The organism is Paenibacillus periandrae (assembly GCF_022458865.1).
GTDB lineage: Bacteria > Bacillota > Bacilli > Paenibacillales > NBRC-103111 > Paenibacillus_S > Paenibacillus_S periandrae.
The window spans coordinates 230,686-288,356 of the sequence record NZ_JAJNMU010000003.1; the positions used below are offsets into that span (position 1 = coordinate 230,686).

A 57,671-nucleotide genomic window follows, 5' to 3' on the forward strand; every position below is an offset into this window, starting at 1 on the left:
AAGATTGAAGCAAAATATCCCATTGTTTATGATGCTGATTCCTGTGTTTGCCTTTTATATTTTATTCAAATATTGGCCTATGGGCGGTCTTGTTATCGCTTTCAAAAATTACAATTTTGCAGATGGCATCCTGCATAGTCCATGGGTAGGCATGAAAAATTTTAATATCCTGTTCTCCAGCTCCAATACGCTCCGAATTATATGGAACACCTTTTGGCTCAGCTTTTTGAATTTGGTCATCGGATTCCCCGTACCTATTTTTCTGGCGATCCTGCTTAATGAGGTCAGAAAAACCTGGTTTAAAAAATGGGTTCAAACGATCATTTATTTACCGCATTTTTTCTCGTGGATCATTGTATCCGGTATCGTGCTTTCGTTATTTGCCACTGACTATGGCTCGATCAATAAGGTGCTCAAGCTGTTGTCGATAGAACCGATCACCTTTTTGTATGAGTCTAATTCCTGGGTTACGATATTCGTTGGTTCCGGCATTTGGAAGGAGATGGGGTTCAGCACCATTATTTACTTGGCGGCCCTGACGACCATTGATCCTTCCTTGTACGAATCGGCTGGCATGGATGGTGCCTCCAAGTGGCGGCAAATATGGCATATTACACTTCCTGGCATTCGCCCAACCATCATTTTGCTGCTTATTCTCGCTATGGGCCGGTTGATGGAGGTTGGCTTTGATCAAGTGTACAACCTGCAGAATTCAGCGGTTGCCGAGGTGTCCGAGGTCATTAGCACTTATATTTATAAAATCGGTTTGGGTAGCTCGCAATTTAGCTTAACGACTGCTATGGGGCTGTTCGAGTCGATTATTGGCTGTACGCTTGTGTTGATCGCCAATCATATTGCTCGCAAATTTGACCAGGCTTTATTTTAGAAGGGAGTACTGCATGAAAGCAACCAAAGGAGAAACCATTTTCTATGCCGTCAACTATATTCTGCTCGCGGTAATTGCCTTAACCTGCCTGCTGCCCTTTATCCATATTATAGCCTTATCGCTAAGTGATCGTTCATCGGTGGAATCGGGACATGTTTTTTTATGGCCGGTAGGCATGCAGTTTACGGCTTACAAGATTTTTTTCATTACGAGCCCAGCTTTTACAGCATTCAAAAATAGTATTATGATTACGGTTGTCGGCGTCACGCTAAGTATGCTGGGTACGGTACTGGCTGCTTATCCCTTATCGAGAGGTTATTTAATAGGACGTCGTTATTTTATCCTGGCCATGGTGTTTACGATGCTGTTCTCCGGGGGATTAATTCCCACTTATCTTGTCGTCAAGAACTTGTCCTTAATTGATTCCTACTGGGCGATCTGGCTTACCGGATTCATCAGTACGTACAATATGCTGCTCATGCGAAGCTATTTTGAAAATATTCCTCATGAGGTGGAAGAATCTGCTCGTATTGACGGATGCAATGACGTATCGCTGCTGATCCGAATCATACTGCCATTGTCGCTTCCGATGCTGGCCACATTGGCCCTCTTCTATGGAATCAATTATTGGAATACGTTCATGAGTGTGTTGATGTACATCAACAAAAGCCAATTGCAAAATTTGACGGTAGTCGTCCAAGCGATGCTGCAAAAAAACGATCTGTTGAATTCCCCTTCCCTTAATTCCGATGAGCAGCAGATGGTTGCAACCGAAATGGTCAAATCGGTAGGCGTCGTCGTGCTGGTAGTTCCGATGCTGGTGGTGTATCCGTTTCTGCAAAAATATTTTGTGAAAGGCGTTATGCTCGGCTCCGTTAAGGGTTGATCACGAGGGTTGTCCAGTTTAACAAAACTAACCAATATAATTTCAGGAGGCGTTTGTATGAACAGAAAGCTATGGATGGGAATGACCTTGGGAGTCGTAGCATTAGGCACAGCACTGGCTGGCTGCAGCAGCGATAATAAAGAAGGGGCACAAGCCAACAGCACAGATGGGGCAGCAGCGAATAAACCGGCGGCAGCGACGACAACGCCAGCTCCGGCAGCCACAGCCAAACGCGGAGATGTAACAGTTACGATGTATGATCGTGGAGCCGTACCTGCTTCGGAGGGAAATTATGAGGATAATCGCTGGACCAAATGGATTAATCAAAACGGGCCAGCCAATGTGAAGTTCGTTCCCGTGCTGCGCAGCGATTCAACAAAAAAATTAAACGTACTGTTCGCGTCCGGTTCTGCCCCTGATATTATTAACGAGTATAATACGCCGTTTCGTGGCAGCCTGTATGATCAAAAGCAGCTGATGCCTATCGATAATATTTTACCGTCTATGCCTGAATACCAGAAGCTGCTGACCCAATATCCACAGTTGAAAAAAGCAGGGACCAAGCCGGATGGCAAGATATACGAGATTGGCAAGGTGAAGGAAGCTACTCCTGCGCATATTTTATTGATTCGCACGGATTGGCTGAAAAAGCTGAATCTGGCGATGCCAACCACAACAGATGAATTATTGACCGTTGCCAAGGCATTTGCCGATCAGGATCCGGATGGTAATGGCAAGAAGGATACATATGGGTTGAACATGAGCACATATTCAGAGCAAGCAATTAATGAAATATTCGGCGAGAGCTCATCGAGCACTTTGTTGGCTTGGGACATCAAGGATGGCAAGGTTGTTCGTGCCTGGGATAAGGAGCTGGCTTCCCTTACCTTCAAGAAGCGTCTATACGATGAAGGTCTTATCGATAAGGATTACATCAACGATAAAGACGGCGCCAAGGCGAAGCAGGACTTTTTAAATGGCAAAATCGGCATTTACGTCAAATATTCCGGTGGCTGGTATGATTTTGTTATGAACGATATGACAACGCTCAGGAAAAACGTGCCAGGAGCTGAAATAGCGCCGTTAGCTTATCCGAAATCACCGCTTGGGACATTCACCGGAGCGATCGATAATCCGATTCAGATGACGACCGTGATTAATGCGAAGGCGAAAAACCCGGAAGCGGTTGGACAATACCTGAACTTTATGATGAAACCTGAAAATGCCATGAGATTTAAAGTCGGAGACGAAGGCACTCATTGGAAGAAAGGCGCTAATGGATGTCCGCAAACGATTGATCCTGCCAAGTCGAAAAATGAAGTTGGCTATGCTGAAGACTACACCATGTTCTTTTCTTCTGGTGTTGACAAATGTACATTTGTCTTGAGTGGCTTTAATCCGGAGGTGCCTGAGCAAAAAGCAGGTATGGACATGTATCGAGAAGTCCAGAAGTCGTATTTCGATTCGAAAAGAGAATATCCAGGTATCACCCTTGGTGATCATATGCCTGTGTATTCTACTGACCTCAACTTGATCAATACAACCATTCTTAAAGAAAAAGGCGATATTTTTGTCAAAGCTATTATTAGTGGAAGCAAATACAGCCCTGAACAGGCGATTAAGGATTCACAGGCTGCCTGGGATAAAGCGGACGGCAAAAAGCTTGAGGAATTCATGAACAAGTGGTATTCCGAAAATAAAGACAAAGCATTCATGGCTAAGGATGTTTATGAAATTGTGAAACAGCAAATGGAGCAAGTGAAGTAAATTAGCGGGATAGACCAGATTCACCGGGAGCTGGACATGAAATAGCGGGCTGGCGGTACATGCCATGCTCGCTTGAGTGCCCGGCTTCTTCTTATCGGTTGTCTAAAACATGAGGAGGATTAATGTAATGAACAAACTACAAGTAGCTATCATCGGTTGCGGCGGTATTGCCAATGGCAAGCATTTGCCCAGCCTGAGTAAAATAGATCAGGTAGAAATAGTTGCTTTCTGTGATCTTATTGCGGAGAGAGCTGAGCAGGCCGCAGATAAGTATGGCAATCCGGGGGCAAAGGTATTTAAAGATTACCGTGAGCTGCTGGCGAATCCATCTATTGATGTTGTTCATATCTGCACGCCTAATGATAGTCATGCCGAAATTTCTATTGCGGCTCTGGAGGCCGGCAAGCATGTCATGTGTGAAAAGCCGATGGCCAAAACGGCTGCGGATGCAAGACGAATGGCGGAAGCCGCCAGGCGCACGGGTAAAAAGCTGACGATCGGCTATAACAATCGCTTTCGTGCGGATAGTCAGTATTTAAAAAAAGTTGTTGAAGAAGGTGAGCTGGGACATATTTATATGGCCAAGGCCCATGCGGTTCGCAGGCGCGGGGTTCCGACCTGGGGCGTATTTTTGGATGAAGACAAGCAGGGTGGGGGTCCACTCATTGATATCGGAACCCATGCACTTGATTTGACCATGTGGTTGATGAACAATTACGAACCTAGGGTGGTGCTCGGCGTCACTTACCATCAGCTCTCCCGCAAGCAGAATGCAGCTAATTCCTGGGGCTCCTGGGACCCGGACAAATTCAAGGTGGAGGATTCGGCGTTTGCGATGGTCATTATGAAGAACGGCGCCACCATTATGGTTGAAGCGAGCTGGGCGTTAAACACACTCGATACCAAGGAAGCCAAATGCACGCTTTGCGGTACCGAAGGCGGGGCTGATATGCAGGATGGCTTGCGTATCAATGGAGAAAAGTATGGTCGATTGTATGTGAATCAGCTTCAGTTTGAGGCCAAGGGTGCAGACTTTTATGATGGCAAGAAGGAGAGCATGTCGGATAAAGAAATACGTATGTGGATCGAAGCGATTATCGATGATAAGGAGCTAATTGTAACTCCAGAGCAAGCGTGTGTAGTTTCAGAGGTACTGGAAGCTATCTATGAATCCAACCGAACAGGGCGCGCTGTCTATTTTGACGAGTCTAACTGAAAAGAGGCCTTCGGATATGCTAAAATTAGCGATGTTAAGCTTCTGGCACGTACATGCCAAGGATTATATGCGTCAAGCTGTTGAACATCCGGATACGCGAATCGTAGCGGTCTGGGATGAGGTTCACTCCCGGGGCAGGAGCAAGGCTGAGGAGCTTGGCGTTACCTTTTATGAAAATCTGCATGAGCTGTTGGCTCAGCCGGACATTGATGCTGTTATTGTGGTTGCCCCGACGACCAAACACACGGAGGTGATCCTGGCGGCAGCTCAGGCAGGCAAGCATATTTTTACGGAAAAAGTGTTGGCTGTGACTACAAAGGAATGCAAAGAAATCCTGGCTGCCGTAGCTGCCGCCAATGTTAAGCTTATGGTCTCCCTGCCTCGGTTGAACATGGCATTTGCGCAGAAGATTCAAGCGATCATACAGGAGGGTTCGATAGGGATCATTACTTCTATACGGATGCGCCTTGCTCATAACGGTGCGCTGCCAACCGAACAAGCTCCTCATGGAGCACTGCCTGCGCATTTTTTCAATCTGGAGCAATCCGGTGGTGGAGCCTTAATCGACCTTGGTTGCCATCCGATGTACTTGGCCCGTTGGTTCCTGGGTGTCCCGTCAGGCGTTAGCGCAAGCTTCGGATACATCACTGGAAAAGAGGTGGAGGATCATGCGGTATCCATCCTGCACTATCCCAATGGAGCACTAGCCATGGTTGAAGCCGGATTTGTTAATAGTTATTCTCAATTTGTCGTCGAGGTGCAAGGAACCGAAGGAAGCATTACGTATTCAAGAAGCGACAATAAGCTGTTTGTTCGAGGCTCAAGGTTTGAGGGAGATGCGGGCAGCGGGTGGCAGGCCGTAACAAATATGCCGGCTGAGGCCCCTTCCGCATTCGAACAATGGGTAACGCATATTCGGGAGGGTACGACAGCAACGGAAAATATACAAATTGCGCTTGATTTGACCCGTTTAATGGAAGCTTCCATCCTATCGGCTCGATCGGGTACTGTATGTCCGCTCAGTCACCTTACTGAGTAAAAAACTAGTGGAGGCCATCAAATGCTGAATAAAGGGGAATATTCTTTTTCTACATGCTGGAATATTAAGAGACATACGGTAGGCAGGGATATGATTGAGGAAATCAAGGAGCTTGGCTTCCGAAATGTGGAGCTTAATTATAACGTAACTGAAGAGCTGCTGGCCACGATAGAACCGATGATTGAAAGAGCGGAGATCGGCATTTCCAGCGTCCATAACGTCTTTCCTTTTGTTAATGACAAAGATTACGATACGGATTCTGTGCTGCTCGGATACGATGATGAAGACAAGCGGAAACGCTCTGTAGAGCTGCTGATACGTTCTATGGAATATGCGGTTCGTTATGGTGCAAAAGCCGTCGTGGTGCATCCGGGAGAAGTACCTTTTGCCTATAACATCGATTCGGAATTAAAAAAGCTGTATCGGGATTATGGTAAGGACGCACCTGAATACCAAAAGCTGTGGAATGAAATGCTCGACCAACGTGACCGCATGAGCGCACACTATTCAAGACGGATTCAAGACAGCTTGGAGGAAGTGAGCAATCATGCCGCCATGCGAGGATGGAATGTAGCTATTGGTATCGAAACGCGTGCCCGTTGTTATCAAATGCCAACACTGCTGGAAGCCAAAACAATATGCGATAATCTCAAGGGAAGCCCGGTTTCCCTATGGTACGATATTGGACACGCGATGATGATGGACCGGATGGGCTTATACGATAATCTTCAGGATTTGCAAGAGGTTAAGCGCTATATCTACGGTGTTCATATCCATGAAACGGTGGAGCTGTCCGATCACTATTGCCCATATGTGCACAGCAAGGATCTGCATTTTTTTGACCACTTCCTGGAAGTGATCGATCTCGCACAAGTGAAGGTCTATGAGCTCAAGGCGGTATGTCAGCCTGACGAAATCCATGAAAGCCATAATCTCATCACTCACAAGATTGCAGCTCTTACCCAAAAGGTGGATTGATATGGACCCCATACTGACGAAGCTGTTTCAAATGAATGACGATTGGACGGAGATTTCGCTGAGCAGGCAGGTTACCGATGCCAATTCCAAATATTATGGCGGGATCATGGATCCCCATAGTGGTATTCCAAAGGCTAACCATCTCGGTACCCCTGCGGTAATGGCAGCATGGACAGCGGCACTTGTCAATCCGAAATCACGGTATTTCCGTGATGCGGGGCTGCTTCGCGCGCTCAGTCGAGCTGCCGTATTTATGCTGAACCGTCAGCATGCCGATGGCACCATAAGTCTCGGCTCCACAAACTTTAATTCCCCGCCGGATACAGCATTTGTCGTGGGCGGTGTTACCCAGATTTATCGTCTTCTGCAAAGGCAGGAATGGTCTGAGGCGATGGCCGCGTTAACCCCCATACAGCTGTTTCTGGAGCGCACCATGCCAGCGCTGCTCACCGGAGGCTGTCATACACCTAATCATCGTTGGGTGATGACAGCGGCGCTTGCCCAGCTGTACGAAATATTCACAATACCCGAGTTAATCGCTCGTGCGGAAGAATGGTTGGCAGAAGGCATGGATATTACGGAGGACGGGGAATGGACCGAGCGCAGTAACGGTATTTATAATGTCGTGAGCGATATTTCCCTGTATCATACTGCCCGCGTCTTGAACCGTCCAGACCTATTAGCATACGTCCGGCGAAATTTGCGTATGATGGTTTATTTGATTCATCCGTCCGGCGAAGTGGTTACGGAATATTCCGGTCGGCAGGATCTGGGTCAAGTGTACGATATGTCCAATTATTTCTTGATCTACCGTTTGATGGCAATTCATGATCGTGATCCGCTTTTTGCGGCTATGTCCGATTACGCCGCATCGCTTATGACCAGATACAAAGAAGGCGTCAATAACCATCCGCTGACAGGTGTTCTGTTATTTCCATCCGATCTGAATGGGCTGGCTAGAGCGGAATTACCGGTATCTTATAAAAAGATCCTTAATGCGTCTCATCCCTTACGTGAACATCTGAATATGGCTTTAGCGGCGGGAAGTGCTGTACAGCTCGAGCACAGCAGCATGCACATGGCGTTCGGTGCTCCGGTTATCCGGATCAGAGAGCTTGAAGATAGTGTGACGATGATGGCAAAAGCTCCGGCATTCTTTTCGCTTCGTCATGGAAAAGCACGATTGCTTGGCGTCAAGCTGTCTACCTCATTTTCTCCTGGAGTCGTCAAATTTGACGAGTTAAGTGAGACGGCAGACGCTTACAAATTAATCCAAACCTTGGAAAAGGGCTACTACGGACCGATACCGAAGTCTCTTTTACCCGATCTTCCGAATCGTGAGCAGCTAAGTCCCTGGTATTTATTGCCGCATCAACAGCGACCGGTCACGCATCTGCAGCAGCAGACCTTAACGGTAGACATCACACAAGGTGCTGCGGAGTGGAAAATCCATATTCGCTCCGATGAGCGAGAGGATGTGATGATGCAGCTAACCTTTATTTTTGGAGAGGAGGGCAGCATCGAGGGCAGCGATATTGAAGATCGAGGGAAAGGGAGATTTATGCTGAAAAGCGGATCATTTACGTATACGGCTGCAGGAAGTGCACTTGAAATTTCATCGGGTGCATACGAGCACTGGCTGCCCGATATTCGCAATGATGATCATCCAGCAGGCTGTCAATATGTTCATGTGAATGTAATAACACCGTTGGACCGGATTTTCACGATTCGGCTGCTGTAAGAGATAGGACACATTTAAGCAGACTTATCATGTAAAAGCTTATATAATAGACGGCTGCCATCATGGGGCCGTCTATTTTTTATAGTCTTCAAACCGGTTGCAACGATTCCCCGTGCACAGCGGATTTTATGAGGAAACGGTTGTATATTGTGACGATCTGCTGATGCCCTGCTTCTATAATAGTATAAGATGTGGGAAGCTTTGAATAAAACCTGGGGAGGAACAAAGGATGTCGAAACATCGTATTGTGGTTGTCGGCTGCGGCAATATATCCAAGGCCTGGATTGCATACACGCTAAAGCGAGACGATTCCTCAATCGTCGCACTCGTCGATATGCATCTGAACCATGCTGAGGCGGCAAAAGCAAAGTATAAGCTGGAATGTCCTGTGTATACAGATGTGCGGGAAGCGATAAGGAAAAATGAGGCAAATCTCGTGTTCGATCTTACGATCCCCGAAGCGCATTGTGCCATAACAACAGCTGCTTTCGAGGAAGGCTGTCATGTTTTCGGTGAGAAGCCGATGGCGTCCTCTATGGAAGAAGCGGCGATTATGGTCAAGGCTGCGGCCGATTCAGGCCGGACCTACGCGATTATGCAAAACCGGCGTTACCTGAAGGAAATGATGGCATTCCGCGATCTTGTACAATCCGGTACGGTGGGTCCAATTGGCTTCGTGACCTCGGATTTTTTCCTGGGGCTGCATAATGGCGGCTACCGTGAAACGATGGACAATCCGCTGCTGCTCGATATGGCGATTCACACCTTCGATCAGTCGCGTTTTATAACAGGTCAAGATCCGGTGGCTGTTCACTGTACAACGTTTAATCCTGCCGGTTCCTGGTTCGCCGGCGCTGCGGCAGCGATCTGCACCTTCGAGTATGAGGACGGGTCCTGCTATTCGTATCGTGGGTGCTACAGTGCGGAAGGAGCTCCAACCTCATGGCAATCCAGCTGGCGTGTCGTCGGCTCCAAGGGTACGGTGATTTGGGACGGACGTACTGCACCTTATGCGGAGATTGTGATACCGACGGAGGAAATCGTTCACGAGAATAAACACAAACGCATCACACCAGAGCTGACATGGACAGGACAGGAGCAGCAGGCGGGATGTCTGGATGAGATGTTTGACGCATTGAACAAGGGTCATATTCCTTCTACGGTATGCACAGATAATATCAAAAGCCTGGCTATGCTGCATGGCGTAATTCGCAGCTTGAAAGAGGGCTGCAAGGTGCGGATTTAAAATGTACATTCGAAATTCGGAAGTGCTTGATTTGGGTATCGCTTAAATTAACGATCTTCTATAATATAGGGAATAAGTGGGATACATAGAAAAGATACAAAGAATAGATTGAATTGGAGGTACATCCATGTCCAAAGTGAAGCAGCTATCCGCGCTGTTGTCGTCCATGCAGGTGATTGACCTGTCCCATACATATGAGGAAGATATGCCTGTTGTTCTCTCGCATTCACGTTACTTTCACACGCTGTGGGACTCGTTCGAGACGGGAAGTATTGCATTAGCTTACCAATTGATTATGAATGAACACTGCGGAACGCATATGGATGCGACCGCGCATTTTATTCAGGAAGGTCATCCGGCTCATCAGTATATGGATGAAACGCCGATCACGCAATTTTACGGGAGGGCGCTGACGCTCGATTTCTCTCATTATAAAGAAAACGATCTGGTGTCGGCGGCGGAGATTGAACAATGGGAACAGGACAATGTACGTATTCAGGCGGGGGATATTGTGTTTTTCCGCTTTGGCTGGGATAAGTATTGGGTACCGCGGACGGTTAGTCTGCAGTTCAGTAAAGCGTGGCCCGGTATTAGCGGTGAAGCTGCGCAGCTGCTGGTGGATCGTGGAATCAAGGTTGTCGGTTGCGATGCGATTGCCATTGATGGTAAGGCTTCACAGAATGCGCCAGCTCATTATACACTTTTAGGCAATGGCGTCAATATTGTTGAAAATCTGACCAAGCTTGAGCAGATCATCGGAGAGTCTTATGTAGTTATTGCTCCGCTAAAGGTAAAGCAGGGCTCCGGTGCTCCGATGCGGGCGCTGGCGTTTAAATAAATATCTTTTATATAGCTGAATTTGAAAAGGAGCACAAGCATGAACTACAAATCGAAGCTCGGGCTTGGCGGGCATTCATTTATCGAGGCATTGGGCAATGATCCTGTGGCATCCTTCGAGGAGCAATGCAGCATCGTTAGATAGCAGAGGGTACAATCAAGCGGGCTGCGTTGGGTATGCTGCGATTGAAGGACCTCGCTTATGTAAAAAGTGGTTCTCCGATTTCTTGCGTGCTCGCTCCCTATAATGCATTCCGTCGCGATGCTGAGTATACATTCCGCAAAGCAAAAACGATGGGGCTCGAGGTTATTGCCATGTCGCCATTTGTTCGCGGCTGGAAGCTCGATGAGCTTGGTGAGGATAAATTAAAGGCGGCCGATATTCTTCTTCGCTGGGCAGCGCATAGCGAACTTGTTGATCTCGTGATCGTATCCATGCGTAAGAGCGAATGGGTTGTGACTAACCTCGATACGCTTAAGCGTGGTTCATTAAGCCGGGAGGAAGCAGATCAGCTGGAGAGCTGGGTTCAACGTTTGAGCAAGGACTGACCTCGATCCTGCTCAGTTATCCGGGTGATGGCGAAAGAAGCAGCTTACGAATTGAAAATGTTGTAAAGTAGGACAAGGGGTTGAGCAGAGGTTATTTCTGCTTAACCTTTTTAAGTATGATCAATGAAAATGAAATGAATCGTGTTATTGTTCTTTAACATCATGTATGGTAGTCTCGTTAAGCAATTATCAAATATATAATAATAAAGAAGGTAACTGGGATGAGTGTATTCGTACGTGAAACGTTTTTTTACAAAAGATTTGTGCTATTAACGCTAATGATCGGATTGCAAAACATCATCACCCTGGGGGTTAACCTATCGGATAACCTGATGCTGGGCGGCTACAGTGAATCGTCGCTTTCGGGTGTAGCGCTTGCCAATCAGATTCAGTTTCTACTGCAGATGCTGGTGATGGGAGCGGGCGAGGGCATGGTGATTATGGCATCACGTTATTGGGGTGCCAAGGATATAGGCTCCATCAAAAAGGTGATCAGTATCGGAATGCGCCTTGCAGTTCTATTGAGCGTCGTTATGCTGGCCATCGTCTTTTTCTTTCCCCAAGGCTGTTTGTCGCTTTTTACTAATGATCAGAGTGTAATTTCTGAAGGGATGGCGTATCTCAAAATTATTTGCTTTTCCTACGTGTTTTTCGCAATAACGAATATTCTGCTCAGCTCCTTGAGGAGTGTAGAGACAGTCAAGATCGGGTTAATGGTATCATTATCTACGTTAATTATTAATGTGTGCTTGAATTATGTATTGATCTACGGCCATTTTGGATTTCCTGCTCTGGGAGTGAGCGGCTCTGCGATCGCAACATTAATTGCACGAATTATTGAAACTGTAGTCGTTTGTGTGTATATCAAGCGCATCGATACCAAAATATTATTGAAGCTGAAGGACTTCTTTTCTATCGACGCGGTTTTATTCAAGCAGTATATCAAAATCGGATCGCCGATATTGCTTTCGAATGCCTTATGGGCAGGCGCGATGGCTATGCAAACCGCTATTTTGGGACATATGGGGGGTCCGGCCATTGCAGCCAACAGTATCGCGACGACCATTTTCCAGCTGATATCGGTAGTCATCTTTGCATCGGCCAGCGCTTCAGCCATACTGATCGGCAAAACAATCGGCGAAGGACAGCTGGATAAAGTGAAAGCTTACAGTAAAACCTTGCAAATCCTGTATGTGTTTATCGGTTTGGGTACGGGCTTCATATTGTTTGTGACCAAGGATTATGTGATTAATTTATATGCGATTTCTTATGATGCCAAAGCTCTTGCTCTGCAATTTATGACAGTGCTGTCGATCACCGTAATTGGAACCGCCTATCAGATGCCATCCTTGACGGGTATTGTGAGAAGTGGTGGAGACACCAAATTCGTGCTGTATAATGATTTTATTTTCATGTGGCTGGTTGTGCTTCCGGCTTCAGCACTTTGTGCATTTGTATTTAATCTGTCTCCAGTGGTCACGTTTATGTTCCTGAAGTGTGATCAGATATTGAAATGCTTTGTGGCCATTGTCAAGGTCAACCGGTTTAAATGGATTCGTGTTTTTGACCGCTAACATTAACGAATAGGGATGATAAATAACCGATCGAGATCCAGGCAATAGCCCTGGGTTCGATCGGTTTTTTGTTTCCAGAGAATGAAGAAGCTGGGAGGGAACGCTATATGTTAGGAGATGAAAAAGCATCGAGAGTTAACTTTAGTTAATAGTAGGATTCATTTCTAATTGCTAACATGGTCTGTGGTGTAAGGTTTTTCGGAGAATGAACAGACACGAACCAGGGCCAAGCTGGAATTCATAAGTTGGCGGTTGGATGCAGACATATGGAGGAGAGAAGAATGAAGCAATTAGGGAAGTTATTACTTTGCTGGATACTCATTCTGGGCGGGTTGTCATTGTTCCCAGGGAATGGGGCGCATGCATATGGTACGGTCGTTCCGCAAATAGCAGCAGGGTATTACCACAGTGTAGGGCTGATTAGTGATGGGACCGTATGGTCGTGGGGAAGGGGCGACTTCGGACAACTGGGTAACGGGGAGACTGTGAGTCGAGCCGTTCCGAGGAAAGCAACAATCTTAAGCGGCGTCAAGACAATTACTGGAGGGGTACGAAGCAGCTTCGCGGTGTTAAACGACGAGAGCGTGGTGGCTTGGGGTTCCAACAGCAACGGTCAGCTGGGAGATGGTACGACAACAGATCGAACCCTTCCTGTACAGGTAACGGGTTTAAGTCATATTAAGGCGGTCTCTGGAGGTGTCGCTTATCATACGCTTGCTCTGGATGAAGATGGACATGTATGGGCCTGGGGGAAAAATGATAATGGCGAACTTGGTGATGGGACGACAAGCCAACGGACAAGTCCTGTGCAGGTCAACGGTATAAACCATGTAACGGCCATCGCAGCAGGGGGATATTTCAGCCTGGCACTTAAAGATGACGGTACGGTTTGGACGTGGGGATTGAATGATAATGGCCAATTGGGAATAGGCTCGACCGCGCAGCAGATTTCGCCTGTACAGGTACCAGGTCTCAGCCATGTCACGGCCATTGCTGCAGGAGGTAATCATAGCCTCGCACTTGATGTTGATGGGAACGTTTGGGCTTGGGGACAGAATAGTTATGGTGCATTGGGGGATGGAACGGTCACGAATCGAAAGATTCCAGTGCAATTAGCTGGACTTAGCAACGTGACGACCATTGCCGGAGGTGGTTTTCATAGTCTTGCTATAACAACCGACGGAAGCGTGTGGTCCTGGGGGCTTAACAATTATGGTCAGCTAGGAGATGGGACGACAACCCAACGTAATTCACCCGTAAAGGTGCCCGGACTAAGCAAGATGAAGGCAATTGCCGGAGGCGGATTTCACAGCTACGCGATGAAAGCGGATGGTACAGTCTGGTCGTGGGGCTATAACGGCAGTGGCCAATTGGGAGACAATACATCTACGAATCGTTTGTCACCCGTACAAAGCAAGGCAGTGATGGATGCAACAGCTCCAACCTTGAACAGTGGAGTGATCACAGCATCCTCCTTGACTACTACGAGCGCTGCTTTAAGCTGGACGAAAGCAGAGGATAACATGAGCGAGCAGAATGCTCTGCAATATTTGGTATACCGTTCTATGAGCAGCAACATCCAAACGGTAAACGATATGGAAAGAAAAGGAACGGCACTAGGTACCTATACGGAGGATATAGGAAGATTGGATGTAACGGGATTGCAGCCGGGCACGACCTACTACTTCAACATCATTGTCAAAGATCTCGCAGGTTATAAGAGCGCCTATACGATGCAGACGGTCACTACAAATTCAACCTACACTGTGACCTATAGCGCCAACGGTGGCACAGGAGGAAGCGTACCAACCGACAGCAAAGCTTATGCGCAAGGAGTGACGGTTGCCGTATATGGCAACACGGGGAACCTGAGCAGGCCGGGATACACCTTCGCAGGGTGGAACACACGGGCAGATGGAGGTGGAACAGGTTACGCGGCTAATGCGACATTCGGCATGGGCACATCCAATATTACGCTGTATGCGCAGTGGACGGCCATTCCGAATAACACCTACACCGTGATTTATAGTGCCAATGGTGGAACAGGAGGAAGCGTACCGACCGACAGCAAAGCTTATGAACAGGGAGTGACGGTTGCCGTATATGGCAACACGGGGAACCTGAGCAGGCCGGGATACATCTTCGCAGGGTGGAATACACAAGCGGATGGAAGCGGAATGGCTTATGCTGCTAATGCAACATTTGGCATGGGTACGTCCAATGTCATACTTTACGCTATGTGGACGGAAGCAGCGGATACGACCGCACCCACGGCAATCAACTATGCACCCAATAATCGTGCAGTTGGGGTGAGGATTGGTACGAGTCTCGTATTGGCCTTCAGCGAGAACGTAACGGCGGTTGCTGGCAGAAACATCATGATCAAGAAGGTGCTGGACAATAGTCTCGTTGAGACGATTGCAGCAACCGATACATCGAAGATTAACGTATCGGGGTATACGGTTACGGTCCATCCAGCAGTGAATTTATCCTTTAATACCGCATATTACGTGCAAATCGACGAAGGTGCGTTCAAAGACCTAACAGGTAATCGCTTTGCAGGTGTTGACGATGCAGCAGCGTGGACCTTTACTACAGAGGTAGGACCGGACACAACCACACCCAGCAGTGATGCGACTTTAATCGCTTTGAATATATACGCAGGCACGAATCAGATAGCAGTCAGTCCGGTGCTAACAAGAGGCACGACGGAATATACAGCGAGTTTGACGAATAACATGTCGTCGGTTACTGTGGTAGCGGCGGTTTACGAAAGTCATGCCAGTGTGACGGCGAATGTGTACGACAACGCCAATGCGCTTGTACTTGATAAGGTTAGCCTGACAAGTGGACAGGCAAGTGATCCGTTACCAATGAGCGTGGGCAGCAACCGGATCGAACTGGTTGTAACCGCGCAGGATAGCACGACAAAGAAGTACACGGTGACGGTATTTCGGGCGAGTTCAACGGCTGGAGGCTCGCCAGGAGACTCGTCCGACAGTGAATCATCGAGCGATTCGTCCGGTAGTTCATCCAGCACCCCATCTGACGGAATGAAGGAGAGCATGCAGGAAACGCAAACGGGTTTGGGGGTGACTGTGAGTGGTCAGCTTCAGGAACGGATGGCGAAATCCTCGATCACGAAGGAAAACGGGCAAACCGTAATGACTGTGCAAGTGGATTCGAATAAATTGAAAGCGCAGCTTGACAAAGAGGGAGAACGGCCTGTAGTTGTTATTTCAGTGACACAATTAGTCGACAAGGTTGCTGCAGTACTGACCGGGGACCTGGTGAAAGCTTTGGAGAAGAAACAGGCTCTACTGGAAGTCCAAACGCCCAATGGGAGCTATAAGCTGCCGGCAATGGAAATCCAAATCGATCAATTATCGAAGCAATTGGGAGAGCAAATACCGCTAGCTGATATTGAGATCCATGTGGACATAGCCAGGAGCGATGATGACAAGGCCCGACTCATCAATAATGCGGCAAATCAAGGGCTATTTACCGTTGTTGCTCCACCCATCGACTTTATAGTCAAGGCCTTGTATAAAGGTAAATGGATTGAAGTGGGCACGTTTAGTTCCTATGTGGAGCGGGAAATTCCACTGCCGGATAGCGTGAATACGAGAGAAATCTCAACTGCCGTGGTATTGGAAGCAGACGGAACGCTCCGACACGTGCCAACACGTGTTGAGGCTCGCGACGGGAATCATGTTGCGGTTATTAGCAGCCTGACCAACAGCACCTATTCGCTTATTTGGCATCCGATTAGTTTTAAGGACCTCGAAGGACATTGGGCGAAAGAGGCAGTGAACAACTTGGCGTCGAGCCTGATCGTGAGTGGAATAGATGGAATCCACTACAGACCGGATACAGCCATTTCCCGCGCCGAGTTTGCGGCAATTATGATACGGGCGCTCGGTTTACCCGAGAACGGAAAAATCACTGCTTTTACGGATGTATTGTCCACAGATTGGTATGTGGGTGCGGTAACCAAAGCGCATGAGTACGGAATCATCGAAGGATACGCAGATGGGACATTCGGTCCGACAAAAACGATCACACGTGAAGAAGCACTGACTATGATCGCTCGCGCAATGAGGCTCGTTGGACTTGAAGATAGCGTAAGTGCTGCAGAGGCGGAAACCATACTATCCAGATTTGCGGACAACGCAGCGATTGGCGAATGGTCCAAACGAGCGGTTGCTGCAGCCGTGAAGGGTCAATTAGTCAGAGGCTCCGAAACCGGATTAATGCCGAGAAACGAAATGACAAGAGCGGAAACGGCGGCAATTATTCAGCGGATGCTGGAAACGGCCAATTTAATCGATGGTAAATTTACCCAATAATCAACCTATCATAGGGCTATTCCTGAGTAGAAGTACTTGCGCAGGGAAGCTCCTTTTCTTTATTAATCAGGGTTGGATTTTCAATTTTAGAAATAATGAATATAATAAGAGGAAGTATTAAGGTGCAAGCAATCAATCATACGAGGTGAATCATGAAAGCTTATTTAGATCTTCTTAGGGATGTTTTAGATAACGGTACACAGAAGGGGGATCGTACGGGTACAGGGACGATTTCCGTTTTTGGAAGACAGATGCGAATTAATCTTCAAGAAGGCTTCCCGCTCTTAACGACAAAGAAGCTTCATATCAAATCCATTGTTCATGAACTATTGTGGTTTTTAAGCGGCAATACGAATATCAAGTATTTACGTGACAATGGTGTGAGGATTTGGGACGAATGGGCTGACGAAGAAGGAAATCTCGGTCGGGTCTATGGTGCGCAGTGGAGAACATGGCTTGGTCCTAATGGACAAGTTGTTGATCAGATTACGAATGTGATTGGGCAAATTAAAAGCAATCCGGATTCGCGTAGACATTTGGTGAGCGCATGGAATCCTGCAGAAGTCGATGGTATGGCTTTGCCGCCCTGCCATTATGCTTTTCAGTTTTATGTAGCGAACGGCAAGCTGTCGTGCATGTTTCAGATGAGATCGATCGATACGTTTTTGGGGCTCCCCTTTAATTTGGCGTCGTACGCACTGCTAACCCATATGATTGCGCAGCAGTGTGATCTGGAAGTCGGGGATTTAATCTGGACGGGCGGCGATACGCATATTTACTTGAATCATTTGGAGCAGGTTGAGCTGCAGTTGACTCGAGAGCCGTTCCCGCTGCCAACACTTCATATCAAAAGAAAACCCGATTCGATCTTCGACTATACGTTTGAGGATTTTGAATTTGTCAGCTATCAGGCACATCCGGGGATCAAGGCCATTATCGCAGTTTAAGCTTAGCTGCTAATCGAACAAGGGGGATCATCATGACCATATCCTATATTTTCGCAATGGATGAAGCAAGAGGTTTTGGCAAGGATAACCGGATGCCATGGTATTTACCAGCGGATTTTGCTTATTTTAAAAGAACGACTCTGGAGCATACGATTCTGATGGGACGCAAAACGTTCGAATCGATTGGCAATAAGCCTTTGCCCAAGCGGCACAACGTGATTATGACCAGAGACGAGGACTATACCGCAGAGGGCTGTGATATTGTCCACACGGTCGAGGAAGCATTGGAGCGCTTTGGACACGGCGGCAGCTGGGAAGGCAAGGAGCTGTTCGTCATCGGCGGTGTTGAGGTATTCAAGCTGTTCATGCCGCATGTGGACCGAATGTATATCACAGAAATAGCTCATCGCTTTGAGGTCGATACGTACTTCCCGGAAATCAATGAAGCCGAGTGGCGGGAAGTCGCCAGAGAAGCCGGGGTCACAGATGAAAAAAATGTGTACGAGCATGATTATGTCATCTATGAGCGTATCCAACCGGCGGGCGAACGGAGTTGATTATATGAAGAGACTCTGGGGAAAGCAGGCTGTCGCGGCAGTGATCGCTGTTCTTATGTTGGGCTGGATAGCGCCGGCTCCAACAGCCGCGGCTAGCGGTTCATTACCGCTGCAATCAACCGTTGTTCAGGCGAACGGTAAAAGCTTTACGATACAATGGACGACAATCGATTTGTCGGACCCGCATCTTCGTGTGATGCCGGTAACAGCGGCAGAGGGGATTGGTCATGTGGAAAGCTTCGCAACCATGATCGATCACAGTGGCGCTGTGGCGGCTATTAACGGAACCTTTTTCGATGCGTATGAGCAGGATGAGAGTTTAAGGCATCCGAATGGCTTACTTGTGGAGTCCGGCAGCTTTGTACGGTCAGGTGACAATGTATCGCTTGGTATCCGCACAGATAAGTCAGCGTTGATTCATCGACTGGAGACCGCTCTTACATTCAAAGTCAAGCATAACAAAAGTGTATATACCGTATCGCCGTGGGGAACGAACACTTATTATGGTGATGAAGATCTGGATCAGGTAGTCGCGTATACCCGTCATTTTGGTGAACGGATTGACCGGACGGGCGGGATGAAGGTTATCATCGAAAATGGGCGGATTACGAAGATGACCGAGCAAGTGGCCGACGTTCCTGAGCAGGGTTATGTGATCTTTGTAGGGCATTCCAGCAATAATGACAAGAACCTGCTGCCGCATCTTCATGAGGGCGACGAGGTGGAGGTCGAGGCGCTCATCGTGGATGGGAACAGCGGGGTCACGGAAAGCTTGCCACAATCGTGGGACACGGCTATGGGTGTCGGACCGAAGCTGGTGACCGATGGACAGGTTGATATCGATTATGCGAGAGATGGCTTCGATGATCCGAGAATTACAAGTACAGCCAATACCCGCAGCTTTGTCGGTGTAGACGGGAATGGCCATCTGCTGATGGGGACAATTTCCGCGGCGACGGTTGCAGATATGGCACAGGCACTTGTCCAGCTCGGTTTAAGAGAGGCAATGAACATGGATGGCGGCGCCAGCTCTGGCTTGTATGTCGAAGGAGCCATGAAGCGTACGCCGGGAAGATTGCTGAGTAATGCTCTGATCGTGAAGCGTTATAGGGACCCACAGGTTCAGGTGACCGTGAACGGAAGCTTCGTGCATGAATTTCGTGGCTTCATTAAGCAAGATGTGACGATGGTGCCGTTTCGTGGCATTTTTGAACGGATTGGCGCTGACTTTCATTGGAATGAGCAAGAACGGGTGCTGACGTCCAAACGTGGTTCCATCGAGCTCATGCTGCGGCCGGATGTGCCTGAAGCGACAGTGAATGGCAAGTCCATCCAGCTCGATCAGGCACCAACTATTGTGGACGGTCATATTTATATTCCGCTTCGTTTTGTCGGGGAAACGCTGGGAGCGAAGGTTGGCTGGGAGCAAGGGCTGTATCGGGCTACCCTGGATTTGAAGTAGGTGTAAGAGCAGGCAGTGCTCGGAAAACGAAGGAATGAATACTGCGATTTTGGCGCATCTTATGGGAGAAGTAACCACCGAAAGGATGTGCCCATAATGACTGAAGTCAATCAGCATCAGATGCCCCTGCGGCATGTAATCGACAATGCGGAGAAGGCAATTCAGGTTGCCAAGGATGCAGAAATGGCGGTACGTCACGCACAGATTGATTCTAATCCGCAAAAGCTGGCTAGCTCTATCGATCAGCTGGAGACGGCTATGCGTACTGTACAGCAGGCACAAAGCCAGATTCATATGCAGGAAATTGAGCCTAACCAGCAGGTGCTTAAGCAGGTTCAGGAGCAGCTGACGCAAGCCGAGCAAAGTCTGGATGTAGTTCTTGGAAATTCAGAGCAGCCCAAGCAGATGCGCTAATTCGCATAGAAGAAGAGGGTCGAACGCCGCCAACCTGATCTGGGAGGGCGGTGGTCGATCCTCGGCTGCCGCATCTCATTATGTAACAGCCCGAGAACACCGTCCATCTGCGGTGTTCTCGGGCTGTTTGACAATCTTTGTCGCCGCCGAAATTATATGTTAACATTATGACTACTTGCTGCATACGTATGGAAGATGTTTTATGCCTAACGGGGTCACTTAACAAGGGGCACCAAGAATTGTACTTGATGAGGTGAAGCTGTGATAATAATAAAAAGCAAGCAGGAAATAGCAAAAATGAGAGAAGCCGGAATTATATTAGCACGCTGTCATCAGGAAATAGCCAAACGTATCAAGCCGGGAGTCACTTCGTGGGAAATCGATCAATTCGTCGAAAAGTTCCTTGAGGAGAATGGCGCTACACCTGAGCAAAAAGGCTTTCACGGATACGAGTACGCTACCTGTGCATCCGTTAATGATGTCATTTGCCACGGATTTCCCAAAAAAGAGCCGCTCCGTGACGGCGATATCGTCACCATCGATATGGTCGTTAATCTTGATGGATGGCTAGCTGATTCGGCATGGAGCTACAAGGTTGGCAATGTATCCGCAACAGCGGATAAGCTGCTGAGAGTGACGAAGGAAAGTCTGATGCGAGGTATTGAGCAAGCAAGAATCGGCAACCGTATGGGTGACGTGGGATATGCCATCCAATCCTACGCAGAAGCCGAGGGCTTCTCGGTTGTGCGTGATTTTGTCGGTCACGGAATCGGGCAATCGATGCATGAAGAACCCCAGGTTCCGCATTATGGACATCAGGGCAAAGGGATTCGTTTTACGGAGGGCATGGTCATTACGATTGAACCGATGATTAATGAGTTTGCTTACCAATCGAAGACTGATCCAGATGGCTGGACTGCGAGAACGTTGGATGGCGGTCTATCTGCCCAGTACGAACATACGATTGCGATTACGAGTGAAGGCCCGGTTATATTAACACAACTTTAACATTAAGGGCTGTGCTTGAGTCAAAAAAGACCAGAGTACAGCTTCTTTTTTATGTTAAGCTGGAATTAAAAAGTTGTCAGGTGGAATGTAAAGATGAAACGTGTGTCATGGCTTCATATATTGGCAGCCTCTTTTCAATTAGGGTTAACCTCGTTCGGAGGCCCCGCAGCGCATCTTGGTTATTTTCATGAGCATTATGTGAAACGCAAGCAGTGGATTGATGAGGAGAGCTATGCTGATCTGGTCGCATTATGTCAATTTCTTCCTGGACCTGCGAGCAGCAAGGTTGGCATCGGGATCGGCTTTATGCGCGGTGGGGTCATGGGGGCTATAATGGCATGGATCGGATTCACACTGCCCTCGGCGTTGGTGCTTGCCCTCTTTGCGTATTGGTCTCAGGGCTGGGATGCGTCGAGTACAGGTTGGCTCCATGGACTTAAGCTGGCGGCTGTAGCCATTGTGGCGCAGGCCGTATGGGGAATGGGCAAAAATCTGGCGCCGGACCGCGGAAGAGCCACGATAGCCATACTGACAACTGCGATAGCACTACTTTTTCCATCCACCTATACTCAGTTAATTGTCATTATAGCGGCAGGTGTACTTGGTCTTATGATCTACAAGCAGAGCAGCACAGACATGGAAAAGCCTGTGCAGGCATTATCTCCCGCGTATCGGAGTCTTGCTATCGGCTCGTTGATTGCATTCGTCGCTTTGTTATTCCTGCTCCCCATGCTGCGGAGTTTGACGCCTAACCTATGGGTGGCGATGTTCGATAGCTTTTACCGTACAGGTGCACTTGTCTTTGGAGGCGGTCATGTAGTGCTGCCATTGCTGGAGCAGGAGCTAATGCCGATGGGCTGGCTGAGCAAGGAACAGTTTCTGGCGGGTTATGGAGCAGCGCAAGCAGTCCCAGGTCCTTTGTTTACATTCGCCTCCTATTTGGGCTTTATAATCCATGGCTGGCTCGGTGCGGTTGTTGCCACGATAGCCATTTTCCTTCCTGCCTTTTTGCTGGTGCTGGGGGCGTTGCCCTTCTGGAACAAGCTGCGCAGACAGCCGCAAACCCGAGGCGCGCTAACCGCTATTAATGCGGCTGTTGTCGGAATTCTGCTGGCTGCTCTCTATGATCCGGTATGGGTAAGCTCGGTGCGAACAACGGGTGATTTTGTGATGGTTCTTGCTTTGTTCGGAGCTCTGATATTCTGGAAGCTGCCTTCATGGTGTATGGTGATTTTGTCCATTGGCGGCGGGATGCTGCTGGTGGCTTTTCAATAGCTTTCCAAATAAAATGAACAAAGTGGTCTTAAATTGAAACCTTTTTCAGTAATTAAGGGTATATATGTTTAAGGATATGAATGAGGATATCCGGTATATTGATTGGAACGGAGCTTACCTATGAAAAAAAAAATATGGATTGTTGCCTGTCTGTGTGTGATTTTGCTAGCGGGTGTTTCGGGCCTATATACGTATTCCATTTATAGTCAGGCGGAAAAGGCGATTGATAAAATGAGTGCACCTGTGCCTGTCGTAGTGCCTGTCAAGGAGTCAGCCAAGGTCAAGCCACTCACACTGCTGCTGATGGGAATTGACTATCGACCTGAAACGGGCAGCCTGAATTCGGATGTGATTATGGTGGTTACGTTGAATCCGGACAAAAAGTCGGCGACCCTCGTATCGCTGCCGCGTGATCTGCAGCTGGACCCGGAGGGACTGGAAGCCCGCAAAGCGAACTATTATTATCCTCATTTTATGCTGAAGGACAAGGAAACGGCGTTTGCCAATACGAAGCAAATCTTCAGCGACTTGTTGGGCATCCCGATCGATTATGCGGTAACGGTTGATTTTGACGGCTTCCGGAAGGTAGTTGATTTGATGGGTGGATTGACGATCGACGTCGATATGAATATGCGTTATGTGGATGATGAGGACGGCACTGATATTAATTTGAAAAAAGGGACAGCTTTGCTGAATGGCAAGCAGGTGCTCGATTTTGTCAGATATCGCAAATCCAATCGCAATACAGAGGAATCAAGCGATCTGGAACGGAATCTACGTCAGCAGCAGGTGCTGAACGAACTGCTTACTTCTCTAAAAAGTGTGGATGGCGTCACCAAGCTGGGTTCTATTATTGGCACGCTTGGTGATCACATTCGAACGGATGTGCCAGCCTCACAGCTGCGTGATTTTATAAGCACTTATTATGATATTTCACCTGAAAATGTGGAGTACATTCCCTTGGACGGAGAGTGGGTCAGCCCATATATTGTTGTGTCGGACGAGGTGCTTAATAAGGCACGTTACGCGTTGAAGCTGCAGCTGAATGGAGGCGTAATGCCGGAGTCAGGTGTCGATTCGGAGTCACCTATCGATTTTGGGAAGAACACTGAAAGTACGGGCGTGGGAACAGGTAAAGGCACTGGTGCGAATACAGGAACAGGTACAGGCACAGGGAAGACTGGCAGTGGTGGTACCAGCACAAGTACACAAAGCAGCAAGCCAACGAACGGTACGACCGTAAGTCCGAAACCGCCTGTGAATAATGACAAGAATACGATCAGCAAGTCTACATATGAGAGCCGGACCGGTAAGTAAGTAAAAGCAGGTTGTTCGTCATCCAGCGTGTGTATGCCCACAATTCTAATACGTAACTTACAATCCGCATATAATTTGCTGTATTGGAAAAAATATCCCTGAGCACATAAGGAGGGATAGGCATATGCCCAATCAAAAAATCGAGATTGAAACAGATGGAGATCCCCAAACCATCTATGAAGACACAGACGCACATGAACGAACAGGGTTTATGGTTGAAGATACGAAGCAAATTCGCGATGAGAATGCCAATGAAGTAGAATATTGAGACCATTAGCTTATCGGTAAACAGCCTCCAAGCACATTGGAGGCTGTTTGCTTGCGTACAAATACTTCGCACGTTTGGCGATGTTAATTCCTTTAGTCCGTGTTGTCGGTATCCAGCTTGTGCAGCTCGGGAATGAATCTGAAGAATACATCCCGCCCATCGATATTGGCAAAGAAGGTCAGCTTGCGATGGTTCCAAAAACGGGTATGAACTTGACTGGGCTGGGTGCCTTGAATGATTTCAGAGAGTACCGTTTTTTCTTTGGTTTGCAGGTTATAAACGAAGCTATCGGTGTGATACTCGTTGTCCCTCTGTATGATGTCTACAGCGATGTATTTGGAATCTGGGTCTACAATTAGATTTTCAGATTGTACATCTGGAATCGTATCCATACGAATAAATTGTCGTGTACTCATATTAAAGCCCATTACCTGCGTCCGCCAATCGTTATTGTGGGTCTGCTTGAGGGTGAACCAAATCATTTGTGCTGCTTCATTGTAGGCTATATTGCTCAGAGAATCATGTATCCATGGCTCATCATTGGGTATCTCACTTATAGCAAACAAGGATTGCTTGTTTCCGTTATGAGTAAGGGTTACAACCCCGGCTGCCTCACTGACCTCGATATTTTCCTTTTCGTCCATAGCAGTGATTTTGAAGCCACGGGGGCCATCGGCTAATATATAATGTGTTTTGATGATTTGATAATAAGGGTCCGCGGTATAGGATAAATAGGTTTCTGCATCGACAAATCGTTGTCCATCTACCTGTCCGCTGCCTGTAATTCTGTAGCCAACCTGACGCGGATTCGTGCCCTTGAGGTAACCCGGATCATAATTGAAAAAACTGTGGGCATAGTTTTCATCCCGATAAATAAGCGCTTGTATGGACTTGGAAACAACGTCTTCAGGAGCTGGTTGGGTCTGGGTAATATTGAATCGCATTAGCTTTTTCCATATCGTATTGGTATGAAAGACCTTGTACACAAACAAGCTTTGCGAATCCTGACTCCAGGTTGGCTGTTCAAAGGTATTAAGCGCCTGCTGCTTTCCTTCCACGATTGTTCCTGTTCGTTGATCCCAGGCATCAGAAAGATGATTATCGGTCACCTGTTTCTTCGTTTTAAAATTCGTATCTGCAATCCATACATCCTCCATAACAGGCTCACCTTGCGATTTAACATAAGCCACGTAAGCTCCATTCTGCGAAACACTGGGATACTTCCCGCTATCAAGCACCGTTTCCTCGCCATTTGCAAGATTAATACGAACAATCTGATTGTTCCTCTCCACAAACAACGTACGTTGACCCGCAGTGTATGAGGGACTCGTTCCTTCCCCAAGATTTCGCTGTGTTCCCTTTTCCAAATCGAGCTCCCAGATTTCACTGAGACCGCTTGGGACTGTCTTTTTATTTACCAAGGCGATGCGCTTACCATCAGGCGACCATGCAGGTGTTTCAACCTGATTGTGTGCTGTTACGCCCTGCAGCAGCTGTTGGCCTCTGTGCGTTGTCAGATCGTAAATAAATGCATTACCATCCTCTGTGTACACCAATTGCCGACCGTCAGGGGATACACGGACATAATTGATATTGCCATCAATGAGCTTATGAAATTGTCCATTGCCATAGGCGTAAAGCCCCTTTCCCGGTAGAGGAAAATACAGTATGCCGTTGCTTTCGGCCATGCCCGCACTATTTTCTGCTCCGAGCTGTTCGATTAAGGAAAACTGATCTGCAATATGAAGTGAAGCAGCCTCTGTTCGCGGGACCGCTTTTTCCGGCAGCAGCACGGTACTGAGCAGTAGGATGCACAGCACGGCAGTCACAGCCCCTGTCCACGTCCATGCTCGGGAATAAGCTCTGTGTCCTCGCTTGAACACAAAAGTTTGCCTGAGCTCCTGTTTCAGCTCCTGATTAACGGGCAGGCTCATTCTGATATCTTCCATCATTTCATCAAACTGAGATTGCGAATGCTGCATACTAACCCTCCATACATATCGTTATCAACGCTTCCATTTTTTGTTTGATCCGATGCGACTTGGTCTTGAGCCACTGTTCAGTTTTACTCATGATCGAACTGATTTCTTTATATTTCAGTCCCGCTATGTATTTCATGTTGATGATTTCCTGCTCGTCAGGGGATAACGTCAGGATCGATTGCTTCAGGCAATCATGGCGGAGCTCGGTTTCATCTAAAAGAGCTCTGGTTCGTGAATAACCAACGACTTCGGGGTCCTGGCCATAGGGAATCTCTTTTCGTTTGCGATAAAAATCGATTACTGTATTTCGGGCTATGGTCATAAGCCAGGGCTTAATATTTGGGTGCGTCACGGTATTAAATTTTTCAAAAGATTTTCGGAAAATCTCACTTACCAGATCATCTGTGTCCCATCGGTTGCCCGTCTTAAACAAAACAAAGCGATAGACATCGTCAAAATAATGATCATACATCTCTAAAAACTTATCCTGCACTCTGATTCCCCCTCTCCATAACAAATAACGAAGCTGCCGCTCAAAAGTGTCATGGGAATAAATATTTTTTGCATAAGAAAAAGTCCCGCTGCAAAGTATGCCAGTTTTCGATAAAAAGCAAATACAGGGACCCCTTATTGAAGGAAGCCCCTGCATGAATAAACCCATTTTGTAACCAGATTTTCGTTAGCTTTAAGCCAGCCTTAATCGAATATAAAAGATTAGCTCGCCGTCCTTTTGCTCGACACCTATGGTCCCATCGTGCGCTTCGACGATGCTCTTGGCTATTGCCAGTCCCAAACCGGAACCACCTGTGTCTGAGGAACGCGAGGCATCAACCCTGAAAAATCGTTCGAATAGCTGCTCCAGCTCCTGCTCGCTCAATTCGTCGGCTTTGTTGCCGATCCGAACGATGCCGTAGCGTTGCTCCTTGATCATAGAGACCGTAATGACCCCGGGCTTTGGACTATACTTTAGCGCGTTGCCAAGCAGATTTTCAAATACACGGATCATCTGATCGACATCGATGCTGACGAATAATTTTTCCTTGGGGATATGGCGCGAGAGGATGACCTGCTGCTCCTCGGCCGGTGTCACGAATTCCTCCAGCAGCTGCTCCAGCAGATCGTTGAGCGCAATGCCTTCTTTATTTAACGGCATATCCTGATGGGTTAGCTTCGTGTACATAAATAGATCGTTAATGAGTGAATTGAGCTTCTCTGATTTATTGTAAGCGATGCTGAGGTAGGTCCGAGCTTGCTGCTCTGTCTCATAATTTCGATCATTTAACAGGCGGAGATAACCAATAATAAGCGTAAGCGGTGTGCGCAGGTCATGAGAGACGTTGGTCACAAGCTCATTTTTCAAGCGTTCAGCCCGGCGCTCCTCTTCAATTTTCAGCTGCAGCTTCTCAGCCATCAGATTCATATTTTTGGCAAGGGAGCCCAGCCCATCGTCACTTCGCTCCGGCACCCGGGAATCCAGATTGCCCGTTGCAATCGTAATGAGCCCTCCGGCGAGCTCCTCGATATAACGCATTTTTTTCTGGGTCACAAAATAGAAGAGCACGATAAACAGGATAAACGAACCAAACATGGGAAAAGGACTTTCTCCGCGTTTGTAGCTGATATTGGGCTCTGGAATACCGCTCACATACAGATAGGCAGGCTTCGTCTTATAAGTGACCGGATACAGGCTGGAAGCCTCCTGCCGTCGCGTCAAATTTTGCTGTCTGCGAGTGTCCATTGAGCTGCGGATCGTTTTATGAATATCGATGCTGGTTTCAGCCGTATTCGGACTTTTAAATATAACTGTACCGGACAGGTCGGTAACCATAATTTTATAACGATTATTGGAGCTTTCGCGCTGTACCTGCTCCGTAAATTCCTGTTCGCGCTGCTTTTCAATCAGAGCCTGTGCCTCGGGACTTTGCTTCTCGGTCTCATTGTAGTGGTGGTAGTCATCGCTTAATATACGAGCCATATTCTCGGCAGCGTTATCGATACGCTGCACTCCGGATTCATAGTCTATCACAGGCTCCTGCTTGATGCCGCCGAATATGGCGGAGCTTAAGGAGTAGAAGATCAGCGAAGCAGCCAGACAGAAGGCAAAGGTGACCATCAGCTGCAGGCGCAGGCTGCGACCGACTTGTCCACTCAGCATACGAAACAGATCCAAAGCGAACAGGATCAAGCCGCGCAGCAGATTAAACGGGAACCAGGTAAAGGGAAAGCGGTTCAAACGGGACTGAGGATGGGTATCCGAATATTTACTCAACTTTGTAGCCAACCCCCCAGATGGTTTTAATATATTTGGGCTTGCGCGGATTGGCTTCCATTTTCTCGCGAATTTTACGGATATGGACCATGACCGTGTTGTCGGAATCAAAATAGGCTTCCTGCCAGACCGCTTCATATATTTTTTCGATACTCCACACGATGCCACGATGGCGGGCGAGCAGCTCCAATATGGCAAATTCACGAGGTGTCAGCTTAATACTCCGTCCATCCAGCTTCACTTCGTGAGTCTGTGTGTTGATAAGCAGCTCATCGACCTCGATTTCATGCTCTTTGTTTACAAGAGGGATATTGAGCCGGGTGTAGCGGCGCAGCTGTGATTTGATGCGGGCGATCAGCTCCAGCGGGTTAAAGGGCTTCGCCAAATAGTCGTCAGCGCCGCTGCTAAGTCCGATAATTTTGTCCATATCCTCTCCTTTTGCAGAGAGCATAATAATGGGCATGTTTTGCTGCTCACGAATTTTGAGGCAAGCCTCGATCCCGTTCATACGGGGCATCATAATGTCGAGCACGATCAAATCCACCTCTTCTTTTTGCAAAATTTGCAGTGCGGCTTCTCCATCGGACGCGCGCAGCAGCAGATAGCCTTCGTTTTTCAAATAAATTTCCAGCAGATCGATAATTTCTTTCTCATCATCGACTATAAGTATTGTTTTGGGAGCTGCGATATGGGCTTCCTCCTCCTGACTATCTTGTGTATAGCCTCATTATAATGGGTAGTTCTTAATTAAATGGCAGGGTATATCTTAACAATTTCTTAAGCAGGAAATAACAAGAAGGCCCGCTGAGGAAGTCTCAACAGGCTGCATACAAATAAGTGATAAGAACAAATAAATCTGGAAACGACAGCAATCGGAAGAATACTTCGGTCGTGCAGCGGAACTTATTAACCAGAATTGCCCTATTTCTTAAGGTAGACGATCGTATACTGAATCGCTTCCAGCACCTGCTGGACAAAAGCGACATTTTCCTTTTCCCATTCATCGGGGTCATCCAGGTAATGCTCCTCCAGAAACTGCTCCAGCTGCTTGGCCGCTTCCTTAAGCTGCGCATCTCCTGCAGCCGCCTTGCCTCTGAGCGCCTGTATTGCCAAACGCATCGATTTGCAGGCGTTTTTCACAGAAGGGTATTCATCCCGCTCCCAAGCCTCAGGCTCGTCCATCTCGTAATAGGTAATCCATTTTTCAATCAGGCTTGCTGCCTGTTTGTTGTCCATTGAAGTCAAAGCATGTGCCCTCTTTCGTAATATATCGTCGATATGCTGTCATTAAATGTACCATTAATGTCCCAAATATCCAAGAGCTTGCTGCAGGATTCAGTCCAACTGAACTAAGTAAAAAGGATACGGCAGCCTGTGCCATATCCTTAAAGATGGAGCCAGAGCAGCTCCAATATGAGTAGGAAGATGAATCTTATCGAATTGCCGGACTGCTGGTCTCGACGGTTTCATCTCCAATTATTTGTTTAATGTTACAGGGATTCAATACATTGATAGGCAACGATGAGAACGAACGTAAGAAGTGTAGCTCCAGCTGCATATGTGAAGCGTCGGTGGGAAAGGCTCGTCATAATTAGTTCTCTCCTTTAGGTTGAGATAACGTAACAGTAGGTAGTGGATACCTATCATATACGTCTCTGGTATTATTTTATAATATCATAATTGTTTGTAGTGTTAAAATTTTGTGAAATGATGGCTAATATCCACGCGTGAAGCGGCTCAACGCTTCATTTTTTTCAACTGCTCCAGCACATAGAAGGTACCGCGCCAATGAATACCGCCCTGACGAAGCGTTAGCCATACGGAACGTGTGACGATATAGCTGAGCAGGCAGACGGTAGCGGGGAACACGAGCAGCTCCTTGCCGAGCTTGCCAATCAACGATTGAATCAACAGGCTGTAGACGGACAACATCAGTACAATGGAAAGCACATAGCTCCAGAACACCCAGCCGTCCAGCACGAAGATCGCGACAAAAGGGAAGAAAAACAACAGCAATTGTCCAAACACCCCGGCGGCCGCAGGAAGCACACGATATTGAAAACCGGAAAAAACATTTTTCTCCAGACCCTGCACAGCCTCGCGTAGACTCTTGTACCATTCCACTGCTAGCTGCGTCCGACCTGAGGCCAACCGTTGGCGCAGACCTGCTTGCTTAACCCGCATGCCCAGCTGCAAATCATCGTCAGGGCGAAACGCGAACGCCTGGTGGGTGCCGATCTTATCATACGCCTGCCGGGTAATCATATTGAAAGCACCGACGCCCATTCCATGCTTGTGTTGTGTATCTATGTTGGCGCGCCAAGGGCGGATATATAAAGCTAAGGCAAAGAAGAAATATTGCACGAACGCACTTAGCCAAAAGCTGTTTACGACGATCTTGGGTGTCAATGTCAGATGGTCAGCATCGGTTTCCTTCATGTAATGCACTGCGTCGGCAAGAGCGTGCGGCTGAAACAGCACATCCGCATCGGTAAACAAAATAATTTGTCCGCGCGCCTGCAGGAAGCCTTGATACAGCGCGTGGTTTTTGCCAAGCCAGCCAGCGGGCAGCGTTGTGACATGGATCACGGTCAACGGTACCTCTACCTGCCGTTTACCTTGAGACCATTTGCGCAGCTCCTCCAGCTTGTGACCTGTACCGTCCTGTGAACGGTCATTAACTGCTATAATTTCGAATCTTGGATACGTTTGATTAAGCAGATGCTTAACGGTCTCGGTGATCGAGGCCTCTTCTTCCTTGGCAGCTATAATAATAGATACGAGCGGGAGCTCTTTGGCTGTAGTACCGCGTGGCTGCCCCAAGCCTGCGGGGGCGAAGGATTCCGTGGAAGCGGAGCCTCCCGGCTTGGAGCTTGCAGGCAGCTGCCGCATCAGCTTGCGCGCCCATAGCGTATCACCAAGCATCACAATCCAGTAACCGAGCGTCAGGATGACCAGCAGCTTGAAAATGAACATGGATGATCCCTCCCATGAAGCGCTTTTTTTAGCATTATAGCATTGGCTGCCCGCATTGAACAAATGGATCAGAGCTATCTCATAATTTTTGTGCTACAATAAATACAAATCATGAGTGAATAAAAGCAACTGCCAGGAGGAATCGGATGAAAAAGGCATTCCCGATCATACGTAAACGAATCAAGGGACCGGAGCTTGGCGAATTTATGCTTTCCATACGGAGGAGCGGGGTAAGGACGGAGGAGCTGGTGTTTCTATGCATCGGTACGGACCGTTCGACGGGAGATTCGCTCGGTCCGCTGGTAGGCACGATGCTGGAGGAGGCGGGCTATACACAGGTGCTGGGGACTCTGGAATTCCCGCTGGATGCGAGCAATATGCTTCATCGACTGACCAGTCTGCCGCTGATGAAATCCGGTAAAACATTTGTGGCTATCGATGCCTGTCTTGGGCAGCCGTCGTCCATAGCCAGCTATCAGGTGTCCAATCAGCCGATGGAGCCTGGCAAGTCGGTGGGGCGGATGCTGCCGCCTGTAGGAAATTATTCGATTGCCGCTATTGTTAATCATAATGAGGGGAATCAATATGCGATATTGCAGGGTACCTCCTTGTATCGAATTATGACAATGGCCAAGGAAATCACAGCCAGCATCATGGACGTATTTCCATTGGAGTCGGCTGCAGGGTCAACACCGGAGGGGAAATTAGGATGAGCATGAGGGAAGGTGGAGGTGGAGGCGGCTGGGAAGGTGGAAGCAAGCAAGCTTTACAAAGCAGAGGTAAAGCCACCTTGAAGGACGTATCGCTGCGGCGGATTTACGGCTTGTTCCGCGGATACCGTGTGCAGCTGGTTATTATTATTTTACTGGCATTGGGTGCCGCATTAATTGGACTTATACCGCCGCTTGTGATGAAGGAAATTATTGATGCGGCGATCCCGCAGGGTGACAAAAGGAAACTGATCGAATTGATCGGTTTGATGGTTCTGCTGCCTGTCAGCAGCGGCCTGCTCAGTGTATGGCAAAATCACGAGAACACCAAAGTTGGTCAGGGCGTGATGCGCGATTTAAGACGCTCGTTGTTTGCTAATTTACAACGGCAGTCGATGAGCTTCTTCACGGACGCGAAGTCAGGGGAAATTATTCAAAGGCTAACTGGCGATGTGCTGGCGGTGCAAAATGTAGTGACAACCATCGTTGTATCGGCTGTCACACAGGGTGTTATTGTGATCACGACGATCGTCATTTTATTCGTATTGGATTGGCGGCTGGCGATATTGGCTACGGTCATTTTACCCTTATTTATATTGCCTGTTCGTAAGGTATCCCAGATTCGCAAGCGGCTGCGGGGCGAAACGCAGCGGGTACGCGGTGAGATGTCATCTCAGCTTGGAGAAATTTTTGGCGTGTCCGGTGCATTACTGACAAGGATTTTTCAGCAGGAGCGTAAGCAGGAACAGGATTTTGACGTGCTGAACCAGCGGGTTATGGATTTGGAGCTGAAGCTCAATCTGGTCGGTCGGTGGTACGGGATGGTGCTTGGTGTATTGGGACCGCTCGGCACGGCATTGATATACTTGTATGGGGGTTGGAATGTGATCGAAGGATCGATGACGATAGGCGGTATCGTAGCTTTTGCTGCTTATTTGGGACGATTGTACGGTCCGATTGGCACGCTGCTGAATCTTCAGGTGGAGGTTCAGACGGCACTTGGCGTATTTCAGCGGATATTCGAGTACGAGGATATGGAGCCTGATGTTAAAGATTTGACTGGAGCGAAGGCGCTGTCTTCCGTACAGGGGCAGGTTGGATTTCATCATGTTTCGTATGCCTATCAGCCAGGTCAATATGCATTGCAGCAGATTACCTTTACAGCGCAGCCGGGTGAGGTTGTAGCTATAGTAGGGCCAAGCGGTGCCGGAAAATCGACATTGATCGGCATGCTGGCCAGGCTGTACGATCCGACTGAAGGCGTTGTGTCGATTGATGGTCATAACGCTGCATCCGTCACATTGTCATCGCTGCGCGAGCAGGTGGCCTTCGTTACACAGGAATCGTTCCTGTTCCATGCGTCGGTTCGTGATAATTTATTGTTTGCCAAGCTTGACGCAACAGATGAAGAGCTGGAGAAGGCCTGTCGGCAAGCTTATATTCATGAGACGATTGCGGCAATGCCAAATGGCTATGATACGATGGTTGGGGAGCGTGGTCATCGGCTGTCGGGCGGAGAAAGGCAGCGTCTGGCTATTGCCAGAGCGATTCTCAAAAACCCACGTATTCTTGTGCTGGATGAGGCAACCTCACATCTGGACTCCGAATCAGAGGCTTATGTACAGACAGCGCTGGATTCCTTAATGCACGGACGCACGACGCTCGTGATTGCCCACCGGCTGTCAACGATATTGGCGGCGGATCGGATCATCGTGCTTGAGGCTGGGCGTTTGCTGGAGTCGGGGCGCCATACCGAGCTGCTGGAGCAGGACGGCTTGTATGCGCGGCTGTATTGGACCCAATTCGAAAAGGCAGCATTAAGCTAGCATGAATCGAACCTGGCAGCTCATGAGTTTAAGGCTGTATGGTTGAAATACCCTGCCAGTACATTCGCCAGACACTGTGCATCCGCTGTTCAAAATGATCAGGCAAATAGTAAAACTGCTGAATAAAAGCACCATCCAGCATGCAATAATAGGAGGCAATCAAATCCGTGATTTGCTCGCTGCGAATGATGCCCTGCTGCATGCCTTCTGCAAAAATATGCGCCAAAGCTGTCGACAGCGTGTTCTCGGATGCAGTAAACCGGGCACGGAGCTCTTCTTGTAAGGTGACGGGCGGAAAGAGCATAGCTCTTTTTATAAAGGTCATGTTAGTTTCACTTAACAAATACGTCCGGCATGTATCCTGCCAAATGCCAAACAATTGATCGTGGACCGATTCGTCGCGAATTTTGTTAATAAGGGCTTTAATCCGCTGCTGCTGCTCGCTCAGCACATCTTCGAATACAGCCCGGAACAAATCATCTTTGCTGGGAAAATGAGCATACAGGGAAGGGGTCTTGATTCCTACCTCTTTGGCAATCTCGGATAAAGGTGCTGCATCATAGCCGTTTTGCGCAAACAAGCGCAGAGCGGCTGTTTTTATTTTACTTGCCGTCATCGGACATCCACCCCTTATAAAGGTAACTAACATGCAGCTCTCCTAATCAACGTTAGGTTACTTTATTTTATTACATATGACCCTGTATTACAATAATAGCGTTTTCTTGGTGAATCTGATCGAATCGATGCAGCTATGGGAAGGTTTTTGACGGCTCAAGGCGAATTTTAATTGATTATGTAACGAAACCGATTTTAAGGGGCATTTATGGTGAGAACATCGAATTATTTTTACCGGTTGATCCTGTTTTGCTTATGTCTGAGTACGTTGCCTGTGCTGTTTTTGGGATTGTTTTCTGCATATACGGCTTCGGGGACGATTCAGGACAAGGTGAACGAAGCCAATAATAACGTGATCAATCAGACTCGGATGCGTGTGGAGCAGCTGCTGAAGGCTATCGATAATGTAACGACACAGGCCATCGAGTCGCCGTTGTTAAAAAACGCAGTAAACCAGCCGCTCCCGGAACAAAACTACAAGGATATTAATGATCTGGTGAATACCCTGCTGCATATTCAGACCTATGAGCTTCGGATTAGCGATGTCGAGCTGCACAGCTTTAAGCAGAATTGGATGATCATCGGCGGCGGATTTCAACGATCGGTTGTATCACCGCTGCAGCCGGTATTTCCGGCGATAATGAAAACGACATCATGGGTCAGCGATACACGCCTGATCCCGAGAAAGGGCAGCTATCCCGGTGTGAGCCTGCTGAAGAGTGTTCCTGTAAATACAATTACGTCTGATGGAGCCATTCTGGTGCAAATTCCTTATCTAGAGCTGAACCATATGCTGGAGGGAGCCAGCGGATCGGGTAAGGTGATGATATTAGACGCGGAGTACCGGATTATTGGTGCAGATGAATACAATTTGGCAGGACAATTCCTGAATGAACCCGAATTAACCGACATCTTGCGCGGTACGAATTCGATGCAAGGCAGCTTTCATGCGCAATACCGCAGCGAGCCTGTCAACGTGGTCTACATCCGCTCAACATACAACGATTGGATCTATGCTTCGATTATTCCTTCTGGTGAGGTGTCGAAGGATTCGAATGCGATTCGCTGGGCTACCTTTTGGACCTGCTTGCTCATGATCATGACGATTATCATCTTTACGCTGCTTGGCTCCAAACGAATGTATTTACCGATTCGTAAAATATATGAGTCTGTGAAAGGCCCTTTGGCAGATGGCAATAGCGGAAATTCGGCGGATGAGCTTTTTTATATCGGGAAGCGGATCGATTTCTTAATCAACTCCCAGCAGCAAATGAAAGACCTTGTGGAGAACCAGGTCAGGCAGCTCCAGGATTTTTTTGTAGTGAAGCTTTTCAGGGGGCAGTTGTCTCCGAGCGAGATCAGAGAAAAGATTATACAATTCGATTTTCCGCGTTGGCGTTGGCATGCTGTATTGGCCATACAAATCGATACGCTGGATCAAACCAATTATGGAGAACGGGATAAGGATCTACTGATGTTTGCGATCAGCAACATTGCCGGAGAGGTAATCCCATTCGCTAATCGTTACAATCCGATTCTTGTCGATCAGTTTCAGGGGACTTTGCTGGGCGGCAATCAAGTCGATGCAGCAGCATTTCGGGAATACGTCATGTCCCTAGCAGCCCAAATTCAACAAGCCTCTGCCGATTATATCAAGCTGAAGGTCAGTATCGGAATTAGTCAGCCGTTTACCGATGTGCTGCATACGCCGATTGCTTTTCGGGAAGCGCTGGACGCGTTGAAATACCGGATGCGGCTCGGTGAAGAAGCGATTTTGGATATTTCGGATATTAAGCCGCAGCGGGACCTTGTCCGCTATTATCCAAAGCATTTGGGTGAGGAGCTGCTGCATGCGGTTCAATATATGGATCAGAGCCGGGCAGCAGAGCTGCTGAGTGAATGGATGCGTACATTGCTGCTCATTCCGCTTGGCAATCATGAATATCAGCTTGCGCTGACAAGGCTGCTGGTGGAGGTCATCGCACTGCTGCAGGACGAGGGGATTGCTTTTCAGCCCTTGCAGGGTGAGGAAAGCAGCCTGTTCGAGCAATTATTCAAGCTCCATACGCCGGAGGAGATTGAAGCCTGGCTGTTGAAGGGGATCATTATTCCCGTCATTGAAGCGCTTCGAGGGCAGCAGGAATCGCAGCTTGTTAGCTTGTCGGTGCAGGTAATCGAGCTGATTCAGGAAAAATTTGATACCGATTTAACTTTAGAATGGTGCGCAGCGCGTTTGAATTATACGCCTGACTATATTCGCAAAGTATTTCGCAAGGAAACAGGTATGACCTTCAGCGATTACCTGAGTAACTACAGGCACCGCATGGCACGCAAATGGATTGCTGAGACCGATATGAAAGTTCATGAGGTCGCCCATAAGCTGAAATATAACAATGCACAAAATTTTATCCGTAATTTCCGCAAAATGGAGGGGGTGACTCCGGGGCAATATCGTACCCAGATGAACCATCCGGATGAGGAGTAGACAAGGCTGCGTCGGAGTGATCTTCACTCACTTGCGCAGCCTTTTGCTGTATGTGATCAAGCTGTCCAGCTGCCGCAAGGCATTCGGACCGCTCATGATTATACCCTTCCGTAATTGATTATACACGCAGAATATCCGGTTTAGGCACGGTAATGAGTATAGTGTGTGATGTAGGATTCCGCTATGATCAATCCAGCAAGCACACAGAACCCTTGTTCGAAGTAAACCTTAAGGAGGTACAGCAATGAAAGGAATTCCCGCAGGTTCGAATGGAAAGGAGGATAACATCAATATGCAGGTTCCCACCATCCGAGCTTCCCGATCTCCATCCGCATCCGCACGAGCGGCTTTGTTCAGACGTATGGCCAAGAACCGCTGGCTGTACATCATGCTGCTGCCCGGTATCTTTTATTTTCTGGCGTTTCGCTATTTGCCGATGTGGGGGGTTCTGATTGCATTTCAGGATTTTTTACCCTTTAAAGGATTCTGGGGCAGTGAATGGGTCGGTCTCAAGCATTTTGAGCGTTTCTTCTTTGATTCCAATTTTTCTCTATTATTCACGAATACGCTGGTGTTGGCTTTATACAATCTGATATTCTTTTTCCCGCTGCCCATCATGCTGGCGATTATGCTGAATGAGCTTCGTGTAGAGATTGTGAAACGCTGGGTACAGACACTGATTTATATTCCGCATTTTGTGTCGTGGGTGGTTGTTGTCGGGATTGTGTATATGTTCTTTTCCACGGAGGGCGGCGTTATTAACAGCATGCTGGCCGGGCTGGGCTTCCCGAAAATCGATTTTCTGATCAGCAGCGAGTGGTTTCGGACGATGATTACTCTCGAAGTGATCTGGAAGGAAAGCGGTTGGGGCACTATCATCTTTTTGGCCGCGCTGGCCGGGGTTGATCCTCAGCTCTATGAAGCCGCCAAAATGGATGGAGCGGGAAGATTCCGTCAACTCTGGCATATCACACTGCCTGCGATTCGCAGCACGATTATGATTTTGCTAATTTTGCGGCTGGGCAGTTTTTTGGATAACGGCTTTGAGCAAATCTTCCTGATGCTGAACTCGATGAACCGCGAGGTCGGCGATGTATTTGACACCTATGTATATATCGTGGGTATTCAGCAGGGCCAGTTCAGCTATAGCACGGCTGTTGGATTATTTAAGTCCGTGATTGGAATCATTCTGGTTGTATTGTCCAATTGGCTATCCAAACGGACTACTGGAGAAGGCTTGTATTAATCAGAGAAAGGAGGACGACAAGGTGAACGATCGCTCATGGGGGAATCGATTATTTGATGGCGTTAACATCCTGCTGCTTGTCTTGGTTGCTGCGGTAGCTATTATTCCCTTTATTTATATCATTTCCGTATCCTTTGCAACTCCGCAGGAAGTGCTGCGCAAGGGATTCATCCTCTTTCCGACAACGTTCTCGCTGGAAGGGTACAAATATATTTTTTCCAGCAACATTATTATTAGCAGCCTCGCTGTGACTATCGGTCTGACGGTTGTCGGTACGGTTAGCAACCTGTTCTTTACTGTGTTAATGTCCTACCCGCTGGCAAGAAGGGATTTGGATGGACGTAAGATCATCATGTGGATGCTCATATTTACGATGATTTTTAACGGCGGCATGATTCCGACCTTTCTGGTCGTCAAAGCGTTCGGGATGCTGGATTCTTACGCGTCCTTGATTGTGCCGGGTCTTATCAGCGCCTTTAATCTAATCGTAATTATGAACTTTTTTCAACAGCTGCCCGATGGCTTGGAGGAATCGGCCAAAATAGACGGCTGCAACGATTTGGGCATCCTGTTCCGAATCGTGCTGCCCTTATCGATGCCGGTCATTGCCACCTTTTCGTTATTTTACGCGGTCAACCATTGGAATAGCTTCTTTAACGCTATCCTGTATATCAATGATGCGCACAAATGGCCGATTCAGGTGTGGCTGCGGCAGATTGTGATTCTTGCACAGGGGGGGATTGGAGATTCCACGCAATTTGATGAAACGTATATTGCACCGCCTCCGGAAATTATCAAAATGGCTGTTATCGTTGTTTCAACTGTTCCGATCTTGCTGGTTTACCCTTTTTTACAGAAGCATTTTGCCAAAGGTGTTTTGCTGGGCTCCGTTAAAGGCTGACAGGTACCCAGATGTATGATAAAAAGATAATAGGGAGGCAATAAGAATGGTCATGAAACAAAAGAGTCGTCAATCACTTAATTTGGCTGTAAGCTTGGTGCTCACGTCAAGTGTGCTGCTGGCTGGCTGCGTCAATGGAGGTAGCAAAAGTCAGGATCAGGGAGCAGAAGCGGATAATGGACAGCCGTTCAAAATCACCCTGATGGGTAATATGTACTCGGAACCCCCTAATCCAGAGAGTGAAATCCAGAAGAGAATCGAAGCATACACCAACACCAAGCTCCAATACACATGGGTGCCCGCGAGTACGTATAAAGAAAAAGTCAACGCAACTATAGCTTCGGGCGAGCTCCCCATGGCTATTCTGGTTACAAACAATAAGGATTCAAATATTATATCGGCTGTGGAATCGGGCATGTTCTGGGAAGTCGGTCCTTATTTAAAGGATTATCCGTTCCTTAGCAAATTGAATAAAGATACATTAAACAATACATCGGTTAACGGGAAAATTTACGGATTGTTCCGCGAGAGTGATCTGTCTACCGACGGGATCATGTACCGCAAGGATTGGCTGGACAATGTCGGAATGAAGGAACCAAGAACGATCGATGAGCTTTACCAGGTTCTAAAGGCGTTTACATACAACGATCCCGATAAAAATGGTAAACATGATACCGTAGGATTGACCGAAGAGAAGCTGCTTAAAGCTCTTCCGACGATCAGCATTTTTATGGGAGCACCGAATGGCTGGGGAGAAAAGGATGGGAAATTTACACCTGACTTTATGGCCCCTGAGTATCTGCAGGCATTAAAGTTTTTCAAAAAATTATATGATGAGAAAATAATCGTTCAGGATTTTGCAGTATTGAATAATCAGCAAAAACGCGATGTATTCAAGCAGGGTAAGGCGGGTGCCTATTTAGCCCACATGGCTGATGCTCCGGACCTTTACTCTTCAGTTGTCAAGGCGTTTCCTGAAGCTAAAATGGATATTGTAGGCAACGTTAAGGGAACTACCACGGAAAGAACAAGAGGCGGAACAGGTTATAACGGCATCATTATGATCCCTAAATCAAGTGTAAAAACGGAAGCTGATCTAAAGAAGGTGCTGGCTTTCTTTGATAAAATGACCGATCAGAAGATGAGCGATTTGCTTGGATGGGGCATCGAAGGAAGACATTTCAAGACGGAAAACGGTAAGCCGACCTTTATTGATCAAAAGCTGTGGGATACGGAGACCAATTCCTGCTTCAATCAGATGGTGATTACATCACTTCCAAACAGAAAAACACCAGGTGAGGAAACTGCCCTGGAGAAGAAAAAGCTTGAGATTCTGCCTCAATCCGCTAAATTCGCTGTCATCAATCCGACAAATCCGCTCATATCTAACACCTTTAATACCAAGGGTGTGGAATTAACTACGGCTATTGATGATGCCAAGACCAAATACATTTATGGCAAGCTCGATGATGCCGGTTGGAGCAATGCGATTGAGGAGTGGCGCAAAAACGGTGGCGATAAGATTATGGAGGAATATGCAGCAAGCTTTGCCAAAGCCAAGAAATAATGGATTCAAGAAACAGGTTACTCCAATGGGGTGACCTGTTTTGGCTAATTTCATCGACCTGTCGAAAAAGGATGGATTATGTTACCTATCAATAATATAATATTCAGTAGTTATTAGTGGGGACATCAGATCGCCAATAAGAGAGGACGAACCGCATGCAATGGATTAAGAATGCACGAATAAATAGCAAGCTGCTCTTCATGATCGTACTTCCCATGCTTGGGCTGCTGTACTTCTCTGTCAATACGATTTATGAAAAGATGAATGAACTGTCTGAGATTACCAAGCTTCAGGTGTTGGTTACGGTCGAGGTTTCCATGAATGATCTAATTCATGAATTTCAGAAGGAGCGGGGTCTCGTTACTGGATACTACGGGGATAAGACCGTTAACCGTCTCAATATGCTGATAGCACAGCGCAAGCCGACGGATGAAAAAATCATCGCGATCCAGCAGGAGCTGCGCACGACGGATGCGGATATTCTGGGGGAAAAGTTTTATAAGGATTTCTCGGATACGGTGGCGAAGCTTGATAAAATTAGCGCTCTTCGCACCCAGATCGATCAGGATAAAATCAAGGATACCGAGGCGCAGGCCTACTACATAGATGTTGTCGGCAGCTTTTTTACAATGATGGAAAATATGAATCAATCGGGCTCGAACAAACAAATTTCCAATATGCTGTCCTCTTATATTCAATTCTCACGCAGCAAGTCTGCGGTCAGCAAGGAGAGGGCGGTGATCTACAGCGCTCTTACAGAAAGAAGCCTTGAGCTCAGTGATGTGAACCAGATCAATTTACTGGAGAATGAGCAGAAGCTTTATTATACGGTGTCCGCGACGTCTGCGACCGCTGATGCACGCAGCTTGTATCAGAACACGATCAAAGGGCCTTCCATTGACGAAGCCAATCGGTATATTCAACAGATCCTGAAGCTGGAGCCTGGTAAAACTCTTAGTATCGACCCTGAAAGATGGTACGCAGTTTCGACGGATCGTATTGATCTGCTCAAGCAGGTTGAGGACGGACTTTCCAAAGAATTGCTGCAAACGATGGATACGATTCGAAAAAATACGACAAAATCATTAATTAATGCCATTATTTTAAATATTATTATTATTGTTGCCTCTGTTCTGGTCATTGTCGTGATTTCAAGAATGATGGTTGGGCAAATTCGCACTCTCAAGAATTCGACGGAGCTCATATTACTGGGTGAGACGGATGTGCATCTTGATGTGGATTCCAAGGATGAATTCGGCGAACTTATGAATGCTTTTAACCAGATGGTGCTTAGCTACCGTGAGGTTATTACGCAGGCAGACCGGATTTCCTTGGGTGAATATGAGCAAACGATTGTCCCGCGTTCAGACCGTGACCAGCTAAGCGTAGCCTTGATCAGGATGCTCACCTCCTTAAAGCATACGACTGAGCAAAATGAACAGCAGTTCTGGCTCAAAACACAGCTAGCCCACATTACAGGGATGGCCCAAGGTGTGATCAGTCTGCAGCAGCTAGTCAATGAGCTTGTTTCGGAAATATCAAAGCTCGTCAAGGCGGGTCAGGGTGTATTTTATGTGAAGGAAACGAATAAAAACGCCAAGTATTATGGCGAATATATACTGCTTGGCAGCTATGCGTATAAGGAAAGAAAAAACATCTCGAACCGGGTCCAATCGGGTGAAGGACTAGTGGGACAAAGCATTCTTGAAAAAAAACCGATATTGCTAACAGATGTTCCCACTGATTATATCCAGATTAACTCAGGACTTGGAGAATATAAGCCGCTGCAAATTATCGTGCTTCCTATCCTCTTCGAGGATGAGGTACTTGCGGTAATCGAGCTTGCCTCATTCAAGGCATTTACACCTATTGAAAATGATCTGCTGGAGCAATTGGCTGCATCGCTGGGTGTCGTCATCCATAGTGTGAACAGTCGTCAGCGTACCGAGCAATTGCTGCATGAATCCCAGCTGCTGACCGAAGAGCTTCAAACCCAGCAGGAGGAGCTGCGTACCGCTAACGAGGAGCTCGAGGAGCAGACCCGGATGCTCAAGCAATCCGAGGATAAGATGAGGATTCAAAGCGAAGAGCTGCAGGCGATTAATGAGGAGTTGGAAGAGAAATCGAATTACCTGGAGCTGCAGAAGGCCGATATTGAAAAGCAAAATCAATTCATTCAATTATCCAAGCAGGAATTGGAAGAAAAGGCAAAAGAGCTGGAGCTGGCCAGTAAATATAAATCGGAATTTCTCGCCAATATGTCCCATGAGCTGCGCACGCCGCTAAACAGCTTACTCATTTTGGCCAAATCGTTAGCTGCCAATGATGAGAACAATTTGTCGGAAGACCAGATTGAATCGGCCAAAATTATTCACAGCGGAGGTCTGGATCTGCTGAGGCTGATTAATGATATTCTAGATTTGTCCAAGGTGGAAGCAGGCAAATTAGACGTTCAACAAGAAGAAGTCACGATCGATACGGTGCTTCAATCGCTGCAGATTCAATTTAATCCTGTAGCCAAGGAAAGAGGCCTGCAGTTTGAGCTGATTCGTGAGAACAACGTTCCGAATAAAATCATGACGGACGGGCAGCGAGCCGAGCAAATTTTGAAAAACCTGCTGTCCAATGCGCTCAAATTCACTTCCTCCGGTTCGGTAACGCTAAGAATCGCACTGGCAGACACTCAAACCTCCTATCACAACAGTGATTTGTCTGCCAATGGAGCTCTTGCCTTATCGGTCACAGACACCGGGATCGGAATTCCTGCCAATAAGCAAAAAGCGATATTCGAGGCGTTCCAGCAGGCTGATGGCACAACGAGCCGCAAATATGGGGGAACGGGCCTCGGGTTAACGATATCCAGAGAACTCGCCAAGCTGCTGGGCGGCGAGATTCATATGCAGAGTGAGGAAGGTAAGGGAAGCACCTTCACTTTGTATCTGCCACTTGGTGGGGCAGTTGTACCAAGCGCGGAGGTTACGGAAACACACAGCCAACCTGCTATCCGAAATGCTGTACCAGAGGCCGAGCTACCAAGCAGTGAGACGGAGGCAGCCAGTGCACTTGAGGATGATTTTGTGCCACAAATCAAAGTATTTTTGCCTGATGACCGCGAGCTGCTGCAAATTCCGCTTCAGGAAAAGACGATTTTGATCGTTGAGGATGACCGACAGTTTGCAAAAATCATGATGGATATGTCACGAAAAAAAGGCTTCAAATGCTTGGCGGCAGGTGATGGCTTCAGTGCCCTGCAAATAGCGAAGCAGTATATTCCAAGCGCGATTCTGCTTGATCTTGGCCTGCCCGATATGGACGGACTTAAAGTATTGGATCATTTGAAATATCACAATGAAACCCGCCATATTCCGGTTCACATTATTTCGGGAAGAGATAAAAACTCGGATTCCTTGCAGCGTGGAGCTATCGGTTTTCTGTCCAAGCCTTTGGATTCGGACGACTTTGATACCGTATTTGCCAAAATTGAAAATGTGCTGCACGAACGTATCCAGCAGGTGCTGGTCGTTGAGGATGATTACAACAATCAAAAGGCAATCCGTGAGCTGTTGAAGCATAAGAAGGTCGAAATTCATAGTGTGTATACCGGCAAGGAAGGTCTGGAGCGGATGCGTGCTGAGACCTTTGATTGTGTGATTCTGGACCTGACGCTGCCGGATATGACGGGCTTTGAGATGCTGCAGGAGCTGGTCAAGGATATGGAGAACCCGGTGCCTCCGATCATTATCAATACGGGTAAAGAGCTCAGCCAGGAGGAATTTAAGGAGCTGAACCGCTTTACGGACAGCATCGTCATTAAAGGTGTTAATTCTTCAGACCGTTTATTGGACGAGGTATCGTTATTTCTGCATAGCATCCACAAGCTGCTGCCTCCGGAGCAGAAGGAAATGATTCGGATGGTGCGGGACTCCGATGAGACGCTGAAGGGACGTAAAGTACTGCTTGTGGATGATGATCTTCGGAACACATTCGCCTTGTCCAAAATTTTAAAGAAGCATGGTCTGGAAGTGGTCATGGCCGATAACGGTAAGCTGGCTTTGGACAAGCTGGACAGCGAGAATGGCATAGAGCTCGTCATTATGGATATTATGATGCCTGTGATGGACGGCTATGAGGCAATCAGCCGAATACGTGAAATGCCGAAGTTTCAATCGCTTCCCATTATTGCTTTAACTGCAAAGGCAATGACGGGTGATCGGGAAAAATGTATAGAAAGGGGAGCCAACGATTATATGACCAAGCCTGTGGATACTGACAAATTATTGTCATTAATCAGAGTATGGCTCTTTCAATAACAATGAGCGACAAAATATCGGAAAAGATCGAAATTGATCTTCTCCTGGATGCGATCTTTTTGCGGCACGGGTATGATTTTCGCAATTATGCCCGTTCCTCTTTGATGAGAAGATTGCACTATATCAAACAAAAAAATGGCCTGCTGTACATTTCCGATATGATTCCGAAGGTGCTGTACGATGAAGCTTTTACAAACCAATTGCTGTTGGATTTATCGGTGACCGTTACCGAAATGTTTAGGGACCCGGAGTTTTTTGCGGAGCTGCGTAAGCAGGTGATTCCTTTACTGATGACGTATCCTTTTGTGAAAATCTGGCATGCGGGCTGTGCAACAGGTGAAGAAGTGTATTCGATGGCGATCCTGCTTGAAGAAGAAGGCTTCTATGATCGTGTTCAGATCTATGCAACCGATATTAATCAGGAGTCGCTGCACATAGCCCAGGAAGGTATTTATTCGCTGGAGAACATTCGTAAGTTTACAGCGAATTATCAAAAAAGCGGAGGCAAGTCCTCCTTTTCAGATTACTACCATGCCAAATATCAGATGGGTAAAATCAACGAGGATTTGAAAAGAAATATTGTGTTCTCCCAGCACAATTTGGCTACGGATCAAGCCTTTGGCGAGATGCATTTAATCGTTTGCCGTAATGTGCTGATCTATTTTGATAAGCAGCTGCAAAATCAGGTCTTTCGTCTTTTTAACAGCAGTCTCGTTTCTCGCGGATTTTTGTGTATTGGCAGCAAGGAATCGATCGAATTTTCAGACATTAATTCTTATTTTGAGGCGCTCTCCAGCAAGTGGAGAATTTTTCGAAAGCAATTACCTAAGTAGCTTGATCAGACACCTGGAAAGGAAGTCACAAGGTTATGAATCAATTGGAAGCAGTCGTTGTTGGTGTATCTGCAGGGGGACTTAAGGCTTTGGTAACCATACTGGCTTATCTCCCGGCGGATTATCACCTCCCCGTCATCATTGTTCAGCATCTGCTAGAGGGAAGCGACAGCTTTCTTGTCGATTATTTGAATGAACAGGTTAGCATCTGTGTCAAAGAAGCGGCAGATAAAGAAACGATCTGTCCCGGTTACGTTTATGTGGCCCCACCCGGCTATCACCTGCTGATTGAGGATGAACGCCTGTTAAGTCTTTCGATTGACCCCAAGGTGAATTATTCCCGCCCATCGATTGATGTGCTATTTGATAGTGCTGCATTTGTTTTTCAAGAGAAGTGTCTCGGCATCGTTCTAACGGGAGCTAATCGCGATGGCAGTGAGGGACTGCGTCACATCAAGATGAACGGCGGCCAGGCCATCATTCAAGACCCGGCAACAGCGGAGTACAACATTATGCCGCTGGCGGCAATGAGTGTGGTCAAGGCCGATCATATTTTAACCTTGGACGAAATAGGAAAATACCTGCTGGAGCTGCAGCCTTCCAATCGATGATTAGCTATTAAATGATGCTTGTTCAAAAAGGTTAGCGGAGGCATACCTCTTCTCTACTGTAGCCGTCTACCTTTGTGCACACGCTCTACTACAATGAGGAGGAGCCTATGAACAGTCGGAATGATAAACACCCAACATTAAAAATATTGGTAGTTGATGACCGCAAAGAAAATTTAATCGCGATGCAAAAAATACTACGTGTGCTGGATTGTGAGATCTTCATCGTTGAATCCGGCAATGAGGCGTTATCGTTTACGCTCAGACATGATTTTGCGCTTATTTTATTGGATGTCAATATGCCGGAGATGGATGGATTCGAGCTTGCAGAGCTGCTGCGCAGTAATGATGAGACGAGCCAGATTCCGATAATTTTTGTAACGGCCAGCGATACGGAGGACCAGAGTGTATTCAAAGGCTACGAAAGCGGCGCCGTCGATTATTTGTTTAAGCCGGTTAATCCGGATATTTTGTTAAGCAAAGTAAGGGTATTCCTGGAATTGAATCTGAGGAAGATCGAGCTGGAATCGATGCAAACCGAACTGAAGCGAAGCAATGAAAGCTTGATGGAATTTGCTCAGGTCGTTTCCCACGATCTCAAAAATCCATTGAATGTCATTACGGGTCTCAGTGAGCTTTTACTCGCCCGACACAGCTCGGAATTGAGTATGAAGGGCCAGGGGTATATTTCGAAAATTTCCGTGACAGCAGAGCGGATGACGCATCTGATTACAGATTTGCTGTCCTACGCACAATTAAATGCTAATGCGTCCTCATATACCGAAGTGGATCTTAATAGGGTTATCAACCATGTGATTACGGATTTGAGCAGCACCATTGAACAGAATAAAGGTCAGGTCATGGTGAGGCATACCTTGCCGATCATTCAAGCGGATGCGACACAAATGTATCAGCTTTTTCAAAACATTATAGGTAATGGAATTAAATACCATCGGGCTGAAGTCGCGCCGATTATCCAGATCTCGCTGGTACACAACGAAGAACATGGTGCTTTTACGGTGCTCATTGAGGATAACGGTATCGGGATGAGAAGCGAGGATATTCCCCACATCTTCACCGCCTTCAAAAGGCTCGATAATGCCAAAGGCTATGAAGGCACCGGGATTGGGCTGGCTACCGTCAAAAAAATTATTGATCGGCATCAAGGTTCAATTGAAGTCACAAGTGAGCTGGGGCAGGGAACCACATTTTTGATTAAAATGTATGAATCGCAGGAAGAGATGTAGAGCCGCATAATCTCGGAGGCGTGATCCGCACGCTTTTGCATCAACTTGTTCAACGGACTTTTATACATAGGAAATAGAGCTGCAGATTACCTGACGGGTAGCCTGCTTTTTTTGCGTTGATTCAATAGTTTTTTATTGTGAGCAGAACGTTTAGGTATAAATAATAAATCCGTTGTTCTCACTCTCCAATTACAATAAACTGGTTTCAACAAGGTATGAAGCATCTAAGACGATTCCTTTATCTGTTATAAAGAAAGGTTGTGATTTCAATTGAATTTGAAGACGTTCCCATTATTGGAGACTGATCGCTTTGTATTGCGTCAAATGACGCTTGAGGATGCACCTACCGTATTTGAAATATTTTCGGATGGTGATGTTACAAAAGATATGGGGGAGGATCCATTCACCAGTATTCAGCAGGCAGAAGGTTTAATAACGTTTATGAACAATCTGTTTAATCAAAATAAAGCCTTCAGATGGGGAATTATATTAAAAGAGAATAATACGCTGGTAGGTACTTGTGGATTCAACGGTTGGGAGATACATCGAGGTTCCCGTGGAGAAATTGGTTATGATTTGGGCAAAAAGTATTGGCGGCAAGGTTACATGACAGAAGTTTTAAAAAGTGTGATTGCTTTTGGTTTTGAAACGATGGAATTCAATCGGATAGAAGCATTTACCAACCTGGATGCTGAACCATCGATGCTTTTATTAAAAAAGCTTGGTTTTAACGAGGACGGTATTTTACGTGGATATGCTTCCTTTCATGGAGAATACGTTGATCAACGCTGTTACTCTCTATTACAACGAGAATGGTTGTCATGATTTTAAGGCAAAAACTACAGTACCGTGTGAAGGCACACAAACATAAACAACCACACCTCGCCTCAGCGATATGTGGTTGTTTTCATTGTTAATATAATTGAGTCATCAATTCATAATCCCACCAATACTTGGACGAATTCGTCGTTATATTGGTGAGGCGATTTGTCATCCCGTCCAACAGATATAAGTTGCGGCTTGCATCAACATAGTAATTCCCTGGCAAATAAGGATACAGCTTGGCTGCAGGTTTATTTCCATCTAGTGCATAGATGCCGTCCGTTTCCTTGATTTGTTGGGGTGGTAATAAATCGCTGTAAGCTCTGACTATCAAAGCACTCTGATCAACATACAGTAGATCAAGATTAGCAGCCTGAGTCTGATTGTTCATGAATGTTGTTGTACCATCAGAAGAAACATGCAGAACCTGGCCGCGAAGTCTGGCAGTACGAGCAGACATGGAGGAGGGTGCTTGGCTAATGAACCAGCTGGAGCCGTCCTTATTGGGAATCACATAGCTGGGTCTTTGAGTGAACTCGGGAACCGGTACCGCTCGTCCGTCTTTTACAATGAACGTAAAGCTGTCTTGTGGGGTGTAAATATCCGCTGCCGCGTAATATACGGTGAGATACAGAAAACTGATTTCATTGCTTACAGGCAGAACTATACTTTCAAACGAATAGACCTTGTTGCGCAAGGCAATAGGCATTGCGTTCGATTTTGTCTTATCCTCCTGTTTATTCTCCGTAGTAGACGAAAATGACAGCAATTCGAGCTGTTTATATATAAGCGTTTGGTCTTTCAATTCAACTTTTTCGTTTTTATTTTCAAAATTGGCAGCCTGATAAGGTTGGAAACGGTCCTTTTCATGCTTAGCGATCTTGTCAGCGTCATCCTTAGCTAGTCGGATCGGAGTTCCTTCCAGCGACTTGTTGATTTGATATATATCGTTTTGATTTCCGTACGCATAGAGAAAATCACCCTCATCATAAAACAGATGATAAAGCACTTTATGCTGAATGGTCGCTAATTTGAACCCCGCTTCATTATCCCAACTCGTAGCCCATTCAAATTCATCATGGGTAAAGCGCCATGTCATGGGAAAATAAGTGATATCGCGGAACTGCAGAATCGGATACGGCTCATTGGCATTATCGATATTTTTCCAGTTGACGTTGATCGGATAGTCAGCAACCGCTGCCGTGTAATTCTGGCTCGGATCATTTTGATAGCTCAGACTTTGCTGTGGCTTTTGCCGGAACTGGTTGTTTCGCAATATACTTAGTCCGCTTTCCTGATCCCAGTTAACAGACAAGCTTAAGGCACGGCTGTAATCCCAGGTCATAGGAAAATAAGTAATATCGTTATAAACGATCAAAGGATATTTTTGGTGCTCATTTTCAATCAGGACACCATTGAGCTCAACGTTAAATGTAGGCATATGTACGTTCACTTGTTTGGGAGCTGCGGATGCTTGATCAGTTGCATAGATAATAGATACAAATAAAAGCACGAGGCCAACAACACATTTAATAAGACGATTGGGGAAGGGCATGAGGGATCTCCTTTATAGGCAATTTTACAATTAGACGTGAGAGTTTTGGAAAAAGTTTCTAATCGGGAAGATAATGATTTACCATACAAATGATTAATAAATCTGAAGTGAACATGATAGGGCTTCTCGATCAAGTAATAAATATAATTGATATAAATAATAACTGTTATAAAGATATTGAATCGAACTACTTTGAGGTTGAAAGCATATTTACTACGAGTGTAAGGGAAGGGAGGAAAAATCTTTGAGGGGATTACCCATAACGGAAGAGCAAGCGAAAGAGATGTATGAGGAGCATGCCCCATATGTATACGGAATTGCACTTATGATGACGAAATCAAGGGCACTTGCCGATGATATCGCGCAGGAAGCGTTCCTTCGTGCCTTTCACAAATATCATTTGTACGATCCATCGAAACCTTTGCGACCGTGGTTATTCAGAATCACGTTGAATTTGATCAGAGGCACACTGCGAAAGCAGCGATGGCTTTCCTGGATGGGACAAGTTCCGGATACGGCAGCATCTGAATCGCTGGAAGATCTCATCATGCAGAATGAGAGGGAACAGGAATTATGGATGGCTGTTAATTTATTATCAGGGAAAAGACGAGAGGTCATCATTATGCACTATTATACCGGACTGTCTCTGCGAGAAACCGCGGCTGTGCTAGGAATCCAGGAAGGGACCTGCAAATCCAGGCTTCATGCCGCTTTGAGACAATTGAGAACGGACAGCAAGGAACATCATCTTTTCATCGGGGTAAAGGAGAATGTGAAATGACACTGGATTCCCAATCTAGACAGAACCTTGGCATGGATCTACCGCCTGAAGTAGCCGATGCTGTTCAAAATCGGATGAGCCATCTTCGACCTTCCGGCTCTTTTGAGACTTTGTGGCAGCGATACAAGAAGTACGCTCCCCATGATCCGAAAGGTCATCAGTCTGGATTCAAGCATGTACGCAGAAAATGGCTTTTGGCTGCCAACGCCTTGATTTTATGTACGGTGATCGTTACCGGAGCGTGGCTTCTCTCTCCATCAGTAGGTGCCGCTCTTCAAAAGTCGAAATTTATAGAGCTGTTGTATAAGAGCTCTGGTGCCAGCTTTGACAACGGACTAGAGCAAATTGAACAACAAAACCTGAGCACCCAGACGAATATTGCAATCATAGATAAAGACATCCGTTTGACGATAGCCAATGCCTTTTATGATGGTGTTCAAATTGTAGTTAATTATGAGGTGGAATTTCTTAAGGGTAAGAAAAGCTTGACCTCTGACGATGCTGCTGTGTATTACAAACTTCAGGTAGAAGATGCTCAACCTACGATGATGTCGACCCATGTGTTCACGATTACGGGAGCTCATACCTTTGTGGGAACGACATTGATTAATACATCAGTGCTGCCAGAGCATCCGAGATTGACGATGCTGGTTGAACGAATTGGCAGCATTCAGGGCAATTGGAATGTCACAATCCCGTTATCGACAGAGAAAATAGAGCTTTTGACAACCAAATTTCGGCCCCAAATTTCAGGCACCTATCAGGATAAACATTTTACTGTGGATGAAATTATTTTCACGCCGGTATCTACACAATTAGTCGTCAAAAACGATGATTTGGATCACAAGCTGTTTTATTGGATCAAAGATGATCTGGATACCCAATTTGATCCTGGCGGCGGGCAGAGTGGAAATGGAGAGGCTCGTATGAACTTTGGTCCTCCGTCGGCAATTAATCCGAAGCCGCCATTCGTCACGATGATGATTAATGGTATTCAGATGGAGCCGGGTGACTGGTCTAACAGAGATGTACTTGCCGCTTATACAGGCAAATTTCCAATCATCATTGAAGGAAATAACGGGGGAACCATTAAGATCACAGGCGTTCAGTTTTTAGATGATACAACGGTAGTAGATTATGAATCGAGTGATGCGGTGAACCAGCTTCCAACGCTTATGCTGGAGGATTCCGCCGGCAAAAGGATATGGCCAAGCAAGCGTGCTGTTCGTGTAGCGAGGGACAAATATGCCTACAGCGTGCAGTTCCCAAAACTGGAGCCAGGGTCTCTAACCCGATTCGTCAATATGGTCGAAGAATATGTAAAAGTGCCACCGAAGCCAATGGAGGTCAGGATTCCGCTGGACTGGGATCATCCAAAGACACCAACAAATCCATAAACATCTATATTGTGAACAGGCGGCCCATGGGTTGTCTGTTCATTTTATTGTTAGTGTATAAAAAATCCGGCTCTACGCACACTGAGTGAAAGAAGTTTTGGTTAGGGGGATCTTAATTGGGTACTATGGGCAATAAATTATCTATAGCAGCCTTGGGTGGCGTCAATGAAATTGGAAAAAATATGTATCTTATTCAATTTGAAGATGATATTGTAATCATCGACTGCGGCTCCAAGTTTCCCGATGAAAGCTTATTGGGGATTGATCTAATTATTCCGGATATTTCCTATTTGCTGGAGCATCGAGATAAAGTACGGGCTTTGATTGTCACACATGGACACGAAGATCATATCGGCGGCGTCCCCTACATATTAAAGCAATTGAATATGCCGATTTATGCAACACGGCTAACGCTTGGATTAATTCAAAATAAATTAAAAGAGGCCGGATTGCTCGCTGAGGCTGATCTGATCCAGATCCATTCTGATTCTAGGGTTGAATTAGGCTCGATGTCGGCTACCTTTTTTAAAACCAATCACAGTATTCCGGATTGTCTGGGCGTAGTGTTTCATACTCCTGAAGGCACAGTTGTACATACTGGGGATTTTAAATTCGATCTAACGCCAGTCAACGAGCAGTTTCCTGACTTCCATCAGATGGCGCAAATTGGGAAAGATGGTGTGTTAGCTTTATTATCGGAAAGCACCAATGCAGAGCGTCCTGGATTTACCCCATCGGAACGAATAGTTGGTGAGCACATTGAAGAAGCCTTCAAAAGGGCTACGCAAAAAGTGTTTCTCTCCACCTTCGCATCCAACGTCCATCGGCTGCAGCAGGTGGTAGATGCGGCTTTTGTAACGAATCGAAAGCTGGCCTTGCTCGGTCGAAGTATGATCAATGTAGTCAATATTGCATCGGAGCTCGGTTATATCAATATTCCTGAAGGCATGCTGATCGAAGCGGCTGATATTAATAATATAGCTTCTGATCGAATTGCGATCCTATGTACCGGAAGCCAAGGCGAACCTATGGCGGCGTTATCCAAATTGGCCAGCTCCAACTATCGACATGCTGAAATCGTTGCCGGAGACACTGTTATTATAGCAGCCACACCTATACCGGGAAATGAGCGGAACGTCGCACGTATCGTAGATAATTTATTTCGTATCGGAGCTAAAGTGATTTATGGCTCCGGAACGGTAACAGGGATGCATGTATCTGGCCATGCCAGTCAGGAAGAGCTCAAATTAATGCTGACTTTGATGAAACCCAAATATTTTATCCCCATTCATGGCGAATTCCGCATGCTTCATCAGCACAAATGGCTGGCTGAATCGGTGGGGGTGGATACGGACAACATCTTTATCATTGATAACGGTGAAGTCGTGGATATTGAGAATCAAGTCGCTCGTCAAACTCGAAAAATACCATCGGGCAATACCCTTGTAGATGGCTGGGGCATCGGTGATGTCGGAAATATCGTATTGCGTGACCGCAAGCATCTATCGGAGGATGGGATCCTTGTTGTCGTGGTTACACTTAGCAAAATGGACGGTAAAATTTTATCCGGGCCCGATATCATTTCCCGCGGCTTCGTTTATGTTCGAGAGTCCGAGGATTTGATGGAGGAGGCCAGTGCTATCGTAAAAAACACAATAAACCAATTACAGGCACAAAATGTGAATCAATGGAATTCACTTAAAGTTAATGTTAAGGCCGTGCTGGGACGCTTTTTATATGAGCAGACGGGAAGGCGGCCCGTCATTCTGCCGATCATTATGGAGATTTAAAAGAACGGTAAATAGGTACCGCTGCGCTCAAAAAGAAACATCCCATTCCACCATCATGTGGTTTGGGATGTTTCTTTTTCCAAGCTCCTCTATGGGGCTAGCTCCAACACGGTTACCCTGTATTCGGTCACGGGAGCTGGTGTCTTCTTCACTTCTTCACTGCCTGTGTAAATGCCAGTAATCGTCGTGGGCCCTTTCTTGAAGCGAACATTACCGGTCAAAAGCACATAGCCGTTATTAAGCTGAATCATGGCAGTGTTATCATCAACCGAGGTGATCGTGCCTTGAAAACGGATTTTTTCGTTCTTGTGGCTTATCATCTCCGTCAATGGAATATCCAGTGGAGCTCCGCCCAGCTTCGTATCGACCATCGTTTTGACAAAGGCATAACGGCCATTGCGATACTCGTAAACGGCTTTCTGTCCGGCACCATCACCTGTCGGATTATCGAATAAGATGGCTCCTGTGGGATCGTAATCTATTTTATCAGCTTCAACATCGAGAACTTTAAAAAGCTCAGGTGTATTGACCTCATAGGCAAGATAACGAACCTTGCGGGTTTTGGAGGCGGCTTCGATCAGCAAGGAAGAGACCTCCTTTTTTTTGCCAATCTGGTCTGACCACTGAATTGATTTGACTGTGACGCCTTGATCGAGAGCGGTCCGTGACATTTCGATCTTCTGGTCAGGGAGCAGACGGGCCAGCACAAGGGTTTTATTATCGAGCACACCTGCAGCGGTCAGCTTGGCGCCAGCTTGCCCCTTGTTACTGATCACATTGGTAAAGGTAAGCTCAGTGCCTGCCGCCTTGCGCAGCAACTGCTGCGGATCGGCTTCGAGCCAGCGCTGCTCGAGCTCGCTCGCTTCCTTATTTGTGTCCTTGTATTCGTTCAACACCTTATATAAAGCTGCAGCATCTGCGAATTTTTGGGTGTTAGCGAGCTGTTCAGCGCGCTCGAATTGCTTGCGGATCGTCGTTTGAATGTAGGTGTTAATTTTGGATGAAGGACCTCCCAGCTCGCTGGACGTCTGGAATAGCAGTGCGGCTGCAATAAAGCCTTTTAAATCATTTTTTTCCAGCTTGGTCAGTGTCGCTTGCGCATAGCTCTCCAGCTTCGGCTGCAGCCATGCGGCCTCAACGTGGTTAGCGTCATAGAACTTGCGGGTACCCGCAACCTCTTTTAACACCTCTCCGATTGATTTGGTTTTGCTGCTAGTATCCAGTCGGGCTTGATCGTAGCGCTCCAGCAGCTTATTCAGCTCTAGCTTTTTGTTATTTTCATCCTTATAGTAAGCTGCAGGCAGCTGCAGCAAATAAGCGATATTATTGTCTCCATTAAAAGTTTTCTTGCTGATATCGCTCTCCAGACTTTTGACCAAGAGCTGCTTGGCGTATGTGAACGCATTGTTAAAACGCTCTTCCATTTGCTCGGCGGCCGACATTTCGGCAAAACGTTTTTGCGAGGCTTCGTCCAGCGCCGCGATCTCTGAGGCCTTAGTCTGGTACGTGTTGTAGGTTTTGAGCAGCAGAGTAATATCGTTTACGTTCTCGGCCGCCTTCAGGTCTGCGGATAGGGAAGTAAACCAGCTCTTAAGAGCAGCAGCGGGATTCAAGGACGCCAGCGCCGCGGCGGTTTCCTGCTCCTTATAGTCTATAATACGAATTTGCTGGGCCTTGGAGTAAGCTTGCTGAGCTTGAAGCTCATTGCCGGCCGCCTGCAGCTGAACACCTTTAGCGTACAGTTCAGTCTTTTGCCAGCTGATGTAGCCTTTATATCCAGCCACGCACAGCACCGCAACCAGCACAATCGCTGCCGCATTACGAGAGAGTTTCGAGCGTTTATACATGAAAGATGCCAATGGTAGTCCTCCTTTCTTGATCATTCGCTTCGCTGTTTTTTCACTTTACTTCTATATGATACCTTGGAGCTCCGGATCGGACTCGTGTTTTTGCTTCAGCAAAGCTGTAAGCCTTGGGTACAGCTGTGGAAAATCCTCCGGTCCTTCAGCGACCAAATGACACAGCCGAATCAAACGTTCACGAGGCAGCTCCTCGATAAAATCGGCGATTTGATCCTGATACTGGATTACATAAGCCTTCACCCGCAATGCGGCCGTAAAAACGAGCGCGAGCGCAATATGCCCGCCCGGTAGGGCTTCGATTTCTGAGCGATAACGAATGGTATAATCGATAGCATCCCGTTTGACTAGCTCAGGGTTTACCTTGCTCACCTCAAACAAATACAGCACAAAATCAATATCGAAGGCTTCAGGCAAGAGCGTGCTGAGCTCGAGGTCCATATCCTTACGCAGATTAAAATGATTCAGACAGATGATCTTGAGAATTTTTACTTGATTGCCGGTAAATAAATAACCAATTTCCCGCAGCTTTTCATATGCCAGTTTATAGTCCTCGGCCTTCAAATCGGCAGCCGCAGCCTCGGTATCCAGCAGCAATCCTTCGCGGATCGTACGGTTTTCACTCTGCAGCAGCTCGTTGAGCAAGCTTTTCTCCAGATAGGGTGTATATTTTTTGCGCAGCAGGAGATACAGCACAATAAGCGCAATTCCTGCCAGCAGCGAAATCAGCATTTCCGTCAGGTTTTTGCTTAGCACTATAGCTGCCAGGGCTCCCGTACCGACAATCAATACGTCTCTTTGGGCATGGCGTTTCATAATCGTCTGCAGTAATGGCAGCAGCGGAGTGAATTTTCCTTCAGCCCCGCAATACAGACAGGTATCGTCCCACAATGAAGTGTAGCTGCCGCAACCTTTGCATTGCTTCAAACGTTCATAGGTATGGCTGGTTCGACGACTGGGTCGAAAATGGGCAGCGATTTTACTTTTCATGAGCATCACCGTGGTTTAATTGACTTTTGAAATCGGCATCAATACGGCCCAGGGAAAGCTCATTTCGTTTGCTTTTATGAAACTGGGTCCACCTGAACAGAACGAAAACAACGGCTAACGCCAGCAAGGTATAGGTTAGCATCCAATGCACCTCCAATGTATCGACCACAAGGCTCAGGTTGAAACGCTCGGCGTATTTGGAGAGGGTCCGACTGCGCTCATTTCCTTTTCGAGATGTGGGCTGTAAGTAACCTTAAGAATATCATAAGAAATGGGACAGTGGAATTTTATGCTCTAAAAGATTAAGATGGTGAGTAGATAGTCTATTCGTATATGAATGTTTTGGAGGATTAATGAAGTGAAAAATAATAGAACACTTATAAGGGTCGCTGCCGTCATACTTGCGTTGGTGTTGGCTTTTCCGCTTCTTACGCTGGCGGCGGGCAGTGATACCAAAATCGATGCTGTGCTTTCGGTGGATGTCAGTACCTCCATGAACGAAAGCGATGTAAACAAGGTTAGCAATGAAGCTATGAAAATGTTCATCGATATGGCATCCGTCCAAGGCGACAAGATCGGTGTGGTG

Annotated in this window: 46 protein-coding genes (2 of these 46 only partly in view); 35 read left to right on the forward strand and 11 right to left on the reverse strand. The window is 47.0% G+C overall.

What is annotated here, in order from left to right; all coding sequences use genetic code 11:
- The 20 genes from LRL21_RS06025 to LRL21_RS06120 form a co-directional block, all read left to right on the forward strand.
- Positions 1-886 carry the 3' portion of an ABC transporter permease gene (locus tag LRL21_RS06025; RefSeq protein ID WP_240415083.1) on the forward strand. It extends 38 nt beyond the left edge of the window, so only the last 886 of its 924 coding nucleotides appear in the window; its start codon lies beyond the left edge, outside the window; the stop codon is at positions 884-886.
- Positions 887-899: 13 nt separating this feature from the next.
- Positions 900-1,772, forward strand: a complete 873-nt coding sequence (locus LRL21_RS06030) for a carbohydrate ABC transporter permease (protein WP_240414854.1) — start codon at positions 900-902, stop codon at positions 1,770-1,772.
- 57 nt (positions 1,773-1,829) lie between these two features.
- Positions 1,830-3,539, forward strand: a complete 1,710-nt coding sequence (locus tag LRL21_RS06035; RefSeq protein ID WP_240414855.1) for an extracellular solute-binding protein — start codon at positions 1,830-1,832, stop codon at positions 3,537-3,539.
- A gap of 127 nt (positions 3,540-3,666) precedes the next feature.
- Positions 3,667-4,755: a Gfo/Idh/MocA family protein gene (locus tag LRL21_RS06040; protein WP_240414856.1), complete on the forward strand. Its 1,089-nt coding sequence runs from the start codon at positions 3,667-3,669 to the stop codon at positions 4,753-4,755.
- Between the two features lie 16 nt (positions 4,756-4,771).
- Positions 4,772-5,794, forward strand: a complete 1,023-nt coding sequence (locus tag LRL21_RS06045) for a Gfo/Idh/MocA family protein (RefSeq protein WP_240414857.1) — start codon at positions 4,772-4,774, stop codon at positions 5,792-5,794.
- Positions 5,795-5,815: 21 nt separating this feature from the next.
- Complete coding sequence (locus LRL21_RS06050) at positions 5,816-6,772, forward strand: sugar phosphate isomerase/epimerase family protein (RefSeq protein WP_240414858.1); 957 nt, start codon at positions 5,816-5,818, stop codon at positions 6,770-6,772.
- Between the two features lies 1 nt (position 6,773).
- Entirely contained in the window at positions 6,774-8,513 is a 1,740-nt protein-coding gene (locus LRL21_RS06055; protein ID WP_240414859.1) for a hypothetical protein, read from the forward strand.
- Between the two features lie 229 nt (positions 8,514-8,742).
- A complete protein-coding gene (locus tag LRL21_RS06060; RefSeq protein ID WP_240414860.1) occupies positions 8,743-9,759 on the forward strand; it encodes a Gfo/Idh/MocA family protein in 1,017 nt (338 codons plus the stop codon).
- Positions 9,760-9,886: 127 nt separating this feature from the next.
- Positions 9,887-10,597 carry a cyclase family protein gene (locus LRL21_RS06065; RefSeq protein WP_240414861.1) on the forward strand — a complete coding sequence of 237 codons (711 nt, stop codon included), beginning with the start codon at positions 9,887-9,889 and terminating at the stop codon, positions 10,595-10,597.
- A gap of 176 nt (positions 10,598-10,773) precedes the next feature.
- Complete coding sequence (locus tag LRL21_RS06070) at positions 10,774-11,145, forward strand: aldo-keto reductase family protein (protein ID WP_240414862.1); 372 nt, start codon at positions 10,774-10,776, stop codon at positions 11,143-11,145.
- Between the two features lie 221 nt (positions 11,146-11,366).
- Positions 11,367-12,719, forward strand: coding sequence for an MATE family efflux transporter (locus LRL21_RS06075; protein WP_240414863.1), 1,353 nt, complete (start codon positions 11,367-11,369; stop codon positions 12,717-12,719).
- A gap of 281 nt (positions 12,720-13,000) precedes the next feature.
- Positions 13,001-17,068, forward strand: a complete 4,068-nt coding sequence (locus LRL21_RS06080; protein ID WP_240414864.1) for an RCC1 domain-containing protein — start codon at positions 13,001-13,003, stop codon at positions 17,066-17,068.
- 152 nt (positions 17,069-17,220) lie between these two features.
- Positions 17,221-18,015 carry a thymidylate synthase gene (gene thyA / locus LRL21_RS06085; RefSeq protein WP_240414865.1) on the forward strand — a complete coding sequence of 265 codons (795 nt, stop codon included), beginning with the start codon at positions 17,221-17,223 and terminating at the stop codon, positions 18,013-18,015.
- A gap of 32 nt (positions 18,016-18,047) precedes the next feature.
- The gene (locus LRL21_RS06090) at positions 18,048-18,572 is read left to right on the forward strand and encodes a dihydrofolate reductase (protein WP_240414866.1); all 525 of its coding nucleotides are present in this window, start codon (positions 18,048-18,050) and stop codon (positions 18,570-18,572) included.
- Positions 18,538-20,034, forward strand: a complete 1,497-nt coding sequence (locus LRL21_RS06095; RefSeq protein ID WP_240414867.1) for a stalk domain-containing protein — start codon at positions 18,538-18,540, stop codon at positions 20,032-20,034. Before LRL21_RS06090 ends, LRL21_RS06095 begins: the two co-directional genes overlap by 35 nt.
- Before the next feature lie 96 nt (positions 20,035-20,130).
- Positions 20,131-20,448 carry a hypothetical protein gene (locus tag LRL21_RS06100; RefSeq protein ID WP_076229797.1) on the forward strand — a complete coding sequence of 106 codons (318 nt, stop codon included), beginning with the start codon at positions 20,131-20,133 and terminating at the stop codon, positions 20,446-20,448.
- Between the two features lie 261 nt (positions 20,449-20,709).
- Positions 20,710-21,456, forward strand: coding sequence for a type I methionyl aminopeptidase (gene map / locus LRL21_RS06105; RefSeq protein ID WP_240414868.1), 747 nt, complete (start codon positions 20,710-20,712; stop codon positions 21,454-21,456).
- A 93-nt stretch (positions 21,457-21,549) separates the two neighbouring features.
- The gene (locus LRL21_RS06110) at positions 21,550-22,731 is read left to right on the forward strand and encodes a chromate transporter (RefSeq protein WP_240414869.1); all 1,182 of its coding nucleotides are present in this window, start codon (positions 21,550-21,552) and stop codon (positions 22,729-22,731) included.
- Positions 22,732-22,851: 120 nt separating this feature from the next.
- On the forward strand, positions 22,852-24,048 hold the full coding sequence (locus LRL21_RS06115) for an LCP family protein (RefSeq protein WP_240414870.1): 1,197 nt from the start codon (positions 22,852-22,854) through the stop codon (positions 24,046-24,048).
- A gap of 124 nt (positions 24,049-24,172) precedes the next feature.
- Positions 24,173-24,316 (forward strand): hypothetical protein, encoded by a 144-nt coding sequence (locus LRL21_RS06120; RefSeq protein WP_240414871.1) that lies wholly within the window; start codon positions 24,173-24,175, stop codon positions 24,314-24,316.
- A 92-nt stretch (positions 24,317-24,408) separates the two neighbouring features.
- Here LRL21_RS06120 and LRL21_RS06125 read toward each other — a convergent pair whose 3' ends face one another.
- The 6 genes from LRL21_RS06125 to LRL21_RS06150 form a co-directional block, all read right to left on the reverse strand.
- A complete protein-coding gene (locus LRL21_RS06125; RefSeq protein ID WP_240414872.1) occupies positions 24,409-26,298 on the reverse strand; it encodes a TolB family protein in 1,890 nt (629 codons plus the stop codon).
- 1 nt (position 26,299) lies between these two features.
- On the reverse strand, positions 26,300-26,791 hold the full coding sequence (locus tag LRL21_RS06130) for an RNA polymerase sigma factor (RefSeq protein ID WP_240414873.1): 492 nt from the start codon (positions 26,789-26,791) through the stop codon (positions 26,300-26,302).
- A gap of 192 nt (positions 26,792-26,983) precedes the next feature.
- On the reverse strand, positions 26,984-28,567 hold the full coding sequence (locus LRL21_RS06135) for a sensor histidine kinase (RefSeq protein WP_240414874.1): 1,584 nt from the start codon (positions 28,565-28,567) through the stop codon (positions 26,984-26,986).
- Positions 28,560-29,255 (reverse strand): response regulator transcription factor, encoded by a 696-nt coding sequence (locus LRL21_RS06140; RefSeq protein ID WP_240415084.1) that lies wholly within the window; start codon positions 29,253-29,255, stop codon positions 28,560-28,562. The genes LRL21_RS06135 and LRL21_RS06140 overlap by 8 nt, the downstream gene beginning before the upstream one ends.
- A gap of 233 nt (positions 29,256-29,488) precedes the next feature.
- On the reverse strand, positions 29,489-29,803 hold the full coding sequence (locus tag LRL21_RS06145) for a hypothetical protein (RefSeq protein ID WP_240414875.1): 315 nt from the start codon (positions 29,801-29,803) through the stop codon (positions 29,489-29,491).
- Positions 29,804-30,304: 501 nt separating this feature from the next.
- On the reverse strand, positions 30,305-31,543 hold the full coding sequence (locus LRL21_RS06150; RefSeq protein ID WP_240414876.1) for a glycosyltransferase family 2 protein: 1,239 nt from the start codon (positions 31,541-31,543) through the stop codon (positions 30,305-30,307).
- Positions 31,544-31,689: 146 nt separating this feature from the next.
- On the opposite strand from LRL21_RS06150, the gene yyaC reads away from it, so the two are divergent.
- Both yyaC and LRL21_RS06160 read left to right on the forward strand, forming a co-directional pair.
- Complete coding sequence (gene yyaC / locus LRL21_RS06155) at positions 31,690-32,256, forward strand: spore protease YyaC (protein ID WP_240414877.1); 567 nt, start codon at positions 31,690-31,692, stop codon at positions 32,254-32,256.
- A complete protein-coding gene (locus LRL21_RS06160; RefSeq protein ID WP_240414878.1) occupies positions 32,253-34,079 on the forward strand; it encodes an ABC transporter ATP-binding protein in 1,827 nt (608 codons plus the stop codon). The genes yyaC and LRL21_RS06160 overlap by 4 nt, the downstream gene beginning before the upstream one ends.
- 28 nt (positions 34,080-34,107) lie before the next feature.
- Here LRL21_RS06160 and LRL21_RS06165 read toward each other — a convergent pair whose 3' ends face one another.
- A complete protein-coding gene (locus LRL21_RS06165) occupies positions 34,108-34,695 on the reverse strand; it encodes a TetR/AcrR family transcriptional regulator (RefSeq protein WP_240414879.1) in 588 nt (195 codons plus the stop codon).
- Positions 34,696-34,902: 207 nt separating this feature from the next.
- Here LRL21_RS06165 and LRL21_RS06170 point away from each other — a divergent pair, with 207 nt between their 5' ends.
- The 9 genes from LRL21_RS06170 (at position 34,903) to LRL21_RS06210 (ending at position 48,716) form a co-directional block, all read left to right on the forward strand.
- Positions 34,903-37,179: a helix-turn-helix domain-containing protein gene (locus tag LRL21_RS06170; protein WP_240414880.1), complete on the forward strand. Its 2,277-nt coding sequence runs from the start codon at positions 34,903-34,905 to the stop codon at positions 37,177-37,179.
- A 292-nt stretch (positions 37,180-37,471) separates the two neighbouring features.
- Positions 37,472-38,425 (forward strand): ABC transporter permease, encoded by a 954-nt coding sequence (locus LRL21_RS06175; protein WP_240415085.1) that lies wholly within the window; start codon positions 37,472-37,474, stop codon positions 38,423-38,425.
- 22 nt (positions 38,426-38,447) lie between these two features.
- Complete coding sequence (locus tag LRL21_RS06180; RefSeq protein WP_240414881.1) at positions 38,448-39,326, forward strand: carbohydrate ABC transporter permease; 879 nt, start codon at positions 38,448-38,450, stop codon at positions 39,324-39,326.
- 46 nt (positions 39,327-39,372) lie between these two features.
- Positions 39,373-40,893, forward strand: a complete 1,521-nt coding sequence (locus LRL21_RS06185) for an extracellular solute-binding protein (protein WP_240414882.1) — start codon at positions 39,373-39,375, stop codon at positions 40,891-40,893.
- Positions 40,894-41,048: 155 nt separating this feature from the next.
- Positions 41,049-45,203: a response regulator gene (locus LRL21_RS06190; RefSeq protein ID WP_240414883.1), complete on the forward strand. Its 4,155-nt coding sequence runs from the start codon at positions 41,049-41,051 to the stop codon at positions 45,201-45,203.
- Positions 45,204-45,205: 2 nt separating this feature from the next.
- A complete protein-coding gene (locus tag LRL21_RS06195; RefSeq protein WP_240414884.1) occupies positions 45,206-46,036 on the forward strand; it encodes a CheR family methyltransferase in 831 nt (276 codons plus the stop codon).
- Positions 46,037-46,071: 35 nt separating this feature from the next.
- On the forward strand, positions 46,072-46,647 hold the full coding sequence (locus LRL21_RS06200; RefSeq protein ID WP_240414885.1) for a chemotaxis protein CheB: 576 nt from the start codon (positions 46,072-46,074) through the stop codon (positions 46,645-46,647).
- Between the two features lie 107 nt (positions 46,648-46,754).
- Positions 46,755-47,891: a sensor histidine kinase gene (locus LRL21_RS06205; protein ID WP_240414886.1), complete on the forward strand. Its 1,137-nt coding sequence runs from the start codon at positions 46,755-46,757 to the stop codon at positions 47,889-47,891.
- A 270-nt stretch (positions 47,892-48,161) separates the two neighbouring features.
- A complete protein-coding gene (locus LRL21_RS06210) occupies positions 48,162-48,716 on the forward strand; it encodes a GNAT family N-acetyltransferase (RefSeq protein WP_240414887.1) in 555 nt (184 codons plus the stop codon).
- A gap of 88 nt (positions 48,717-48,804) precedes the next feature.
- Here LRL21_RS06210 and LRL21_RS06215 read toward each other — a convergent pair whose 3' ends face one another.
- Complete coding sequence (locus LRL21_RS06215) at positions 48,805-50,268, reverse strand: hypothetical protein (RefSeq protein WP_240414888.1); 1,464 nt, start codon at positions 50,266-50,268, stop codon at positions 48,805-48,807.
- A 244-nt stretch (positions 50,269-50,512) separates the two neighbouring features.
- Between LRL21_RS06215 and LRL21_RS06220 the strand changes: the two genes are divergently transcribed.
- The 3 genes from LRL21_RS06220 (at position 50,513) to LRL21_RS06230 (ending at position 54,236) form a co-directional block, all read left to right on the forward strand.
- A complete protein-coding gene (locus LRL21_RS06220; RefSeq protein WP_240414889.1) occupies positions 50,513-51,049 on the forward strand; it encodes an RNA polymerase sigma factor in 537 nt (178 codons plus the stop codon).
- Entirely contained in the window at positions 51,046-52,446 is a 1,401-nt protein-coding gene (locus LRL21_RS06225; RefSeq protein WP_240414890.1) for a DUF4179 domain-containing protein, read from the forward strand. Before LRL21_RS06220 ends, LRL21_RS06225 begins: the two co-directional genes overlap by 4 nt.
- A gap of 116 nt (positions 52,447-52,562) precedes the next feature.
- Positions 52,563-54,236: a ribonuclease J gene (locus tag LRL21_RS06230; protein ID WP_275900616.1), complete on the forward strand. Its 1,674-nt coding sequence runs from the start codon at positions 52,563-52,565 to the stop codon at positions 54,234-54,236.
- Between the two features lie 89 nt (positions 54,237-54,325).
- Here the strand turns inward: LRL21_RS06230 and LRL21_RS06235 are convergent, their stop codons facing one another.
- The 3 genes from LRL21_RS06235 to LRL21_RS06245 are packed head-to-tail and all read right to left on the reverse strand — an operon-like array spanning position 54,326 to position 57,227.
- Positions 54,326-56,095: a hypothetical protein gene (locus tag LRL21_RS06235; RefSeq protein ID WP_240414891.1), complete on the reverse strand. Its 1,770-nt coding sequence runs from the start codon at positions 56,093-56,095 to the stop codon at positions 54,326-54,328.
- A 51-nt stretch (positions 56,096-56,146) separates the two neighbouring features.
- Complete coding sequence (locus LRL21_RS06240) at positions 56,147-57,085, reverse strand: hypothetical protein (protein ID WP_240414892.1); 939 nt, start codon at positions 57,083-57,085, stop codon at positions 56,147-56,149.
- The gene (locus LRL21_RS06245; protein WP_240414893.1) at positions 57,075-57,227 is read right to left on the reverse strand and encodes a hypothetical protein; all 153 of its coding nucleotides are present in this window, start codon (positions 57,225-57,227) and stop codon (positions 57,075-57,077) included. Before LRL21_RS06245 ends, LRL21_RS06240 begins: the two co-directional genes overlap by 11 nt.
- A gap of 195 nt (positions 57,228-57,422) precedes the next feature.
- Between LRL21_RS06245 and LRL21_RS06250 the strand changes: the two genes are divergently transcribed.
- Positions 57,423-57,671: the 5' end (the start) of a VWA domain-containing protein gene (locus tag LRL21_RS06250; protein WP_240414894.1), read on the forward strand. The gene runs 1,554 nt beyond the window's last position; the window shows 249 of its 1,803 coding nt (coding positions 1-249); the start codon lies at positions 57,423-57,425; its stop codon lies off the right edge, out of view.

What these genes read in the sequence shown, in the direction of transcription:
- LRL21_RS06030 (WP_240414854.1), top strand. Translation starts at nt 900, where the DNA reads ATGAAAGCAACCAAAGGAGAAACCATTTTCTATGCCGTCAACTATATT.
- LRL21_RS06035 (WP_240414855.1), top strand. Translation starts at nt 1,830, where the DNA reads ATGAACAGAAAGCTATGGATGGGAATGACCTTGGGAGTCGTAGCATTA.
- LRL21_RS06040 (WP_240414856.1), top strand. Translation starts at nt 3,667, where the DNA reads ATGAACAAACTACAAGTAGCTATCATCGGTTGCGGCGGTATTGCCAAT.
- LRL21_RS06045 (WP_240414857.1), top strand. Translation starts at nt 4,772, where the DNA reads ATGCTAAAATTAGCGATGTTAAGCTTCTGGCACGTACATGCCAAGGAT.
- LRL21_RS06050 (WP_240414858.1), top strand. Translation starts at nt 5,816, where the DNA reads ATGCTGAATAAAGGGGAATATTCTTTTTCTACATGCTGGAATATTAAG.
- LRL21_RS06055 (WP_240414859.1), top strand. Translation starts at nt 6,774, where the DNA reads ATGGACCCCATACTGACGAAGCTGTTTCAAATGAATGACGATTGGACG.
- LRL21_RS06060 (WP_240414860.1), top strand. Translation starts at nt 8,743, where the DNA reads ATGTCGAAACATCGTATTGTGGTTGTCGGCTGCGGCAATATATCCAAG.
- LRL21_RS06065 (WP_240414861.1), top strand. Translation starts at nt 9,887, where the DNA reads ATGTCCAAAGTGAAGCAGCTATCCGCGCTGTTGTCGTCCATGCAGGTG.
- LRL21_RS06070 (WP_240414862.1), top strand. Translation starts at nt 10,774, where the DNA reads ATGCTGCGATTGAAGGACCTCGCTTATGTAAAAAGTGGTTCTCCGATT.
- LRL21_RS06075 (WP_240414863.1), top strand. Translation starts at nt 11,367, where the DNA reads ATGAGTGTATTCGTACGTGAAACGTTTTTTTACAAAAGATTTGTGCTA.
- LRL21_RS06080 (WP_240414864.1), top strand. Translation starts at nt 13,001, where the DNA reads ATGAAGCAATTAGGGAAGTTATTACTTTGCTGGATACTCATTCTGGGC.
- thyA (WP_240414865.1), top strand. Translation starts at nt 17,221, where the DNA reads ATGAAAGCTTATTTAGATCTTCTTAGGGATGTTTTAGATAACGGTACA.
- LRL21_RS06090 (WP_240414866.1), top strand. Translation starts at nt 18,048, where the DNA reads ATGACCATATCCTATATTTTCGCAATGGATGAAGCAAGAGGTTTTGGC.
- LRL21_RS06095 (WP_240414867.1), top strand. Translation starts at nt 18,538, where the DNA reads ATGAGCGTATCCAACCGGCGGGCGAACGGAGTTGATTATATGAAGAGA.
- LRL21_RS06100 (WP_076229797.1), top strand. Translation starts at nt 20,131, where the DNA reads ATGACTGAAGTCAATCAGCATCAGATGCCCCTGCGGCATGTAATCGAC.
- LRL21_RS06110 (WP_240414869.1), top strand. Translation starts at nt 21,550, where the DNA reads ATGAAACGTGTGTCATGGCTTCATATATTGGCAGCCTCTTTTCAATTA.
- LRL21_RS06115 (WP_240414870.1), top strand. Translation starts at nt 22,852, where the DNA reads ATGAAAAAAAAAATATGGATTGTTGCCTGTCTGTGTGTGATTTTGCTA.
- LRL21_RS06120 (WP_240414871.1), top strand. Translation starts at nt 24,173, where the DNA reads ATGCCCAATCAAAAAATCGAGATTGAAACAGATGGAGATCCCCAAACC.
- LRL21_RS06125 (WP_240414872.1), bottom strand. Translation starts at nt 26,298, where the DNA reads ATGCAGCATTCGCAATCTCAGTTTGATGAAATGATGGAAGATATCAGA.
- LRL21_RS06145 (WP_240414875.1), bottom strand. Translation starts at nt 29,803, where the DNA reads ATGGACAACAAACAGGCAGCAAGCCTGATTGAAAAATGGATTACCTAT.
- LRL21_RS06150 (WP_240414876.1), bottom strand. Translation starts at nt 31,543, where the DNA reads ATGTTCATTTTCAAGCTGCTGGTCATCCTGACGCTCGGTTACTGGATT.
- yyaC (WP_240414877.1), top strand. Translation starts at nt 31,690, where the DNA reads ATGAAAAAGGCATTCCCGATCATACGTAAACGAATCAAGGGACCGGAG.
- LRL21_RS06160 (WP_240414878.1), top strand. Translation starts at nt 32,253, where the DNA reads ATGAGCATGAGGGAAGGTGGAGGTGGAGGCGGCTGGGAAGGTGGAAGC.
- LRL21_RS06165 (WP_240414879.1), bottom strand. Translation starts at nt 34,695, where the DNA reads ATGACGGCAAGTAAAATAAAAACAGCCGCTCTGCGCTTGTTTGCGCAA.
- LRL21_RS06170 (WP_240414880.1), top strand. Translation starts at nt 34,903, where the DNA reads ATGGTGAGAACATCGAATTATTTTTACCGGTTGATCCTGTTTTGCTTA.
- LRL21_RS06175 (WP_240415085.1), top strand. Translation starts at nt 37,472, where the DNA reads ATGCAGGTTCCCACCATCCGAGCTTCCCGATCTCCATCCGCATCCGCA.
- LRL21_RS06185 (WP_240414882.1), top strand. Translation starts at nt 39,373, where the DNA reads ATGGTCATGAAACAAAAGAGTCGTCAATCACTTAATTTGGCTGTAAGC.
- LRL21_RS06190 (WP_240414883.1), top strand. Translation starts at nt 41,049, where the DNA reads ATGCAATGGATTAAGAATGCACGAATAAATAGCAAGCTGCTCTTCATG.
- LRL21_RS06195 (WP_240414884.1), top strand. Translation starts at nt 45,206, where the DNA reads ATGAGCGACAAAATATCGGAAAAGATCGAAATTGATCTTCTCCTGGAT.
- LRL21_RS06200 (WP_240414885.1), top strand. Translation starts at nt 46,072, where the DNA reads ATGAATCAATTGGAAGCAGTCGTTGTTGGTGTATCTGCAGGGGGACTT.
- LRL21_RS06205 (WP_240414886.1), top strand. Translation starts at nt 46,755, where the DNA reads ATGAACAGTCGGAATGATAAACACCCAACATTAAAAATATTGGTAGTT.
- LRL21_RS06215 (WP_240414888.1), bottom strand. Translation starts at nt 50,268, where the DNA reads ATGCCCTTCCCCAATCGTCTTATTAAATGTGTTGTTGGCCTCGTGCTT.
- LRL21_RS06225 (WP_240414890.1), top strand. Translation starts at nt 51,046, where the DNA reads ATGACACTGGATTCCCAATCTAGACAGAACCTTGGCATGGATCTACCG.
- LRL21_RS06240 (WP_240414892.1), bottom strand. Translation starts at nt 57,085, where the DNA reads ATGAAAAGTAAAATCGCTGCCCATTTTCGACCCAGTCGTCGAACCAGC.
- LRL21_RS06245 (WP_240414893.1), bottom strand. Translation starts at nt 57,227, where the DNA reads ATGCTAACCTATACCTTGCTGGCGTTAGCCGTTGTTTTCGTTCTGTTC.